The organism is Anabaena sp. PCC 7938 (assembly GCF_049315035.1).
Classification (GTDB): Bacteria; Cyanobacteriota; Cyanobacteriia; order Cyanobacteriales; family Nostocaceae; genus Anabaena; species Anabaena cylindrica.
The window spans coordinates 57,672-115,342 of record NZ_CP186038.1 but is presented as its reverse complement, the minus strand read 5'-3'; the positions used below and the strand labels follow the sequence as shown (position 1 = coordinate 115,342).

The 57,671-nt window shown below is 38.9% G+C and carries 48 protein-coding genes and 7 pseudogenes (2 of these 55 cut by a window edge); 38 read left to right on the top strand and 17 right to left on the bottom strand.

What is annotated here, in order from left to right; genetic code table 11:
* The 4 genes from ACOWPH_RS29770 to ACOWPH_RS29755 all read left to right on the top strand — a co-directional run.
* Nucleotides 1–439: the 3' portion of a SanA/YdcF family protein gene (locus ACOWPH_RS29770; protein WP_015364265.1), read on the top strand. 248 nt of this gene lie to the left of the window's left edge; only the last 439 of its 687 coding nucleotides appear in the window; its start codon lies beyond the left edge, outside the window; it ends in the stop codon at nucleotides 437–439.
* 237 nt (nucleotides 440–676) lie between these two features.
* Nucleotides 677–1,675 (top strand): sigma-70 family RNA polymerase sigma factor SigB, encoded by a 999-nt coding sequence (sigB, locus tag ACOWPH_RS29765; RefSeq protein ID WP_015364264.1) that lies wholly within the window; start codon nucleotides 677–679, stop codon nucleotides 1,673–1,675.
* Between the two features lie 12 nt (nucleotides 1,676–1,687).
* A complete protein-coding gene (locus tag ACOWPH_RS29760; protein ID WP_284697385.1) occupies nucleotides 1,688–1,813 on the top strand; it encodes a hypothetical protein in 126 nt (41 codons plus the stop codon).
* Between the two features lie 269 nt (nucleotides 1,814–2,082).
* On the top strand, nucleotides 2,083–3,726 hold the full coding sequence (locus tag ACOWPH_RS29755; RefSeq protein ID WP_015364263.1) for an iron uptake porin: 1,644 nt from the start codon (nucleotides 2,083–2,085) through the stop codon (nucleotides 3,724–3,726).
* Between the two features lie 155 nt (nucleotides 3,727–3,881).
* Here the strand turns inward: ACOWPH_RS29755 and ACOWPH_RS29750 are convergent, their stop codons facing one another.
* Both ACOWPH_RS29750 and ACOWPH_RS29745 read right to left on the bottom strand, forming a co-directional pair.
* Nucleotides 3,882–4,682, bottom strand: a complete 801-nt coding sequence (locus ACOWPH_RS29750) for a hypothetical protein (protein WP_015364262.1) — start codon at nucleotides 4,680–4,682, stop codon at nucleotides 3,882–3,884.
* Nucleotides 4,683–4,707: 25 nt separating this feature from the next.
* Nucleotides 4,708–5,352 (bottom strand): hypothetical protein, encoded by a 645-nt coding sequence (locus ACOWPH_RS29745; RefSeq protein ID WP_015364261.1) that lies wholly within the window; start codon nucleotides 5,350–5,352, stop codon nucleotides 4,708–4,710.
* 290 nt (nucleotides 5,353–5,642) lie between these two features.
* Between ACOWPH_RS29745 and ACOWPH_RS29740 the strand changes: the two genes are divergently transcribed.
* From ACOWPH_RS29740 to ACOWPH_RS29700, 9 genes and pseudogenes are all read left to right on the top strand, one after another.
* On the top strand, nucleotides 5,643–8,762 hold the full coding sequence (locus ACOWPH_RS29740; RefSeq protein WP_015364260.1) for a CusA/CzcA family heavy metal efflux RND transporter: 3,120 nt from the start codon (nucleotides 5,643–5,645) through the stop codon (nucleotides 8,760–8,762).
* A 162-nt stretch (nucleotides 8,763–8,924) separates the two neighbouring features.
* Complete coding sequence (locus ACOWPH_RS29735) at nucleotides 8,925–9,476, top strand: hypothetical protein (protein WP_015364259.1); 552 nt, start codon at nucleotides 8,925–8,927, stop codon at nucleotides 9,474–9,476.
* Between the two features lie 33 nt (nucleotides 9,477–9,509).
* Nucleotides 9,510–9,869, top strand: coding sequence for a DUF190 domain-containing protein (locus ACOWPH_RS29730; RefSeq protein ID WP_015364258.1), 360 nt, complete (start codon nucleotides 9,510–9,512; stop codon nucleotides 9,867–9,869).
* 11 nt (nucleotides 9,870–9,880) lie between these two features.
* Nucleotides 9,881–10,796, top strand: a pseudogene (locus tag ACOWPH_RS29725) (cation diffusion facilitator family transporter).
* 353 nt (nucleotides 10,797–11,149) lie between these two features.
* Nucleotides 11,150–11,938: a hypothetical protein gene (locus ACOWPH_RS29720; protein ID WP_052334555.1), complete on the top strand. Its 789-nt coding sequence runs from the start codon at nucleotides 11,150–11,152 to the stop codon at nucleotides 11,936–11,938.
* Between the two features lie 44 nt (nucleotides 11,939–11,982).
* Nucleotides 11,983–12,969, top strand: a complete 987-nt coding sequence (locus ACOWPH_RS29715) for an RpoD/SigA family RNA polymerase sigma factor (RefSeq protein WP_015364256.1) — start codon at nucleotides 11,983–11,985, stop codon at nucleotides 12,967–12,969.
* Nucleotides 12,970–13,424: 455 nt separating this feature from the next.
* The gene (gene rppA / locus ACOWPH_RS29710; protein ID WP_015364255.1) at nucleotides 13,425–14,162 is read left to right on the top strand and encodes a two-component system response regulator RppA; all 738 of its coding nucleotides are present in this window, start codon (nucleotides 13,425–13,427) and stop codon (nucleotides 14,160–14,162) included.
* Nucleotides 14,140–15,540 (top strand): two-component system sensor histidine kinase RppB, encoded by a 1,401-nt coding sequence (gene rppB, locus ACOWPH_RS29705; RefSeq protein ID WP_015364254.1) that lies wholly within the window; start codon nucleotides 14,140–14,142, stop codon nucleotides 15,538–15,540. Before rppA (ACOWPH_RS29710) ends, rppB (ACOWPH_RS29705) begins: the two co-directional genes overlap by 23 nt.
* A gap of 172 nt (nucleotides 15,541–15,712) precedes the next feature.
* The gene (locus ACOWPH_RS29700) at nucleotides 15,713–16,312 is read left to right on the top strand and encodes a hypothetical protein (protein ID WP_015364253.1); all 600 of its coding nucleotides are present in this window, start codon (nucleotides 15,713–15,715) and stop codon (nucleotides 16,310–16,312) included.
* A gap of 5 nt (nucleotides 16,313–16,317) precedes the next feature.
* Here the strand turns inward: ACOWPH_RS29700 and ACOWPH_RS29695 are convergent, their stop codons facing one another.
* Both ACOWPH_RS29695 and ACOWPH_RS29690 read right to left on the bottom strand, forming a co-directional pair.
* A complete protein-coding gene (locus ACOWPH_RS29695) occupies nucleotides 16,318–17,484 on the bottom strand; it encodes a hypothetical protein (protein ID WP_015364252.1) in 1,167 nt (388 codons plus the stop codon).
* A gap of 423 nt (nucleotides 17,485–17,907) precedes the next feature.
* Nucleotides 17,908–18,099, bottom strand: coding sequence for a CbtB domain-containing protein (locus ACOWPH_RS29690; RefSeq protein ID WP_015364251.1), 192 nt, complete (start codon nucleotides 18,097–18,099; stop codon nucleotides 17,908–17,910).
* Nucleotides 18,100–18,380: 281 nt separating this feature from the next.
* On the opposite strand from ACOWPH_RS29690, the pseudogene ACOWPH_RS29685 reads away from it, so the two are divergent.
* The 6 genes and pseudogenes from ACOWPH_RS29685 to ACOWPH_RS29660 all read left to right on the top strand — a co-directional run.
* Nucleotides 18,381–18,671 (top strand): annotated as a pseudogene (locus ACOWPH_RS29685) (divalent metal cation transporter); the annotation flags it as partial.
* A gap of 140 nt (nucleotides 18,672–18,811) precedes the next feature.
* A pseudogene (locus ACOWPH_RS29680) lies at nucleotides 18,812–18,946 on the top strand (divalent metal cation transporter); the annotation flags it as partial.
* 176 nt (nucleotides 18,947–19,122) lie between these two features.
* The gene (locus ACOWPH_RS29675; RefSeq protein ID WP_015364250.1) at nucleotides 19,123–19,587 is read left to right on the top strand and encodes a DUF2808 domain-containing protein; all 465 of its coding nucleotides are present in this window, start codon (nucleotides 19,123–19,125) and stop codon (nucleotides 19,585–19,587) included.
* Between the two features lie 260 nt (nucleotides 19,588–19,847).
* Nucleotides 19,848–20,336 carry a DUF2808 domain-containing protein gene (locus ACOWPH_RS29670; protein WP_015364249.1) on the top strand — a complete coding sequence of 163 codons (489 nt, stop codon included), beginning with the start codon at nucleotides 19,848–19,850 and terminating at the stop codon, nucleotides 20,334–20,336.
* Nucleotides 20,337–20,684: 348 nt separating this feature from the next.
* A complete protein-coding gene (locus ACOWPH_RS29665) occupies nucleotides 20,685–21,155 on the top strand; it encodes a DUF2808 domain-containing protein (protein WP_015364248.1) in 471 nt (156 codons plus the stop codon).
* Nucleotides 21,156–21,267: 112 nt separating this feature from the next.
* Nucleotides 21,268–21,552, top strand: a complete 285-nt coding sequence (locus tag ACOWPH_RS29660) for a hypothetical protein (protein ID WP_015364247.1) — start codon at nucleotides 21,268–21,270, stop codon at nucleotides 21,550–21,552.
* A gap of 418 nt (nucleotides 21,553–21,970) precedes the next feature.
* On the opposite strand, the gene ACOWPH_RS29655 is transcribed toward ACOWPH_RS29660, so the two are convergent.
* A complete protein-coding gene (locus ACOWPH_RS29655) occupies nucleotides 21,971–23,296 on the bottom strand; it encodes a hypothetical protein (protein ID WP_015364246.1) in 1,326 nt (441 codons plus the stop codon).
* A 27-nt stretch (nucleotides 23,297–23,323) separates the two neighbouring features.
* Nucleotides 23,324–24,418: a cysteine synthase family protein gene (locus ACOWPH_RS29650; protein WP_015364245.1), complete on the bottom strand. Its 1,095-nt coding sequence runs from the start codon at nucleotides 24,416–24,418 to the stop codon at nucleotides 23,324–23,326.
* A gap of 1,175 nt (nucleotides 24,419–25,593) precedes the next feature.
* Here ACOWPH_RS29650 and rppA (ACOWPH_RS29645) point away from each other — a divergent pair.
* Complete coding sequence (gene rppA / locus ACOWPH_RS29645; RefSeq protein WP_015364243.1) at nucleotides 25,594–26,292, top strand: two-component system response regulator RppA; 699 nt, start codon at nucleotides 25,594–25,596, stop codon at nucleotides 26,290–26,292.
* A complete protein-coding gene (gene rppB, locus ACOWPH_RS29640) occupies nucleotides 26,289–27,677 on the top strand; it encodes a two-component system sensor histidine kinase RppB (protein WP_015364242.1) in 1,389 nt (462 codons plus the stop codon). The genes rppA (ACOWPH_RS29645) and rppB (ACOWPH_RS29640) overlap by 4 nt, the downstream gene beginning before the upstream one ends.
* A 357-nt stretch (nucleotides 27,678–28,034) precedes the next feature.
* Here the strand turns inward: rppB (ACOWPH_RS29640) and ACOWPH_RS29635 are convergent, their stop codons facing one another.
* From ACOWPH_RS29635 to ACOWPH_RS29625, 3 genes are all read right to left on the bottom strand, one after another.
* Nucleotides 28,035–29,240 (bottom strand): AIPR family protein, encoded by a 1,206-nt coding sequence (locus tag ACOWPH_RS29635; protein WP_015364240.1) that lies wholly within the window; start codon nucleotides 29,238–29,240, stop codon nucleotides 28,035–28,037.
* A gap of 223 nt (nucleotides 29,241–29,463) precedes the next feature.
* Nucleotides 29,464–30,024: a hypothetical protein gene (locus ACOWPH_RS29630; protein WP_015364239.1), complete on the bottom strand. Its 561-nt coding sequence runs from the start codon at nucleotides 30,022–30,024 to the stop codon at nucleotides 29,464–29,466.
* Nucleotides 30,025–30,523: 499 nt separating this feature from the next.
* Nucleotides 30,524–31,624 (bottom strand): tyrosine-type recombinase/integrase, encoded by a 1,101-nt coding sequence (locus ACOWPH_RS29625; RefSeq protein ID WP_244887774.1) that lies wholly within the window; start codon nucleotides 31,622–31,624, stop codon nucleotides 30,524–30,526.
* A 598-nt stretch (nucleotides 31,625–32,222) separates the two neighbouring features.
* On the opposite strand from ACOWPH_RS29625, the gene ACOWPH_RS29620 reads away from it, so the two are divergent.
* From ACOWPH_RS29620 to ACOWPH_RS29610, 3 genes are all read left to right on the top strand, one after another.
* Nucleotides 32,223–34,478 (top strand): heavy metal translocating P-type ATPase, encoded by a 2,256-nt coding sequence (locus ACOWPH_RS29620; RefSeq protein WP_015364377.1) that lies wholly within the window; start codon nucleotides 32,223–32,225, stop codon nucleotides 34,476–34,478.
* 235 nt (nucleotides 34,479–34,713) lie between these two features.
* On the top strand, nucleotides 34,714–35,646 hold the full coding sequence (locus tag ACOWPH_RS29615) for a cupredoxin domain-containing protein (protein ID WP_015364376.1): 933 nt from the start codon (nucleotides 34,714–34,716) through the stop codon (nucleotides 35,644–35,646).
* Between the two features lie 108 nt (nucleotides 35,647–35,754).
* Nucleotides 35,755–36,174, top strand: coding sequence for a VOC family protein (locus ACOWPH_RS29610; RefSeq protein ID WP_015364375.1), 420 nt, complete (start codon nucleotides 35,755–35,757; stop codon nucleotides 36,172–36,174).
* A 64-nt stretch (nucleotides 36,175–36,238) separates the two neighbouring features.
* Here the strand turns inward: ACOWPH_RS29610 and ACOWPH_RS29605 are convergent, their stop codons facing one another.
* Nucleotides 36,239–36,712, bottom strand: a complete 474-nt coding sequence (locus tag ACOWPH_RS29605; protein WP_422665758.1) for an FMN-binding negative transcriptional regulator — start codon at nucleotides 36,710–36,712, stop codon at nucleotides 36,239–36,241.
* Entirely contained in the window at nucleotides 36,669–36,884 is a 216-nt protein-coding gene (locus tag ACOWPH_RS29600; protein ID WP_422665757.1) for an FMN-binding negative transcriptional regulator, read from the bottom strand. Before ACOWPH_RS29600 ends, ACOWPH_RS29605 begins: the two co-directional genes overlap by 44 nt.
* Nucleotides 36,885–37,060: 176 nt before the next feature.
* On the opposite strand from ACOWPH_RS29600, the gene ACOWPH_RS29595 reads away from it, so the two are divergent.
* The 7 genes from ACOWPH_RS29595 (at nucleotide 37,061) to ACOWPH_RS29565 (ending at nucleotide 43,991) form a co-directional block, all read left to right on the top strand.
* Entirely contained in the window at nucleotides 37,061–37,474 is a 414-nt protein-coding gene (locus ACOWPH_RS29595; RefSeq protein WP_015364373.1) for a heavy metal-responsive transcriptional regulator, read from the top strand.
* A gap of 16 nt (nucleotides 37,475–37,490) precedes the next feature.
* Complete coding sequence (locus ACOWPH_RS29590; protein ID WP_015364372.1) at nucleotides 37,491–38,117, top strand: class I SAM-dependent methyltransferase; 627 nt, start codon at nucleotides 37,491–37,493, stop codon at nucleotides 38,115–38,117.
* Nucleotides 38,118–38,478: 361 nt separating this feature from the next.
* Nucleotides 38,479–38,673: a heavy-metal-associated domain-containing protein gene (locus ACOWPH_RS29585; RefSeq protein WP_015364371.1), complete on the top strand. Its 195-nt coding sequence runs from the start codon at nucleotides 38,479–38,481 to the stop codon at nucleotides 38,671–38,673.
* 104 nt (nucleotides 38,674–38,777) lie between these two features.
* On the top strand, nucleotides 38,778–40,085 hold the full coding sequence (locus ACOWPH_RS29580) for an efflux RND transporter periplasmic adaptor subunit (protein WP_015364370.1): 1,308 nt from the start codon (nucleotides 38,778–38,780) through the stop codon (nucleotides 40,083–40,085).
* A gap of 331 nt (nucleotides 40,086–40,416) precedes the next feature.
* Nucleotides 40,417–42,303, top strand: a complete 1,887-nt coding sequence (locus ACOWPH_RS29575; RefSeq protein ID WP_015364369.1) for an efflux RND transporter permease subunit — start codon at nucleotides 40,417–40,419, stop codon at nucleotides 42,301–42,303.
* Nucleotides 42,304–42,750: 447 nt separating this feature from the next.
* On the top strand, nucleotides 42,751–43,632 hold the full coding sequence (locus ACOWPH_RS29570) for a hypothetical protein (RefSeq protein WP_015364368.1): 882 nt from the start codon (nucleotides 42,751–42,753) through the stop codon (nucleotides 43,630–43,632).
* A gap of 83 nt (nucleotides 43,633–43,715) precedes the next feature.
* Entirely contained in the window at nucleotides 43,716–43,991 is a 276-nt protein-coding gene (locus ACOWPH_RS29565; protein WP_015364367.1) for a hypothetical protein, read from the top strand.
* A 156-nt stretch (nucleotides 43,992–44,147) separates the two neighbouring features.
* Here ACOWPH_RS29565 and ACOWPH_RS29560 read toward each other — a convergent pair.
* A pseudogene (locus ACOWPH_RS29560) lies at nucleotides 44,148–44,585 on the bottom strand (ISL3 family transposase); the annotation flags it as partial.
* An 82-nt stretch (nucleotides 44,586–44,667) separates the two neighbouring features.
* Here ACOWPH_RS29560 and ACOWPH_RS29555 point away from each other — a divergent pair.
* Both ACOWPH_RS29555 and ACOWPH_RS29550 read left to right on the top strand, forming a co-directional pair.
* Nucleotides 44,668–44,841 (top strand): annotated as a pseudogene (locus ACOWPH_RS29555) (efflux RND transporter periplasmic adaptor subunit); the annotation flags it as partial.
* A 226-nt stretch (nucleotides 44,842–45,067) separates the two neighbouring features.
* Nucleotides 45,068–45,187: pseudogene (locus ACOWPH_RS29550) on the top strand (transposase); the annotation flags it as partial.
* A gap of 179 nt (nucleotides 45,188–45,366) precedes the next feature.
* Here the strand turns inward: ACOWPH_RS29550 and ACOWPH_RS29545 are convergent.
* Both ACOWPH_RS29545 and ACOWPH_RS29540 read right to left on the bottom strand, forming a co-directional pair.
* A complete protein-coding gene (locus ACOWPH_RS29545; protein ID WP_015364365.1) occupies nucleotides 45,367–47,625 on the bottom strand; it encodes an ATP-dependent RecD-like DNA helicase in 2,259 nt (752 codons plus the stop codon).
* 460 nt (nucleotides 47,626–48,085) lie between these two features.
* Nucleotides 48,086–48,664 (bottom strand): hypothetical protein, encoded by a 579-nt coding sequence (locus ACOWPH_RS29540; protein ID WP_015364364.1) that lies wholly within the window; start codon nucleotides 48,662–48,664, stop codon nucleotides 48,086–48,088.
* A 345-nt stretch (nucleotides 48,665–49,009) separates the two neighbouring features.
* On the opposite strand from ACOWPH_RS29540, the gene ACOWPH_RS29535 reads away from it, so the two are divergent.
* Nucleotides 49,010–50,689 (top strand): ATP-binding protein, encoded by a 1,680-nt coding sequence (locus ACOWPH_RS29535; RefSeq protein ID WP_015364363.1) that lies wholly within the window; start codon nucleotides 49,010–49,012, stop codon nucleotides 50,687–50,689.
* A gap of 124 nt (nucleotides 50,690–50,813) precedes the next feature.
* Here the strand turns inward: ACOWPH_RS29535 and ACOWPH_RS29530 are convergent, their stop codons facing one another.
* On the bottom strand, nucleotides 50,814–54,221 hold the full coding sequence (locus ACOWPH_RS29530; protein ID WP_015364362.1) for a VPA1262 family protein: 3,408 nt from the start codon (nucleotides 54,219–54,221) through the stop codon (nucleotides 50,814–50,816).
* A 161-nt stretch (nucleotides 54,222–54,382) separates the two neighbouring features.
* Here ACOWPH_RS29530 and ACOWPH_RS29525 point away from each other — a divergent pair, with 161 nt between their 5' ends.
* From ACOWPH_RS29525 to ACOWPH_RS29510, 4 genes and pseudogenes are all read left to right on the top strand, one after another.
* Nucleotides 54,383–54,760 carry a hypothetical protein gene (locus ACOWPH_RS29525; protein ID WP_015364361.1) on the top strand — a complete coding sequence of 126 codons (378 nt, stop codon included), beginning with the start codon at nucleotides 54,383–54,385 and terminating at the stop codon, nucleotides 54,758–54,760.
* 94 nt (nucleotides 54,761–54,854) lie between these two features.
* Complete coding sequence (locus ACOWPH_RS29520; protein ID WP_042466403.1) at nucleotides 54,855–55,133, top strand: DUF5674 family protein; 279 nt, start codon at nucleotides 54,855–54,857, stop codon at nucleotides 55,131–55,133.
* Nucleotides 55,130–55,477: a hypothetical protein gene (locus ACOWPH_RS29515; protein ID WP_015364359.1), complete on the top strand. Its 348-nt coding sequence runs from the start codon at nucleotides 55,130–55,132 to the stop codon at nucleotides 55,475–55,477. Before ACOWPH_RS29520 ends, ACOWPH_RS29515 begins: the two co-directional genes overlap by 4 nt.
* 40 nt (nucleotides 55,478–55,517) lie before the next feature.
* A pseudogene (locus ACOWPH_RS29510) lies at nucleotides 55,518–55,760 on the top strand (hypothetical protein); the annotation flags it as partial.
* A gap of 681 nt (nucleotides 55,761–56,441) precedes the next feature.
* On the opposite strand, the gene ACOWPH_RS29505 reads toward ACOWPH_RS29510, so the two are convergent.
* Both ACOWPH_RS29505 and ACOWPH_RS29500 read right to left on the bottom strand, forming a co-directional pair.
* Complete coding sequence (locus ACOWPH_RS29505) at nucleotides 56,442–56,894, bottom strand: hypothetical protein (RefSeq protein ID WP_015364358.1); 453 nt, start codon at nucleotides 56,892–56,894, stop codon at nucleotides 56,442–56,444.
* 97 nt (nucleotides 56,895–56,991) lie between these two features.
* Nucleotides 56,992–57,671, bottom strand: the 3' portion of a protein-coding gene (locus ACOWPH_RS29500) for a hypothetical protein (RefSeq protein WP_015364357.1). It continues 145 nt past the right edge of the window; the window shows 680 of its 825 coding nt (coding positions 146–825); its start codon lies off the right edge, out of view; it ends in the stop codon at nucleotides 56,992–56,994.

Below are 57,671 nucleotides of genomic sequence, written 5' to 3'. Positions count from 1 at the left end.
AGAAGCTGCTGTCAAACTTTATAAAATGGGAAAGATTAGTAAACTTTTGATGACAGGAGATAACAGCAAAGTTTCCTATAATGAAGTCAGGTCTATGCAAAAATATGCCCATGAATTGGGTGTACCGATGAAGAACATTACCTTAGACTATGCAGGTTTCAGCACTTATGAGAGTTGTTATCGCGCTCATAAGGTTTTTGGTGTACATAAAGCTGTTGTCATAACTCAAAATTATCATCTTCCCCGCACTGTTTACACCTGTCGTCAATTAGGACTAAAGACAGTTGGTTTAGGAACTCCAGATATAGAAATTTATGGATTACGAGGAATGATTCCCGATTTAGTGAGGGAAATGTTAGCGAATGTCAAGGCTTTGTGGGAAGTTGACATTACCCGTCCCCGACCTACTTTTTTAGGACGTTTTGAGCCTATTAATTGAGTATTTTACAAATTTTACTCAGTTGTTAGATGCAGAATTAATCACAAAAATAGCATTAATAAAAAAACAAAACCAAAGTTGCCATAAAAACAATTCAGAGATTTGAATTTGCGCTGAAAATTTCATTAGTAAATTACCTGAATTTACCAAAATGTAGAAATTTATCATCTCGATTAATCTGTGTTTATTTATGATTTTATAAACATTTAAATTTATTCAATGGAGGATAATCTATTCATGCCTAATTCAGCATCCCAACCAACTAAAGTGAAGAGCAAGAATAACGAATTTTCATCTACAGCAGATGCAGTCCGTATCTATCTTCATAAAATTGGACGTATACCTCTTTTAACTCATGAGCAAGAAATTTTTTTTGCTAAACAAGTTCAGCAAATGATGGTGATGCTAACTGCGAAGGAAGAACTATCTGAAAAATTACAGCGTGAACCCACTCGGCAAGAATGGGCTGACAAGATGCAGTTGGAAGAAGATATGCTGCTGCAACAACTAAGTCAAGGACAAATTGCCAAGCAGAAGATGATTCAGGCTAATCTGCGGTTAGTGGTGTCTATTGCTAAAAAATACCAGAAACGCAATATTGAGTTTCTAGACTTAATTCAAGAAGGTGCATTGGGGCTAGAACGAGGGGTAGAGAAATTTGATCCAACTCTTGGATACAAGTTTTCTACTTATGCTTACTGGTGGATTCGTCAGGGAATTACACGAGCGATCGCACAACAATCCCGCACTATTCGTTTACCCATTCACATGGCTGATAAGCTGAACAAAATTAAACGTGTTCAGCGAGAGTTATCTCAAAAGCTTGGTCACACTGCCGACGTGACTGAAATTGCCCAAGCGCTTAATCTAGAACCCAGACAGATTCGAGAATGTTTGCAGTTTGCTCGTCAACCTGTTTCCTTAGATATGGGAATTGGATCTGAGCAGGGTACTCAATTGCAGGATATGCTGAAGGATGATGGAATGTCTCCCGAACGCTACACGGAGCGAGAATTGCTCTATCAAGATGTTCACAAACTATTAGCAAAGCTGACTCCCCAGCAAAAGGAAGTATTAATCTTGCGCTTTGGTTTAGCAGGTGGATGCGAACTGACCCTAGTACAGATTAGTCAACGGATAGGTATTTGTCGAGAACGAGTGCGACAACTGGAAAAACAAGCTCTCACGCTTCTACGAAGATATGGGTTTAACTCACGCAGCTATCTAGCTGACTGATACTCCTTAATTTTGAAAGCTTGTAGTGTCAACTGGCAAGTGAGAAACCACCTGTTGGCTGTTCCTAGTGTAAGTAATATTGCCATATTTGGTGAGGATGAGCGTCAGTATCAAGTGCTGGTAAACCCAGATAAATAGTTACAAATTTTTAAGTTAGTGAACTAAATTAGAATTTATCAGCAAAATAACTTACTTCTAAGCTAGATTGACACGATACATTATCAATACCTGTGCCAAAATCCTGAAACCCTATTCATCTCGTAACGATTTTATTGGCTTTCAGCCCTATATTTTGCAAATTGGTGAAGGTATTGATTATAAAATTAAAATGGCGTTAAAGTAGCAAATAATACGTTTTGGTATTAGCATTCACGTCATCATTACAAGAGGGTGTGAGGAAAAATAATATGTCGAATCTATTGTGGAAAACACTGATATTCAGCCCAGCATTTTTGGGAGTAACTTTTGCTATCTCAGCTAGTGCCATTGCTGCTGACAGCCAACAACAGCCATCACAAACTCATCAGCCGTTACTTGCTCAAACAAACGCTGACGAAAACGTTTTTTCACAAATAAACCAATACAATCTTGAAGCCAATAATCAAACTTCACTATCTCAAGTTACATCAGTTTCCCAATTTTCGGATGTACAACCAACAGACTGGGCTTTTCAAGCCTTGCAATCTCTTGTTGAGCGATATGGTTGTATTGCAGGTTATCCCAACGGTACTTACCGGGGGAATCGTGCCTTAACTCGTTATGAATTTGCGGCAGGTTTGAATGCTTGTTTGGATAGAGTTAATGAACTGATTGCTACAGCAACTACTGATTTGGTGACGAAAGAGGATTTAGCTACCCTACAGCGTTTACAAGAAGAATTTTCTGCGGAACTTGCAACACTCAGAGGTCGAGTAGATGCGTTGGAAGCACGCACGGCTGAGTTGGAAGCTAATCAGTTTTCGACCACCACAAAGCTAGTAGGTGAAGCGGTTTTTGCGGTTACGGATAGTTTTGGCAACAATGATAATAACAATACCGTTTTCCAAAACCGGGTGCGTTTAGACTTGCAAACTAGTTTTACGGGTAAAGATACCCTGCACACTCGGATTGCAGCCGGTAATGCTACTCCATTATCTTTACCCAATGGCACTGCTGAAGGCACTCAAACTTTTAACTTGTTTCTTGGTAGTAATAATAGTGCTTTTATAGATTGGTTAGCGTATTACTTCCCTGTTGGCAACTCTCAAGTTTATGTAGCTGCTACTGGAGGTATTCAAAGCGATTATGTTCCCACCGTTAACCCTTATTTTGAAGACTTTGATGGTGGTAACGGTGCTTTATCTACCTTTGCTTCCGAAAGTCCTATCTATCGCATCGGTGGCGGTGCAGGAATTGGTGTTAATGTCCCATTTGGTAGTGGTAACTTCAAACCTTCATTAACTTTGGGTTATTTAGGATCTGAAGCAAATAATCCCAGTCCAGGCTCAGGTTTATTAGACGGTAACTATGCAGCTTTAGCACAGTTGAATCTTAACGTTGGCGATCGCCTGACCTTGGCTGCAACCTACGTTCACGGTTATCATGGTGCAAATAGTGCTTTATTTGATGCTGGTTCGGTAAGTGCTGCTGTAGTTGGGACTTCACAAGCTAATTTTGTCGGTGGTGGCAATCCATTTGTAAGTAATTCTTATGGCTTTGAAGCAGCTTTCAGACCTAGCGATAAACTGTCAATTAGTGGGTTTGCACTCCACAGTAATATTACAGGCTTTGGAGCTAACGATAACGATGAAGTTTGGAGCTATGGATTGGGTGTAGCTTTACCCGACTTTGGCAAGAAGGGCAATCTTTTAGGGATTTTTGCAGGAGCGCAACCATATTTAGGTAGTAACAACGGAGATAAACCCTATCACATTGAAGGCTTTTATAGATATCGCATTAGTGACAACATTTCTATTACTCCTGGTGTAATTTGGTTAACTAATCCTGGTCAATCTGCTAACAATAACAATGATGCTGTGATTGGTACATTGAGAACAACTTTCACTTTCTAAAATAGAATTTTGGGTTGAGCTATGCTCAACCCAACACTTATTAATTAGGTGGTTTTAGTTTGTAATATTTTGATGTACTCTGATAACGTGTTTTATTTCCAGGCTTCAGGATACCCACTCTACCTACATGACTCTTGATTCAAGAACGCCGATTATCATTTTTGGAATCCTTTTCCTCTATAATTAACTAATTCTTCATATCCAGACATATAGGCATAATTATCTTTAATATCTAAGCCTAAAAATCTAGAAAAACGTGCAGAGTCGTTTCCTACTAATTGTCCTTTTCGGGGCTTACCGTGGTAATTAGCTAAAGCAATTTTAGCTTGACGAAAGGATCTTACGGGTACAAAAACATCTGTTTGGTTAAAAGACCATAAATCTTCGGAATGTCTTGCCGCAAACAACAGTTCTCCTAATGCTTGGTTTTTCGCATCATCTTGTTTATAAGTTAGAGCTAGATGCTTATCTAAATAGATAATTCTTCCTGAATTAATATTTTCTGTAATATCTAAAGAGTCAATCAAATTTGATAAAAATTTTCGATGTTCAGGGTAAGTAGCACCGAGAAAAGGAATAACACCGACTACCCAACCCCTCGCACCCGTTTCTTTATGAGTTTCATAATCTTGATAACATTGTTTTAAACACGGTATATAAAATTTATCAAAAGGGATTTTCATCTGAGAAATTGTTTGCATATTAACAGCTAATATAAACTTTTTAAATGATTTCGATTTCTCTAGTACCTTTATCAGAGTAGAATCATAAAATTTTGGGGGCTGATTCTGATATTTTTCCCATAACATATCAAATACAACTCTAAAATCTCTGCTATCATTGAGCAAAAAATCGTTTACTTTTTGATAGCCATAACTAGTAAAAACTTGTGATTGTATTTGTCTTAATTTTTCATTACTTTTAACTACAGTATTGCCAATGCGGATTTTAGACATAGTGTTTTTGTTTTTAAATGACTTTTTAGGAACTAGGAGGTAAAAGTTCTGTTAAAGGTGTGGTTTCACGTTCAATTATGTTGATACTAAGAATTTCCTGTGCTTTGCTCGAATTGAGTGAAACAGTAAACATGAGATGCACATAATTTACTTGGTCATTTCCACTTGTATATGGAACAGCATGATAGATAACCGGAAACCTTTCTTGAGAATACATAATTAGAGGTTCTATTAATCTGGCAAGAATTCGCGTTCCACCAAATATGTAGCTTCGTTCTTGAGCAACTTTCAACTCTGGTAAAGTCCACCAATTAAAAACTATTTCACCGTCAGAGCTATCACTAAGTCCCCATTCTTGACGATAATGTTTTGGAGTTAGAGTTAGTAAACCCTTACCCTCTTCATTTCGTCGCCGCTTCGCCAGTCTAATCAATGAGGAGTCAAATGCGGTGGCAATAGCTGACCTAAAATCTGATGACTCTTTAGCAAGATCGTTATATTTTATAAATGTAAAGGCATCTCCAATCCCTTTAGTATCGTCGGTGATTATGTTCACTAACAAAATTTGATTGCCATTAACTAATTCTTCAAAATCTAATGAGCTATTGAGATATGGTGGCTTAGGTGGTTTACCAAACCCTTTTCCCCCGCTACGTTTTGCTTTTGCCATTACTTACCTCTGCTGCTCAACCTAATCCAAAAAATATGAGAATTACACAAATAGCCTCATTATTTTAACGTTTAGCTGACTCATTTACAGCAACTCATTGATGTTCAATAGCCCAATGATAATTAGTTATGGATTTTAAAAAAGGAGTAAAGGAATCGCGCCTACGATGGAGCGTATCTCATCGCTCACACTCTTCCTTGTACAAATTTCACCTGAATTTCATTCTAGTCTGTCATCCTAGAGAAAGTTAATGCTGACTCATCCTCAGTAAAACTTTATCTTTCTCACTAATGCTTAATTCTATTGTTAAATGGTCGATCGCTCAACGCTGGCTAGTGGTTATTGCTTCTATCCTCATATCAGTTTGGGGCTTTCTCGTCCTGACGCAAATGCCACTGGATGTATTTCCCAACTTTGCTCCTCCGCAAGTGGAAATTATGACCGAAGCCCCAGGACTTGCACCAGAGGAGGTTGAATCCCTAGTTACTCGACCGATAGAAAGTGTGATTAACGGCACTCCTGGACTAGAAACATTGCGTTCTGCCTCAGCTGTCGGTCTTTCATCTGTGAGAGCGACTTTTAGCTTGGATACAGAAATTTATCGCGCCCGCCAATTGGTAACGGAACGGTTGCAACAAGCACGCAGTCAACTACCGCAAGGTGTGGAAAACCCAGAGGTTCTGCCTGTTAGTTCACCCTTGGGATGGACTGTCAAATATGCCTTTACTTCTGAAACCACTCCGATGATGGAGGTCTGGCGGATTGTCAACTGGCAAGTGAAAAACCGCCTGCTTGCTGTCCCTGGCGTAAGTAATGTCGTCATATTTGGTGGGGATGAGCGTCAGTATCAAGTGTTGGTAAACCCAGATAAATTGAAAGCGTTTAATGTTTCCCTTGATGATGTCACCAAAGCAGCACAAGCATCCAACGCCAATGCACCAGGGGGATTTTTAATTACTCCTGACCAAGAGACATTGGTGCGAGGGGTTGGACGGATTGAATCTATTGAACAGCTAAAGAAATCAGTAATTAAAGCCAAAAATGGCACGCCAATCCTGTTGGAACAAGTGGCGGATGTACAAATTGGTGCAGCACTCAAACGCGGTGATGGTAGTTTTGCGGGTAAAAAAGCGGTAATTTTGACAGTCAACAAACAGCCAGCAGCAGATACGCCAAAAGTAACGAAGGCAGCTGAAAAAGCAATGGAGGAAATTCAAGCCGGTCTGCCCAAAGATGTCAAAATTACAACTACTTTCCGTCAGGAAGATTTTATCGAAGCCTCGCTCAAAAACGTTGAAGAAGCTTTGCGCGATGGCACAATCATCGTTTGTGTCATCTTGATTTTATTTCTGATGAACTGGCGCACGGTGATTATTAGTTTGAGTGCGATTCCCGTGTCTTTGTTGTTGGGAATGATGATCCTGAATTGGACGGGACAAGGTATCAATACAATGACTTTGGGCGGACTTGTTGTTGCGATTGGTTCGGTGGTGGATGATGCAATTGTCGATATGGAGAATGTCTACCGCCGTTTGCGAGAAAACCAAATAGCAGGCAATCCTGTACCACCACTGCAAGTTGTTTTTAATGGCTCAGTGGAGGTGCGGGTAAGCGTACTGTTCTCGACAATCATTATTGCAGTCGTCTTTGCACCAATTTTTGCTCTTTCTGGTGTAGAAGGTCGGATTTTTACACCGATGGCTGTAGCTTATTTGCTGTCAATTGGCGCTTCTACCTTAGTAGCACTGACATTGACTCCAGCACTGTGCGCCCTTTTGCTAGTAAATCGGCGTTTACCAAGTACAGAAACTTGGGTTGAACGATTTTCCCATCGTTTGTATCGTCCACTTTTGAAATTTTCTATTCGTCGCCCCAAGATTATTTTGACAGGTGCGATCGCTGCTTTTGTGGCTTCAACGATGATTCTACTCTCGTTAGGGCAAGTTTTTTTACCAGAATTCCAAGACCGCTCTTTGGTAATCGCCGCAGTTTTAATGCCTGGTCAATCTCTGAATGCGACTAATCAAGTAGGCATAGTGATCGAAGAAGCCCTGAAAAAAAATCCTGGGGTTGAAACGGCTCAATTGCGCTCTGGGCGGGCTGTAGGGGATACTGAGGTGGCTGGTGTAAACGGGGCGGAAATAGATGTCCAACTTAGCGAGGAGGGGGGAAAAGATCGAGAAAAAACAATTGAAATGATTCGTAAAGAATTTGATAAAATTCCCGGAGTCGTTCCCAATATCGGCGGGTTTATTTCGCACCGGATGGATGAAGTGCTTTCTGGGGTACGGAGTGCGATCGCTGTGAAAATTTTTGGCCCCGATTTGGAAGAACTCCGCACCCTTGGTCAACAAGTACAATCAGCTATGGGCGGTGTTTCGGGTCTAGTAGATTTGCAACTAGAACCGCAAGTACCAATTAAACAGGTACAAATTCAATTCGACCGCAATGCAGCAGCCCGCTATGGTTTAACTATTGGCGAATTGTCAGAGATAATAGAAACTGCACTGAATGGGCGAGTCGTTTCCCAAGTATTGGAGCAACAACAAACCTTTGATATGGTGGTTTGGTTGCAAGAGAAATACCGTAACAATATTGAAATTATCGGTAATTTGTTAGTTGATACACCCAACGGACAAAAAATTCCCTTAGCCCAAGTCGCAAAAATCAACTATGGTACAGGCCCCAATACCATCAACCGCGAAAACGTCTCCCGTTATATTGTCGTATCCAGCAATGTGGCTGGACGAGATTTAGGTTCTGTAATTAAGGATATTCGGGACAGAGTTAAGCAACAGGTGCAATTACCCTCTGGATATTTTATTGAATACGGTGGTCAATTTGAAGCGCAAGAGGGAGCGACGAAAACTTTACTTTCGGCTGGGGGATTAGCATTTGTGGCGATCGCAGTCTTGATTTACTTTGCTGTCAAGTCGATTCCTGCCACCATCATGATCTTGATAAACTTGCCCTTAGCCTTAGTGGGTGGAGTCATTTCCATCGCTTTAACTGGTGGTATTCTCTCTGTAGCTTCAATGGTAGGATTTATTACCTTATTCGGCGTTGCTACACGCAATGGACTATTACTTGTTGAGAACTACAATTCTAGGATGGCAGAAGGACAGCCTCTGCGACAGGCTTTGATGGAAGGGTCAGTAGAAAGGTTGGCTGCTATCTTAATGACGGCGCTATCATCGGCTTTGGGTATGGCACCCTTGGTAATTGGTAGTGGAGCCGGAAAAGAAATCCTCCAGCCACTAGCTGTTGTAGTGTTAGGTGGATTGTTTACCTCAACCGCTTTAACCTTGTTAGTGCTTCCGGCTTTGTATGTCCAGTTTGGTAGATTTGTGGTGCCAAGAAAGGCTGAACCAATCATTCAGCCAGAAATTGCAGGAGAAGCCAGAGCCTAGCACAACAAGGCGGAATTTGAAATGGGCTACGCCTCACTACGCTAACGGAATTAGGAATTAGAATTCCTATACCCCAAGGGTTTCATTGATTTGAAATGGGTGGTTTACTTACAACGTGCTGCATTAGTTTTTAATTCACAAAACATCAAGGAGTTTGAATTCATGAAATTTCTGAAGACCAGTTTAGTAATTGTTAGCAGTGTCGGATTAATTTTTTTGGGTGCTTGTAGTGGTGGGAATCAAGCCGCTAACTCGGAAAGTGCTACTAAAACTGAACCCGTTGCTAAAACAGCAGCTACAGAAACATCTACTAAGACTGAACCCGTTGCTAAAACTGGGGAAGTGCATAATGAAAACGACGGTCATGGCCATGATGAAAAAGGTGGTCACTCCAATAGCGGAGAGAAGTCTAGCAGTCAAGTTGTAAATTCGGGCAAATATCATTTAGAGTTTAAATCAGATATAGAAAAAGATTCTACTCATTTAGATATCAGCGTACACGGCGAGCAAGACCAAGCAATTACTGATGCCAAGCTCACGGCTCAAGTTCAGCTACCAGATGGCACTAAAAAAACTCTACAAGTTCCTTATAATACCGAGGAAAAGCAATACACAGCAAAGCTACCTGCAATTGCAACGGGAGAGTATAAAGTTGTGATTCAAACGGATGTCAAAGGTGAAAAATTTAATGGTCGCTTTACCTTTAAACGATAATTAATAGCAAGTGGTAGCGACAGGATAACAGTTATGGTTCAACAGTACAATCACGAACCAATTAAATGGAAGCAGCTAACAATCTATATCAGTGAGTCTGATAGTTGGCAGCACCAACCACTTCACCAAACTCTATTGGGAATCGCTCGACAACAGGGAATAACAGGGATGACGGTGATGCGAGCAATTTCTGGATATGGCAAACATGGTATTTTTCGCACTATGAACGAGCTAGATCCATCTATTGAGTCTTCTGTGCTACCACTTGTCATTACAGTTATTGATAGTGAAAGCGCAATAACCGAATTTTTTTCCTTGGTCAAAGATATGCTTAAAAATAAGTTTGTCACTTGTCAAAACCTAGAAGTTCTCTCACCGTTGGTAACGCTTTAAGGGCAATATTCATGTCTCACAATCACAGTCACGGACACAGCCACGAACCGACTAATTACAACCGTGCCTTTATTATTAGCGTTGCTCTCAACACTGGATTTGTTGTAATTGAAGTTGTTTATGGGTTAGCTGCCAATTCCCTCGCACTACTTGCCGATGCTGGTCACAATTTGAGTGATGTTCTAGGTTTATTACTCGCCTGGGGAGCAAGCTTCCTCGGTCGTCGCCAACCAACACCACGCCGCACTTACGGGTTACGTCGCTCCTCTATTTTGGCTGCTCTATTAAACGCTATCCTCGTACTTGTAGCTTCTGGCGCAGTTGCCTGGGAAGCCATACAGCGTTTTGCTCAACCTAGTCCAGTATCAGGTAGTACAATTATTGGCGTGGCTGCGGTAGGTATTGTCATCAATATGGGAAGTGCTTTGATGTTCTTGTCGGGTCGTGAAAGAGACTTGAATATTAGAGGAGCCTTTATTCACTTAGTTGCTGACGCGGCGGTGTCTTTGGGTGCAGTCCTGGCTGGTATTGCGATTGTTACCACTGGTTGGCTATGGTTTGACCCAGTTGTAAGTTTGATGATTGTTGTCGTGATTGTTATGAGTACTTGGCAATTATTCCAAGAATCTTTGAACTTAGTCACAGATGCAGTACCAGCAGGTATTGAACCACTTGCAGTCCGTACATTCTTAGCTGAACTTCCTGGTGTATCTAGTGTTCATGACTTGCACATCTGGGCAATGAGTACCACAGAAACAGCTCTCACTGCTCACTTAATTATGCCTGCTGGAAATCCTAATGATGCTTTTTATAGTTCAGGTCAATCAACAACTTCACGACCATTTTGGTATCGAACACACTACAATTCAGATAGAAATAGGCGATCCAAGTTATCCATGTCCTCTTGCTCAAGAAAACGTGGTTTAAATCAATTGAGTTGAGTATATGGATAGAGAATTTGGTGGCGCGTTTAGAGTAATTACTGTAACCGAATACCTAATCATCTTAGCTTTGTGAGAACAAATCTCCAAAGTAATAGTTATTTAAATAAATTTGCTGATTTTAATATATACGAAAATAACTAAATTTAGAAAAAAAAATCTATAAAATACTGATTTTTCATCTTAATTTCATCCTGTTTTTGTAAAGTAGAGTTTAGAGATTTAAACTTTAAATCTTATAGCTCTTTAAAATGCCACAGTTGTCTCACTAAATTATGGGTGCAACTAGAATTGTGATGCTTATAAATTAAGATGAAATCAAAGTCATCATCTCAAAAGATGAGCTTTATTCCTCGCTCTATCCTGCGGACGATAGGAAAGTTTCAACAGACTTTAGATCCAAATGCCGAAGCAAAGGTTATTGAAGAGTTTCGCGCTTCTCGACTGCAAACAATTTCCTCCCTCCGTTTTCTGTTAATTCTGATTGTAGTTCCATTACTTATAAATCAGCTTTCTAGAAACTTTTTCATCACTCCCCTAATTGAGAAGTTTTGGAATCCACAAGAATCACATATTTTCTTGAATTCTTCTCAAGAAGAAAAAGCTTTAGCGGAACTCAAGATATTTGAGCAAAGTGTTTATTTTGAAGCTCGAATAGGTAAAATCAGCACATTCTCTGAAGAGCTTGTTCAAAATAAGATTAAGAAAAAAGCTATTGCGTTAGTAGAAGAAAATAAAATTGAAAGTATTAATGCAGTAACAAATGTTTTTACAGATATACTTACAGCCATCACATTAATTATTTTAATCTTAACAGGTAAGCAGCAGCTATCCATTCTTATGTCTTTTGCTGGCGATATAACTTATAGTCTAAGCGACTCCGCTAAGGCTTTTTTAATTATTCTATCTACAGATATATTTGTCGGTTTTCACTCTCCTTATGGTTGGCAAATAATTATAGAAAGTGCTTTTCAACATTACGGTTTACCAGAAAATAAAAGCCTTACTTCTTTATTTATTGCTACTGTTCCAGTAATCATGGATACAGTCTTCAAATATTGGATATTTCGCTATCTAAATCGCAGTTCTCCTTCAGCCGTGGCTACTTACCGTAACATGAATGAATAATTTTTATTAAAGATATTTTCACATAAACAAAAAATACTGAAATTATGCCAATTCTCAACATGATTACAACAACTTCAAATATTAAATTCAGCACAGATATAGTTCGGAATTATCTGCAAGACATTGTTCGTGTACCATTATTGACTCATGAGGAAGAAATTTCATCTAGCAAACAGGTACAGCAGATGATTACGTTACAAAATAAAAAGGAAACTTTGAAGAAACAACTCAACCACGAACCATCTCAAAAAGAATTAGCTCAATATGTGCAACTTAGTGAAATGGAAGTGAAGGAAATTTTTCAGAAAGGTGTACAAGCAAAGCAAAAAATGATAGCAGCAAATCTGCGTTTAGTGGTTTCTATTGCTAAAAAATATCAAGGACGAAATGTGGAGTTTATGGATTTAATTCAGGAAGGTTCACTAGGTTTAGAACGTGGCGTAGAGAAATTTGACTCTACTCGTGGCTATAAATTTTCTACCTATGCTTATTGGTGGATTAGCCAGGGAATGACACGAGCAATATCTCAGCAATCACGAACTATTAGACTGCCAATTCATCTTACCGAAAAGTTGAATAAACTTAAAAAAGTGCAAAGGGAATTATCTCAAAAACTAAACCGCAGTCCTAGTATGTTTGAAATTGCAGAAAAGATGCAATTAAATCCTGCTCAAATCCGCGAATTGCTGATGATATCTCGTCAACCTGTCTCATTAGATAAACAAGTGGGCGATAACGAAGACACAGAATTGCAAGAACTTTTAACAGAAGCTCCAGAAGCCTCGCCTGAAATCCAAGTAACTCAAAATTTAATGCGTCAAGATATCTATCTCTCACTGAGAGAATTAACTCCACAGCAGCAACAAGTCCTAATTTTGCATTATGGCTTGGAACATAATTGCGAACTCACCTTGACGCAGGTAGCTCAACATCTCAACATTAGTGAGAGGAGAGTTCGTTACTTAGAAAAACAAGCACTGAGTTACCTCCGTCGTTGCCACACAAATCTACAAGAGTATATTTTCAGTTAAATGTATGACAAAACATTCAGTATGAATATCTTGCTTTTTCAACTATTTGTCAACATCATTATAAGCTGAAACACCGTTAGAGATAGCTTTAAGACTATAAAAAATGATACATTTACAAAAGTATTATAGCTTCATCAAAGGTCACTTATTTATTTTTTTAAGAAATCTCTGTAACTAGCGAAAATTTCACCCAAATTTCATCTTATTTTGTCAAACTATTAAGAGGTGACATCTTTCACTGGAGATAATTCTGATAATTGATGAATTTAGTAAAGTGATTATAAAAGCGTAATGAATAGAACAATGAATAATGTAAAAAAAAACAGCAGTCACTACTGATAATAAGTTCTACAAGATATCTACCCTTTTCGCTGGTATGAATGTAGAGTTACCAATTGGTATTGCTCAATTGCGTGTAATTTAATGAACAAATTGCTAAAATATATCTGCTGCTTATGAAAGTTTTGCTAGTTGAAGATGAGCCAGATCTAGGTGCATCAATTCAGCGAAAGTTGATTAAAGAAAAATATATTGTTGACTGGGTTTTGGATGGAAATGAAGCCTGGATTTATTTAGAAGATGATTTGACTCAATATACACTGGCAATCTTTGATTGGTTGTTGCCAGGAATGTCAGGCATAGAACTATGTAAGCGATTACGGGATCGCGGTGATGCTTTACCAGTGCTGATGCTAACTGCTAAAGATAGCATGGCAGATAAGGTAGCAGGACTAGATGCAGGGGCTGATGACTATTTGGTAAAGCCATTTGGTATGGTAGAACTGCTGGCACGGTTGCGAGCTTTGCAAAGGCGAGCTTCTTTTGGAGGCGCATCGCTTACGTCTCAGTTCCAGTCTTTACAATTGCAAGTTGGCGGACTTATCCTAGACTGCGGTAATTGTACAGTTTCTCGACAGTATCCTAATGGGGAAAATAAGGTAATTTATTTAACAAAAAAAGAATTTCAATTATTAGAATACTTGATGAAACGTCCTAATATAGTTATTACCCGCGACCAAATTTTAAATCATCTGTACGCCTTTAGTGCAGAACGCGTTAGTAATGTAGTAGCAGCTCAAATCCGACTTTTGCGACGCAAACTATCGGAATATGGTTGTGATGGCTTAATAGAAACTGTTCCTAGTATGGGTTATCGTTTCAATCCTGGCAATGCAGATTCGACTATTTCGTAAGACTCGCTGGCAATTGGCTACCTGGTATGCGGTAGTTATGGCTTTGATTCTATCCTTATGCGGTTTCGTGGTTTATAAGGTAATCATTGATGCTTATGTGGCTTCTATCAACCGGGAACTGGAATCGGTAGCAGGTACACTACATGATGTAATTGAACCAACTTTGAAACAACCTGGTATTACAGAGCTAGTTTTCCAGCAGGTTTTACCAAATATTTGTTTAGCTGAGTCCAGTTGTTCTACCCAAAATATCCTGAATCACAGTCAAAGCACCCATAATGAACACGGCATTTTTAGTACTGTATACAGAGATAAGCAATATTACATCCGTTTTGTCGATGGTTCAGGGCGGTTAATTGCGGTAGCAGGTTTCAAAGCTAATGAACTACCACCGACTGTGGACACTCAAGTGTGGCAAACAGTCAAAGACTTACAAGGCAATCGTTACAGTCAAAAATCTCTACTGCTGCACACTCAAGATAATCGGGATTGGGGCTATATTCAGGTAGGACGCAGTTTAAGTGACCTTGACAGTCGTCTGGCTGCTTTAAAAGTAATTTTGGTGTTGGGATTGCCAATTACGGTATTGTTAGTTGGCGGTTCTAGTTGGTTGCTGGCAGGGTTAGCAATGCGACCAATTGACTCTTCGTATAAACAAATGCAACAGTTTACGTCTGATGCCTCTCATGAGTTGCGTACTCCTCTTGCAGCGATTAATGCGACGGTAGAAACTTTATTTGATATGGAGTATCTGCCGGAGGAAGTGCAAGATATTTTGACATCTATTCAACGTCAGAATCATCGCCTAGCTGAATTAGTTCAGGATATGCTGTTACTGTCTCGATTGGAACAGCAAATGTTAGCGACACAACAAATACATTGCTGTCTGAATATTTTGATTAATGATCTGATAGAAGAATTTTCAGCGTTAGCGGCTGCGGCTTCTTTGCAGTTAACATCTTCGGTTTTATGCCAGGAGTTTTTATACGTGATGGGAGATGAAGACCAATTGTTACGTGTGCTTTCTAATCTCATTGCTAATGCTATTCAATATACCCCTGCTGGTGGTTGTGTAACTGTCATCCTCAAACGCAGCAATACTGATGCAGTGATTGAAGTTAAAGATACAGGCATTGGTATTGCATCGCAGGAACAAAAGCGGATTTTTGAACGATTTTATCGAGTGAATAGCGATCGCTCGCGTCGGACTGGTGGATCTGGATTGGGATTAGCGATCGCGCAAGCAATTGTTCAGGCTCATGGCGGTAGTATACAGTTGCAAAGCCAAGTTGGTAAAGGTAGCACTTTCATCGTTCACTTACCCTTGACAGACAAAGCGAGCGATCACATCGTACTGAGGGATCTGGATTTGGGTTAGCGATTCCAGAGCGAAGCGCTGAGTGCAAGGCACACGCTTCGCGAACGCTATCGCGCAAGCAATTGAGAGTGGAATATTCTCCTAGAAGATATAAATGAAATCACTAAAAAAGTTAAGTTTGACAATTTGTCTTTTGACGTAGCCTGTGGCTTGTGTGAGGGTTACAAATAAAATGTTATATCTATCAACTATCAATAAAACTCTAGGCTACACGCTATTTTTCGCCTTATTTGTTACTCCTGCTACTGCTCACAATATTCAAGTATCAGGGGATGTGGCAGGCACTTGGCACATTGAGCCTAACCATACTCCCAAAGCTGGAGAATATGCTAAAGCCTGGGTTGCACTTACCCGCAAAGGAGGAAAAATCCTGCCACTAGATCAGACTGATTGTCAAATGGCTGTTTACTTGCAACCTCGTAAAACTGCTGACTTACCAACATTACAACCTACTGTCAAAGCTATCTCAGTTGAAAAATATCAAGGTATTCCTGGAGCAGATATTGTTTTCCCCAATACTGGAATTTATCAATTAGAGTTGAACTGTGCGCCCAAAACCGAAGGCAATTTCCAGCCATTTCAGATGAAATATGAGGTTACGGTTGCATCTGGTGTGAATGCACCATCTCTTGCGTCCCAAGAATTAGCCCAGTCAGAAAAAACTGCAACTAGCACGACTAAACAAGAATTAAATATTCCGGCGATCGCTAGTGCTGTATTCTTAGGACTAGGCATTTTAGGAATATTGATACGGCGTAGTGTCAAGCGTTGATGCTTTTAATTTGCCCCAGCTTGTGGTTTTCGTCGGTGCTGTATTAGCAATCCCATCGTCAAACCAATGCCGACAATAGCAGTAAAGTAGAATAAACCAATCAACCGGACGTACATTGGCGGTGCTATTCCTTCAACTTCAACTTCTTGTGCGACTTTCACCACTGGAAATTGACGCTTAGATCCAGGGCTAGGAGTTGCTTCCACCTCGACTTTGTGAGGTGCGCCATCAAAAAATTGCTCTTGCCATGTTAACTTGCCTTCTTGGTCAGTAACTCCCTTGTAGGCAAAGACTGTTAAATTATCTTCTAGAGCGATCGCCTTCACCTGTAACCCTACATCCTTGATAGGTTGTCCTGTTGCAGTATCCTTTACATTCACTGTTAAATTCGCAAGTTTTCCTACCGTTGCGCTTTTATCTCCTTGAACACGGACTTCTAATCCTTGAGATTTTTGGACTGATGGTGCAATTTCTTCTTTACCGCTTGAGTGTCCACTACCGTGAGCCTCTGCAACTTCTGCACTAATGTTAATAAACAATAAAGTTACTATAGCCACCACTGTCAATGCACTTAACAAAAGACGCACAGATTGCGGCGCAATTTCTCCTTGTCGTAGTTCTTCTTGTCCGCCAATCACCCAACCACCTAATAATCCAACTGATAGTAAGATAGCTGCAACAACAGCAGAATATTTGTATTTAACTGGATTTTCTTGGATATTCAAATTTAAGGTTTGTTCATAGGGGGTAAAAGCATTTGCTACTAAGGGTGATACATTCACTCGCAGTTGGTAGTTACCACGGATAGGTAACATCTGTTGAATTTCAAGCTTACCGTCAGGTGCCGCCGCATCCATTTGTAGTAATTTTGTTCCCTCGACAATAGGAAAATCTGTAGTCAACCAAGCATTAGCTGGAGGTGTCAGAATTTGTAAGCTAATTTTGGTATTTTCTAAGGGTTTACCTATAGCATCAAGAGCTTGTAGCGTTAGTGTAACGGGAGATTGTGGTTTATCGGTTCCTGCTTCAAAGGGATGAATCCGTTCTAAAGGTGGGTTGGTAGAGAGTTGTACTCTGGGTATAGGAGTTTGGGAAACTCCTACAACGGAATAAAGAATTGACAACGCAACACAAACAGCACTGATCGCCCCAAACAGTCGATATTTTTTCATAAAACCTTACGTAAACTATGTGTCTTCAGTTAATATTTGATAGTTGTCAGTAAAAGTTACCTTATCAGCTTCTATTCACTAGTACAGCACGGCGTAAATAAACCAACCATTCTCAATCGCTAAAAAGCTTACGACCTATTATTTTTGACTTTTGACTTTTGACTTTTGACTTTTGACTTCCGCGAAGCGGTACTAGGCAGTGGAGAATTCTAGTAAAAATATTGACAATAAATTCAGAGATGGTATGAAATCAAAGCAAAATATTAATGCAGAGATGAAAGACAAAGTATCTTTACTCTACAAAACTTAAAATTACTTCTATATCAAAAAATGGCGCGAAATCTGCGCCATGCTCGCGCCGTTATTTTACCGAGTGTTTTAGCAAAATCTCATGCACCAGAAAAATCTTGAGATTATAATAATTTAGTGACACGCAACACCTAAAGTGTGGTGACGCGCTGAATGTGCTGTGTTGTGAGCCGCAGGATAGGTAGAGAACAAAACAGTCCAGATTACCAAAGAAGACAGCAACATATAAAGTGTTACTTGTACAGGTTTAGACAAAGTAACACCTGCGGTCTTCCGCAACACTGAAGTAGAAGAAAAAGTAGTCATTTGTGACCTCTTAGAATTAATTTGGCTAATTCATCAATCAAAAGCATTTTGCCGCTCAATTCCAAAAAAGGTACATCATAAACTTTTTGTTTGAAAAGGGTGTATAGAATGTATTAATTAGTTCGCCTCAGTAAAATTTCTGGAAGTGATTTTGAAAGCAGACAAAACATCCATCGTAAAAAGATTATAACTTGGACATGGCTGGATTTCTTAATTACTTTAATTTTAGTTATGAGGACTTTGCTTGCTTCAGTTGCACAACACTTGCACGCAATTCACCCCTTGCATTGGCGATCGCACTGCAACTTCTATTTGTGATTCCGTTAGTGTGGGGTGTTTGCATCACAGCACTCGATGTCCTGGTATTGTTATTCCTGCAACACAAAGGCTTTCGCCATACAGAAGCTTTGGTAATAATTCTAGTAGCAACTGTAGGCATCTGTTTTACAGCAGAAATTCTGTTCTCTCGACCTGACATGAGGGGGATTTTGTTGGGATATCTACCCAAGAAAGAAATTTTACAAAACCCAGAGATGCTATACATTGTCATTGGCATTTTAGGGGCAACAGTGATGCCTCACCAGCAATTCTCATTTTGGACTGAAACCCATCTCAGTTGAAAAAACTTGCACAAGAGAATAGGCTTTTTAGGGAAAGCTATTGAGAAATATTTTTAATAGGTCGCGCAAAATTTTCAAAATGAGAATTGCTGATGCCTCACAATTTGTATTTACATTCCTCTATTGTACAAACCCGTGATTGGCAACCTACTACTGAAAAAAGATGGGAAGCGATTAAGTTGGACACAATTGATTCAACTTTTGCTTTGTCAATTGAATTTTTCGTTACTCCATCAAAGTTTTACTTCCGGACTGGCTACCTAACACAACATCAACAAATTATTTTTTGAACCAGTCAAAATTTCACTCTAATTTCATCCTGACCTGTCAGACTTATTATGTAAAGGTCTATTCAGCATAAATCTGTAACTTATTTTACATAATCGTTGTCTAACAATTCAAGATGAAAAAAACATTGATTTACACAGGTACAGTGTTTGCTCTTGCCACTATAGCTTTCATTTCCTTTGGTCATGCAAATGCTAAAGAGACTATTATTGAGAATAATTTGCAATATCCTACTAATAGCTGGCGTTTTGTAAAACATATTTTTCGGTTAAATATCCCCAAAAATAACAACGCTCTTTCTCAACTTATTATTGAAACTCCATCTACCGTAGCAGTGAGTAATGATATTGATGTCTTGGATGTGAATGAGCAGAAAATTAATACTAATATTTCCGCCAATGGCAGACAAATTATTATAGAGTTCCCTGAAAAGGTTATTTCTAACACAAAGCTCTTAGTTAATTTTAATAAAGTTCAACAACCAGTTACCGGACCGGATTCTGTATACCGCTTTTCAGTTAAAGTTGTTGGTAGTGAGGTAGAGATTCCCATTGGTTTAGCTCAATTCCCTACATTTTAATATTTAGATTTTAATGTTAATCAAAAATTTCATCCAGATTTCATTAAGACCTGTCAAACTGATCAATAAAGGTAGTAGACCTTTTTGACTTAAAACAGTAAACGAGTTAATGAGAAGACTTATAACTTCTCCTGATGCTTGTGTGAATGTAGGAGATAGATAATTCTATCTTTACTTAGTTGTTATGTATTAGTTTATAACAGCTTACAAAACACGAATCTAAATATTTGCTGAGATTACTAATTAGATTAGGAGTAAACATGAAAAAAGTGCTATCTTATATTGCTATATCTACTCTAGCTACTGCATTTTTAATTCCTGCCAACTATGTAAGTGCCAATGAAGAAAATGATAGTCTTCCTCATGTTGAGGGTAACTATCAATTTCCTCCGACTCGCTGGGCGGTTGTTAGACATACTTTGCGAGTACACGTTCCTAAAAATAGCAAGGATGTTTCGCAATTAAATATTGAAGTTCCAAGTACTGTAAGGTGGAGCGATGATACTAATGATGTTGTTGTAAATAAAGAGAATGGTCAGAAAATTAACACTAATGTTTCTCTGAATGGTAAGACTATACTACTAGCTTTTGCTGAACCAGTTGCTCCTAACACTAAGCTAGAGATTGACATCAAAAATATCAAACAACCATTTCTTGGTAATGGACCTGTTTATTATTTATCTGCTAATCTCATTGGTAGTGATGCAACAATACCTATAGGTGTAGCTAGATTTCGTATTAGTCCTTAAAATCTTCGCTATCCAAATAAAACTCCTGATAGTTAACTGATTTTTTAATTAACTATCAGGAGAATTTTTAATTGATTTTAAATTTAGATATTTGATAGTTCAATCATAAATCATTTTGAGTAATTACGTTTAGCAACTACATTTTAAATTTCCCTTGGCATAACAATATTTCATCTTAATTTCATCAATAGCTTTCATAATTATAAATATATAGAAATCCCATTTGATTGTTGAAAAGTCAAGCTGACTAAAAGCCTGCCAAACAAGGTTTTACTTTTCAGTATACATAGCAAGACTCAAGTTGGATTCCTATATAGATAATTGATTAACTAAATAAGGAGAATATCCATGAAAAAGCTGATTTACGCGGTTGCTTTTACCTTAGTTCTTACATCTTCACTTCCTACTGCTTGGGCTAAAAATCCAAATGATGCTAATATTTCTCATTTAGGAAATAGTGCTGCTGTTCCTAATGATGCTGGTAACCTAAATGCTACTCATAAGTTTGATGTTCATGTCCAAGGTAAAGCACTTTCAGAATTGGCGATTGATTTACCAGAAAGAATAAGTATTGATCAAGGAATTGAAGTCCAAAATAAATTAGGTCAAAAAATTCCTACAATGGTTTCCATGAACAACAGAAAAGCTACTATAGCTTTTTCGGAACCAGTAGCCCCTGGTACAACTATATCAATTCGTATGAAAGGAGTTAATACCCCAATGTATAGCGAGATTTGGCAATATCAAGTTTACGCCAAGAAAGTTGGATTCACGGAAGCAATTCCACTTGGTCTAGCTCAGATTCAGACTTATCCTTGATCTAGACAATACAGATTGACCGCTTGACTCTCCACTCGACTGGAGATTCTAATATAGTTTCAGTTCCTGAAGAACTAACAAATCGACAAAAAGATAGAGGGTCAAAGAGAATATGTCTACACGTATGAAGACAGTATTAACCGGAACTTTAGCTATTTTTGCGCTGCTAACATTGTCTGCTAGTCCTAGTCTAGCAGAGAGCCGTACTCAGACTGCCACTTCCAGCACTACTACAAAAGAGGCAAATCAGACTCAACAACAAATTAGCCAAAAAACAGTGCCAGCTAACGAGACTCCACAGCAGCCCACTCAAACGGGATGCAGCTGTTGCAAAAATATGATGAATACACAGCAGATGAACAAGATGCATGAGATGATTGGGACTCCGAATAACTAGGCAAGATAAGTTTTTAGGGCGTTGCATATTTGCGGGATGAATTAGAGGCTGGAAACATTGAAACTTCGTTCACGGAACCAAATCATTTCATGATTCAGCAACGCCGTTTTTAGAAGTTCTACGATGCCAAGGCTCTTCACTTAACTGATAGCGGTAGCGCCCATTTTGTTTATGCCCTCACACACAAACACAATGCTGTCTAAAATGGCTAAAAACAGTTGAATTAAAAGGAGTGCGATGTCTGCGGTAAAAGCGTACCCCTTTCCTGCAATCCCGTAAGAGATACGGGGAAGCTATGCGTAGCGTCTTTTAAGCGCAAAGCGTTCCGTTCGCGTAGTGTCCCGTAAGTTCTACGAACAAATTGTACCAACGCGGTAGTGTTACGTAGCAAAGGGAAGGAAAGAGATCGCACTCCTTTTTATTTATGTTGAAGTACGAAAATAAGGACTAGAATTTCACCCACAATTCCCGCAATCATTCCATAGGCTGCTGAAGTAGCTCCACTATGTCCGGTGAAAATGAGACTTCCACATACTATCAAGGTGAGGGCTGCGGCAACTAATGTTGCAAGATTAATGAACCAGTTCTTTGCGCGGTGAATTAGAAGCCCTTGAAAAGTATTTTGGAGTGCAAGGAGGAGGGGTAAGCACGAAAGTACTTGTATGACGGGAAGTGCTGCTTCTACAAGAGATGGGTTATCGCCAAAAAACTGACGAAGAAGCGAAAATCCTTGGCTCGTAAACCCCAGAAACAACGGTATCGAGGTAAACCCCAAACCGACAAGAACTACAAAAGCAGCAAGTATCCGCTTTGATGTCTCTTCATAAGAAGAAATTACCACTTGCTGAACCATTCTTGTACCGTTTGCAATAGAAAGAACCAGTCCCCAGGTTGCAGGCCACACGGCAAGAGCAAGACTACTATCGAATGAGCGAGCAACAAAACTCAAGAGTATTGCCCTCGCACCCCAGATTAGAAGCATTGTTGATGCAAGAGGAAGATAGTAAAATGTGACACCTTTAAAGGTTTTAGGAAGGTTATCCGTGTGAAGCTTTATCTGCTGGTCAAGAATAGAGTTAATACTGAGATGTGAACAAAACCATGTAACAACTACTGCTTCAATGAGTATTGCTCCCATCATGGTGACACCTGCAAGGAGCGCCCCATCAAATCTGAGACTTACTCCCACTACAAGCGCTACAATTACCCAAATAAATCGTGCAACACTTGCCAATCCGACGGGAATACTTTTTTTAGCACGGATAAGAAGCCCCTGAAAAAATCGCCGCCAAGCAATGACGAACGGCCACAGAAACATCAAAAGAAAAGAAGTTCTGCCTCGTGTGGCGATGAAAGGGCTGACTCCAAATACATCAAGAAGAAGCCAGTTATACACAGGCTCCCAGGTAAGTAATAGAAAGATACCGCTAAGGGAGATTCCTGCAATTACTGTAAACTGCCAAAGCGCACGCCGAGATCTGGCATCGTTCCCCAGCGCCGTTGATGCATGAAGAATCATGATAATCGGGCTTTCAAGAAATACAGCAACCGCTTTTACAATTCCTACTCCTGCTAATGTCTCTTGCGGAAATGTAAGTCGGCTGAGTGCCGCTGTCTGAAGCGGATCACCAAGAGTCATTGCCACATCCGACAGGGAAAGAGGGATAAACTGGGTAAGTAGTGTCAGGAGCGATCGCTCCTGAAATGCTTTTTTACTTTCCTCAATATGAGGTGGAGTATTCATGATATTTCTTATCGCTATTCGATGAAGTTAGAAAGACAGAGGAGTCAGTGAGGCGATCGCATCATCAAGATGTTCCCCCTGTTTCAAGGTAAATCCATGATGATCAAGCCAATCGGAATCGTAGACTGTCTCAAGGTATCTATCCCCTCGGTCTGGATTGATCATCAAAATCCGCGCACCCGCACCAAGAGAGCGCGCCAGATGCAAACCACCAGCGACAATTGCCCCTGTTGATGCACCAAGAAGCAATCCTTCACGACTTGCAAGTGCATGACACACCGAGTAAGCCATATCCTCTGGTATCACGTAAGCGCGATCGAGCATTGAAAGATCGAGATTTGGTGGAAAGAAAGATAACCCAATACCCGTCATCTTGTATGGTTTGGCTGGCGTTCCCATAATCACTGAACCCACCACATCAACGCCAACAATACGTATTTTTGGAAATCGCGGTAGGAGATAACGAGCTATTCCCATTATTTGTCCCGCCGTGCTAACACCTACCACGACAGCATCAAGTTCACCAGCAAAGTGGGCTTCAATTTCCCGCGCAGTGTAGTATGAATGTGCCTCAGTATTCCAAGGATTCAAGTGCTGACATGGATACCAAGCATTAGGAATGGTTGCGGCAAGGTCATGCGCTCGTTTCATTCTTGCCTTTTGCATAGAGCCTGATTCGTCTGCCTCATGTAGCGGTACATCTACAAGTTCTGCACCGTATGCTTTCAGCATTCGTCTAAACGGTGGCGCAGTTTTGGCATCGACAACAATAATAACTCGATACCCTCGGACTGCTCCTACCATTGCTAGACCAACGCCGAAATTTCCTGAGCTTGACTCGATAATCGTACCACCAGGTAGAAGTAGTCCTTCTTCCTCCGCACGCTTGACGAGGTAAACTGCATTTTTCTCCTTAATTGATCCTCCAGGATTGCAGCTCTCTAGTTTCAATAAACACTCTGATTCAAGACATACACGAGAGATGTTTTTAAGTCGTACAATAGGTACATTTCCTAGTGCGTGTGTAACATCAATAGCTGTAATCTTTTTATATCTATTACGACTGTTGAATTGTGAACTAGAAAAGTTCTCGAACGGTAAAGATTTAGGAAGATAATTCATATTGAACATCTAGTAAAAAATCAGAAAAATGAGTAAATTACTGTGATTGCTACTTCATGAACTCGTTCACTCAATAAGGCTTTTCTTCTGTCATATTTACAGCCTCAATTTAGTGATAGTGTAAATAAAGAAAATATGTATCCCTTCAATACTTCTTCGGGGAAGAGAGTTATTCAAGCATCCATGAGTACCCAAGAGACTTCCAAATAAAAAAATATCCCGTATTTGTGAGGGCAGAGGGCAGGGAGCAGGGGGAGGAAAAGTCGTTTTGATTTCACAAATTGCATAGCGTACCCTACGGGATCTTGCTACGCGGAGCGTCCCGGAGGGAACTAGCGCTGCTGCAAGCAGTTCATCTTTTTTGTGGAGTTCTCCAAAGGAATTGAGAACAGATTCGGATATGTCTAATGGTATATGAGCATTAGCAGTCATCCTTCTTAGGTAATAATTTATGTCTAATACCAAATTAATATGAAGCTGCATAGAATAAAATATCAAGAATAATTGACCGCAGATGAACACAGATAAACACAGATAAAGATGAAACATTCAATGAATTTCAGGATTCTGTGCAGCCTCACATAAAATTGGTATAACAGAGTCATTATTGAAAGCAAGTTTCGATAAAAACCTGTATTTCACTATGAATATATCCGATATTTCTATGCTGAACGCTGACTATGAAATTAAGATGAAATTTTAAATTATGTCTTAAATATTTGCTCATTTTCTGAAATATTCAGTAGCTATGATTTCGCAATTGTTATTAAAATGATATTTATGATTTACTTTACTACCTACACTTTTGTTTGCACTGCAATGAAGCTCAACTTACTGTGGGCTTTGTTTTTATAGATCAAGGTTCAGTGTCATAAACACAGCGATAACGAATTTAATTTGTCTAATAGCTATTTAACGCTAAAATATTTTATAAATATTCTGGAAGTAGGTGGAATTTCATCTTGATTTCATACTTACTTGTAAAAATAAGTAATGACTCAATAGATTCTTGTAAACACTTGTAGCTTTTCCCAATTACATGAGGTCTTCCTTGCTTGCAGAGAGGCGGTTGGAGGTCTCACAGGGGTAGGTTTTTAATATTATCTGTGAAGGCGGAAGACTGGAGGTATTGTAGACAAGAAATATTTTATACGCAAAGTTGACAGGCGAACTCTATGAGAGTGCTACTAGTAGAAGATGAACCAGATTTGGGGGCAGCTATTAAACGAACTCTTACCCAGCAGAAGTATTTGGTTGATTGGGTACTAGATGGTAATGAGGCGTGGGCATATTTAGACAATAAGTGGACACCACAATACACATTAGCTATTTTCGATTGGATGCTGCCTGGAATGTCAGGATTAGAGTTATGCAAAATGCTACGTTCTCACAAAAGCCCTTTGCCTGTATTAATGCTGACGGCAAAAGATAGGATGGAAGATAAAGTTGCTGGCCTAGATGCAGGTGCAGATGACTATTTAGTAAAGCCATTTGGTATGGCGGAATTATTGGCAAGGTTGCGGGCGCTACAGAGGAGATCGCCCCAATTTCAGCCTCAAGAATTAACTGTTGGCAACTTAACTCTAGATTACGGTAACAATATGGTTGTTAGTCAAAATAATACAGGCAAGAAACAGGAGATTTCCTTAACTAATAAAGAATTCCAGTTACTAGAGTATTTTATGAAACATCCAAACCAAATTGTGACTACTGAACAAATTCGCAATCAGCTTTGGGAAGTGAGTGCAGAACCCATAAGTAATGTAGTAGCTGCTCAAATACGTTTGCTGCGTCGCAAACTAGCTAATAGTGGCTGCGGGAATATGATTGAAACTTTGCATGCTACAGGATATCGTCTCAATCTCACGCCATGAATCAAAATAAACTGTTTAAGCAGACCCGCCTGCGTTTAGCCTTGTGGTATGCCCTCGTTATGGCTTTGATTTTAAGCCTGTGCGGATTTGGTATCTACAGAGCGATTTCCCATGCCCATTGGATGACATTAGATCGAGAACTGGAGTCTGTTGCCGGAACACTACACGACAGTATTGAACTAAAATTACAGCAACCTGGTGAATTAGAACCAGTTATACAGCAGCTTTTACCCAATATTTGTGTAGTTGATAAAAGCTGCATTCAAGAGCAGTTAAATTCCAAACGCCATATTTTAAGCGCAATCAATCAAGGTAATTATTATGTGCGTTTTTTCGATAATTCCGGACGCTTGATTGCGATCGCCGGCACTTATCCAGAAGGATTACCTCTAGTCTTTAACAAGGAACTTTGGCAAACTCTGAAAGATAGCAAAGGACATTTATACCACCAAATTTCTTTTGTTCTGCACACCCAAAACAATCGTGATTGGGGTTACATTCAAGTAGGGCGAAGTCTGGCAGACTTCAACAGTTATCTTGTTGCGGTGAAACTCATTTTAGCATTGGTATTACCAATGGTAATGACTCTGGTTGGTGTTGCTAGTTGGTGGTTAGCTCTTTTAGCAATGCAGCCAATTTATCGCTCATATAGACAAATTCAACAATTTACAGCAGATGCTGCACACGAGTTAAGGACACCTCTAGCAGCAACACAAGCGACAGTAGAATCAGCCCTTTTGATGCCCCAAATAGATGAAATAGAAGCACGGGACATTCTGCAAACTCTACAGCGTCAGAATCAGCGACTCACAACTCTGGTTACAGATTTGTTGCTGCTGACTCGTCTGGATCGTCAACCAATGCCAATGCAACGAGACCTTTGCTGCTTGGATGATATTGTTAACGACTTAATAGAGGAATTTGCAGCCTTGGCGATCGCATCTGATGTAACATTAACATCTTCAGTACGGGTGTCAACTTCTTTGGATGTTATTGGTAATGCAGATCAGCTTTATCGCTTGTTTTCTAACTTAATTATCAATGCAGTTCAATACACACCAAAAGGAGGAAAGATAACCGTTTGTCTAGATCGCAGTGACCATTATGCTGTGATTCAGGTTCAAGATACTGGTATTGGTATTCCGCAGCATGATTTGACTAGAATTTTTGACCGCTTCTATCGAGTCAATAGCGATCGCTCCCGTAGCACTGGCGGTTCTGGATTGGGATTAGCGATCGCGCAAGCAATTGTTTTAGCACATCACGGCAGCATATATGTGCAAAGTGAATTTGGTAAAGGTAGCACTTTTACTATTAAGTTACCTTTCGATGTGCCAGACAAAAAATTTTCTTGCCAAAAGGAGAAGATAGCAGCGTTTATGTAGCTATGGAAAATCTCGGATGGCTCAAGTCAAATTCAGACCCTACTTTGAAACGAGAAACTACTCTCATAAACCTCCATTTAACTAGCTGTTGTAGTTCTTGGTTGAGCGCGTCGTTTCTTCCTAGAAATTCATTTGTCATCTCGCACTCCGCACTCTTCTGTGAAGATATCTATTCTCGTATCTTCCCCTGTCTGAAAGTTTTACGCAAAAACTTCCAGTCTTTACAAAACTTTATATTCCATTGTAAGCGATGACTCTGTTCAACAATGCTTGGGAATTTACTCGGAAATCGCCGCATCATCTCCTGCAATTCCACCACCCGCATCCTTAACACCCTATATCTGCGGTTTGTCGCCTCTACCCTTGGCTTAACGTCAACTCCTCACGTTTAGCAGAATTAACCATCTTCACCAAAAGCTGATTCAGATAACTTTGAGCAAAGATATACAGACTATCCCAAATCTCTTGATTACGACAGATTTTCGCACCCACCGTATTACCAGCAATTTTTTCGGAAATTAAATACTTACGGAAATAACTGTCCCACAACTGTTGAAGAAAATCTTCAGAGAAGTCCTCAAAAGGCACAATCCAGTTATAATCTTTATCTAAAAATACCCTGTAAGATGCAACTATTGGTAATGCCAAATCTCCAGGCGCACCAAACCCAAAAGAGTATCTACTGTCAGCCAGAAGGGTATTTTTCCGCATATCAATTGATGCTAAATCATTGATCCCTTTTCTTTTAGGTTTGCTGATATATTCTTGAATAATTTCATACAGCCTTTGTTCTATCCACATAGCTTTAGTAAGCAGAGGCAGTAGTTTGGTTAATCTTTCCCTCTCAGCATCAGAAAGTTGACTAGGACTATTGCTAACAGCCGGGTGCTTACTTCTCGTATTACCTTCAGGATTGTATCTATTTCTATCCAAGCAGTTTAGTAACTTGAAAAAATGGGTAACATTGCAATGGGTATTTTTAGGAACACCACTTTGGTTCTGGTAATAAGCTACTCTAAATTTTCTACTTTCTTTGAGTTCTAACTGGGCTAAATAACTTTTGATAAAGTCATAATCTCCCCTAGCATTGACCTTAGAGCGAGAATCTACTGGTGATGTAGTATTAGAGGCTAAAGCTATATCTTTGGCTTCAGTTTCTTCTAGTCCAACGTGGATAGTAATTTTGACCCGTGCTACGCTAAGGTCATACTTGTAATTTTTCGCACTATCAAACGCTAAAACAGTGTGTCCACCATTGATAATACCATCGTTACCACCCTCAGCAGCTTCTAAAACCTCTAATTCTAGTTGTTTTTTATCCTTACTGGGTTTAACCTTATTGGCACACAGAACTATACCACTGTGACGCTCGAAGAATTTCTGTGGTTCGGTAGTCAGAGAGTCAAAGATTTGCCTGTATGTTGAACTTTTGCGGTTCGGTTCTCTGATATTTGGTTCTAGAGGTAAGTCTGTAGGGAATGTATCAACATGGGCAGTAGCGATAATGCAATCGGGGTTAGCATGAAAATAATTGTCTACTTTAATAATCCAGTTTTTTGGCATGGTTGATTTTTCTTTTCAGTAATTATAAGGATAACGGGGAGCAACACAAAAAACTTACAGCATATTGTAAGCAAGAGTGTTCCAAGAAATAAAATGCCCAGTCATTCTCGATAGAGTCATGGCTAACTTTCCTGTAGAAGATACAAACTGACAATTTTGGATCATTTTTTAGTGGGAATACTCTAAACGAAGTAGAAAGCTGAAACGAAACGGTTTTATTACCTTATTGTCTAACAGGATAATATAATCCGTCTTGCTCCTGAAATTTCCACCCAAGGCTCATCGGGTCACGATTCCTCGACCAACTGATAAATTCTTTCTCACTCTTGCTTTCTCGTTCTGTAATTAAACTCTGCGGTGTAACTCCCAATCGTTGCGCTAAATTTTCATTAGCAAAAGAAGTTATTTCTACTGGTTGCTGTTGATACTGATAAGGATATCCTGAACGCCGGGGTTTAGAGTTACCACCACTGTATTTACCAGAGGCCAGCGCCCGCTCTATTTTCTCCAACTGTTTACCAAGGACTTCCAGTTTAGTGGCCACCAGTTGATCTTGCAGGCATTGATGCGCTTCCATTTCTAAAAGTTTTTCCTCCACCTGCTGTAATTCGCTGGTTGCTTCCAGTTTTACGCTGCTATCAAAACGCGATATCACTTCCTGTAAGCCTTGCAGTAACGCTGTTGTATGACCATCACGGTGTATTTTCGCTAAGTGGCGTACTATAGAAATTAGTACAGTAGGCACGCGAATCATCTCGCTGGGTGGGGTCTTGTTGGCAGTCATGATAGCTAGGATTGATATCAATTATTATAACCCCAAAGCAGTGGTTTTCCTGGCTTGAATTTTGAAACGTACTCCTTTCAAAAAACTATATGTTTAATAATTATTGTGAATAATATCAGCTTGCTAATAAGCTTTGTTAGTTTTCTATCGCTCCATGTATGCACCAATTCTATAGCCTGTTCACTATCTTGGGCTGGGTTGGTTTCTTGAGTCCCTACCCAGTGAACTGTGGCCAATAATTCCATGCCGTATCTGCGCTCGTCTTTTATCGACTGAAGGAACGAAAACTTTAGCCTTAGCATCCTCGGAGAGCGTGTAACTATGACAAATATTTAGTTCCGAAGTGCTGAGAGTCAGCAATTCTAGCAATTTTGTGCGCCATGGCGCACAAAACCATGGCGATGCCTGCGGAGTAACTCTTTGAGGAAGCAAAACTATCGCTAAAGTCAAGTGCCAAGGAAAGCAACTCAAAAATGTGACCCATGGATCACATTTCTTCTCAAAACCTCGGCAACACAGTCCCCGTTCCCGCATCCTTTTTAGAACGAACATAGGTCTTAGTCGTATCACTCTTACTATGCCCCAACTGGTCTTGCACCTCAAACAGTGATTTACTATCCACCGCCCGCGACGCGTGGGAATGGCGCAACCAGTGGCAAGAAAACTTCACCTTGGCCACTTCAGATATATCCTGAATCAACCTTTTAATCGCTCGGTCACTCAATGGCAACCCCCGCTTTTTCGGGTCAGGTGACAGATTCGGAAACACTGGCATCTTCTCACCTGCCATCCCCCGGTACTTTTTAAATATCAGCGAAGTCTGGTGGTCCAAACCTATCTCCCGGTACTTCCCCCCCTTCCCGCGAAACTTAATTGTGTAATACCCCCGATACCTATCTTCTGGTATCGGGTCGGGTTGCCATTTAAAGTTGTGCCAATATAAACCCGGATAATCTTCCTTCGGCTGACCCGGTTTATCACCAGGAACCGTCACCCGACCAACCTCACCCACCCGCATCCCACTATAAAAAAGCAAACAAAAAACTAGCCAGTGCTGCTCCCCCAATCGCTGGGCAACATCAGCCAACTGCGCCATCTCCCAATCTTCTAAATAACGCTCTGCCTTCGGTAAGTCACTGAAATTATCGTAATTTATGGTACTAGCAATATTCCGTAAAAAATAGCCGACATTCTCCCCATGACCATAACTCCAGAGCGATCGCAACATCAAAACCTGGTTAGATTTAGTATAAGGGGAAACCTCACCCCAACTAGCAATAAATTCCAGTAACTTTGGTGGCTGAACCAGCCGTAAATCCCGTACACCTTGATTTTCAAACCAAGCGAGTAATTTTTGACCAAAGCGATAGTATTTTCGCTTAGTTTGTTCACGGTTCTGCGACCCTGCCCAAGCCAAAATCAACTCCTCATCATTTGCTACAGCAGGTGTGCGGTAATAATATTGACGAATCACCTCCTCTACTAATTCGGCGGTCACAGGTTGAGCAGTATCACGAGATACAACCTGACTGGAAGAGGGAGGGAGAATTTCTACGTTGCTCACCTCAACATTAGTGATATCCATCTGGGAAATAACCATCACATGACAACTAACATCTAGCTTCCTGGAAGGGGACTTTCAGGAAGCTTTTTTTATATTCTACCCTCCCGTGAATGTGCAGGGAACTTCATCTCTAACTTGGCGTTCGCTCGTTGGCAAGATGTCTACAAATTGTGGACATTTACTTGAATAAATTTGGCGGTGGGTTAACGCACCAGATCGCTTGCGTGCGGTTACGATCAGCAGAGGTTAGGGGGAGCTTGCACTCCGCCCCAGTTCCACCAGCGTCCTGGAGGACGGGGCTTCTCTACGAGACGCTCCACGCAACAGTAGAAGGGCTTGGCTTGCTCCCTTCCCCTCTGCCTCTTCTGGTGAGCGCAGTGATTGCATATGAAAGTCTGAGTGTGTACTGATTATCTCGTTAGCTAAAAGCCCTATTATTTTGTGGAAAAAATAACCTTAACCCGAACTAACATTAGCTTTTCAGTTAATGTCTTGGAAATAGCTGCAAAGCTAGTAAAGAAAGGACTTTTGAGCTAATTCCAATTTTTTGCGTCTCCCCTCTTGACACTCCAGTGAACTGGAGGATTCAAGATGAAATCAGTCTCGAATACGACTTGATAATTGGAGGTTTGAAATGGAGAATGCCACCTTAAAATTACGCGGGATGAGTTGCGCTTCCTGTGCTAGAAGTGTGGAAGATGCGATCGCTTCTGTTCCCGGTGTCAATGAATGTAGTGTTAATTTTGGTGCAGAACAGGCAACAGTTGATTATGACCCCAGAAAAACAGATTTACAAACTATCCAAGATGCGGTAGATGCTGCTGGTTATTCTGCCTATCCTATCCAAGAACAAAATCTGATGGCAGGAGAAGATGATGAAGAAAAAAGATATCGTCAACAAGAATTACAGGATTTACAGCAAAAGGTAACGGTAGGAGGCATCATTGGCGCTGTATTGGTAATTGGTTCATTACCAATGATGACCGGGTTAGACATACCTTTTATTCCGACATGGTTGCATAACCCTTGGTTGCAATTAGTCCTTACCACTCCTGTACAGTTTTGGTGTGGTTACTCCTTTTACGTCAATACCTGGAAAGCTTTTAAGCGTCATGCTGCCACAATGGATACTTTAATAGCTTTGGGTACAAGTGCAGCATATTTCTATTCCTTATTTGCTACCTTATTTCCTGGCTTTTTTATTGCTCAGGGATTAATGCCAGATGTTTATTATGAAACTGCGGCAGTTGTCATTACCTTGATTTTGTTAGGAAGATTATTTGAAAATCGCGCTAAAGGACAAACATCAGAAGCTATTAGAAAATTAATAGGTTTGCAAGCAAAAACGGCGCGGTTAATTCGTAACGGACGAGAAATAGATGTACCAATTGAACAAGTAGAAATTGGTGATGTGGTTTTGGTGCGTCCTGGGGAAAAAATTCCTGTTGATGGGGAAGTAGTTAATGGGACATCTACAGTTGATGAAGCGATGGTGACTGGGGAAAGTATACCCGTGAAAAAGCAACCAGGAGATGAAGTCATCGGTGCAACCATTAACAAAACCGGAAGTTTTAAGTTTCGGGCGACAAGAGTAGGAAAAGATACTGTATTAGCGCAGATTGTGCAGTTAGTACAACAGGCTCAAGGTTCAAAAGCTCCCATTCAAAGATTAGCAGATCAGGTGACAGGGTGGTTTGTGCCGGCAGTAATTGCGATCGCAATTCTCACTTTCATTCTCTGGTACAACTTCATGGGTAATGTCACTCTGGCGTTAATTACTACAGTCGGCGTTTTAATTATCGCTTGTCCTTGTGCCTTGGGTTTAGCTACACCAACCTCAGTGATGGTGGGAACAGGTAAAGGTGCAGAAAACGGCATTTTAATTAAAGGTGCAGAAAGTTTAGAAATAGCACACCAACTGCAAACAATTGTCTTAGATAAAACCGGGACAATTACCCAAGGTAAACCGACAGTTACAGATTTTCTGACAGTAAAAGGTACGGCTAATGGTAATGAAATTAAACTTATTCAATTAGCTGCTTCTGTAGAACGTAATTCAGAACATCCTTTAGCAGAAGCTGTTGTTAGATATGCCGAATCTCAGCAAGTACCATTAGCCGATGTAAAAGACTTTGAAGCTATAGCTGGTAGTGGTGTCCAAGGTATTGTTGCTAACCGTTTCGTGCAAATTGGTACACAAAGATGGATGGAAGAATTGGGAATTTATACCCAAGAACTCAAAAGCAAAAAAGAACGTTTAGAATATTTAGGAAAAACCGCAGTTTGGTTAGCAGTTGATGGTGAAATTAAAGGATTAATTGGTATTGCGGATGCTATTAAACCCACTTCCACCCAAGCGGTAAAAGCATTACAAAAACTCGGTTTAGAAGTTGTGATGCTGACTGGAGATAACCGCCGCACCGCAGAGAGTATTGCCCGTGAAGTGGGTATTACTAGGGTTTTAGCTGAAGTTAGACCTGATCAAAAAGCTGCAACTGTACAAAAAATACAAGCTGAAGGTAAAGTTGTGGCGATGGTAGGTGATGGAATTAATGATGCACCAGCTTTAGCCCAAGCAGATGTGGGAATTGCCATTGGAACGGGTACAGATGTGGCGATCGCTGCTAGTGATATTACTTTAATTTCTGGAGATTTACAAGGCATAGTTACAGCTATTCAACTCAGTCGCGCTACCATTCGCAACATTCGCCAAAATCTGTTCTTTGCTTTTATCTATAACATTGCTGGTATTCCTATTGCTGCGGGTATTTTGTTTCCTATTTTCGGTTGGTTGTTAAATCCAATTATTGCTGGTGCAGCTATGGCTTTTAGTTCGGTTTCTGTTGTTAGTAATGCTCTGCGTTTACGGAATTTTCAACCTAAAGTATAAAACTTTTTTTAACGTATCCCTTCGGGAGCAGTAGGCATACCACAGAGGCACAGAGGCACAGAGTACACAGAGAAAGAAGGTAAATTGTATGTCTCATCAAGTGATGTTTTTGGGTAGTTTAATAGGTTTTGGTTTTCTATTGGGTGTGATTTCTGGTGTTTTGGTTTAGTTAAATAAAACGCAGATTAACGCAGATGGTAATAGATGATTAGCTGAATTATTGGGAGGTTTTTTCATGATCAACAAAACAGCACTTATTGGCAGTATCGCCGGAATTGTCTTAGGAATTTCTGCTGGTGAAACATTAGCACAAACAACCCACGAAAATCACTCATCAGCAACAGTGCAAACCAATCAATTTCAACGAATTGAACAACCATTAGGAAACAAAGTAGCCGTTACTTTTGGTGGTTTAGGAATTATAGGTTTACAACTTTGGTGGTTTTTGTTAAGTAAACCCAAGTCTCAGAAAGCAGTTGCCACAGGTGGGAATATTCAAGAAGTAAATATCACTGTTGATGGGGGATATGATCCGAGTCGAATTTTAGTACAAGCGGGTAAACCTGTGAGGTTGAAATTTGAACGCAAAGACCCCAGTAGTTGTTTAGAACAGGTAATTATTCCCGACTTTCACATTGCCGCAGATTTACCAATTAATCAAATAACAACGGTGGAATTTACACCTGAACAAGCTGGAACTTATCTCTTTACTTGTGGCATGAATATGTTTCGCGGTGAAATTCACGCAGAAACTTCAGACATTCAATCAACAGTTACAAAGGAAGATAAAACCATGATAGAACCTCAACCCCAAGCCTTGAGTTTAATTGATGAACAGGAAATAATCTTAGAGCAAAAAAGTCAGCAAGCCGTTGTTATGGTAGATCAGGGATACACTCCTAATCGTATTGTGGTTCAAGCAGGGAGAAAAGTAAAACTTGACTTTCTGCGTGGGAATCCTAGTAATTGTTTGGCAAAAGTGTTAATTCCTGATTTTGGTATTGCTGCTGATTTACCACTGAATAAATTGACATCAATTGAGTTCACACCAGAAAAACCTGGTGAATATGCTTTCACTTGTGGGATGAATATGTTTCGTGGAGCAATTTCTGTTCAAGCAGCAAATGGTAGTGAAGAAATAACTTCTACTAAAATTAATTTCTCATGAGCATGATGGACTTTTTTTATATCACCCAACTAGGTGAGCTTACAGGTTGAAGGCAAATCTCTGGTAACTCCTTTAGTATTGAAGCTGATATCAAATGAGGAACATCAAATGATTGATATTGGACTGACGCATATTGCCCTACCTGTGTCAAATCTTGAACAAAGTATTGAGTTCTACGCTACCTATGCTCAAATGCAAGTGGTTCATCGTCGCATTGATGCAGAAACAGGAGTTGCGGTTGCTTGGCTTACAGACCATACTCGTCCATTTGCCATTGTTCTCATTGAAACTAAGTCAGTACATCCCGTTCTCTCTCCCATAGCACATCTGGGAGTTGGTTGTAAAAGTCGTGAAGCGATGGATGCTTTGTGTGATCAAGCTCGTCAAGCAGGGGTATTGGTAGACGAACCTAAAGATTTTGGGTATCCGGTCGGATATTGGGCGTTCTTGCGAGATCCTGATGGTCATACTTTGGAATTATCCTATGGTCAAGAAATTGGGTTGACAGTGGAGCAGGAAAATATTTAGAGTTCTGGTAACATTCTCTAGTCTGCTCCTCCTTATTTGAGATGTGCGATCGCCTAGATGCTGATTATTTTAACGATTCTCCATCAGTTTCTAGGTTCTGTTTCATTGCCGCACCTATGGACTGAACATTGGTTTCTGTACTTTGTAGTAAACTATGGGCAACATTTGATTGATCATAATGACTGCGGTTTTGACTTAGTTTATATTTTCCTTCCAACCTTGTGACAGTCATCTCAAAAGCAATAATTCCATTCATCATTCCCTCGCGGAAGTGATCGGATAAATCATCCCATTGAGATTTATAGTCAGAGTCATAGGTTTCAATCATTTCATCAATCATTTGATCCATTAATTCTGGTGCATCTTCAAGAGTGATAACTTGAGACAACCCATAAGCGTGTACTGCTATATAGTTCCAAGTCGGTACACTCTCTTTCTTCTCATATAAAGATGGTGAAATATAAGCATGGGGTCCAGTAAAAATCGCTAGTGTTTCACCTAAACCTAAAACTTTTCCATTGAGAATTGGCTTTCGCAAGATGACCTGACAGTTTAACAACACCGTTCTCTACTGTCACTACAACGGGAATATGTGAAGCCACAGGAATATCATTGACAATAGATACCACAGTAGCGAAACTATTAGCACGCATAAAAGCGACCAGTTTCTCCATGTCATCTTCTCGGAAAGCGGGTGGAACATACATCATGCTGTAACCTCACTGAGATTTATTTGTACATCATCATTAGAAACACTCAGAACTGACCTGGTTCAGCAAGGGAATAAATTTTTTTCCAACAAAATACTTTTCCTGCTTGACTCTCCACCCAACTGGAGAGTTTAGGATATGATTCAGTAATCATATTTCATTGAGGTTTGGTAAGTATGTTAGCTCAAGCAGAAGCAAAACAGATCGGTGTAGTTGCTAAAGAAAGCGGTGTACCTATTAAAACTATTCGCTATTATGAGGAGTTGGGTTTACTCAAACCCTCTGGGAGAACGGAAGGGGGATATAGATTATTTAATACTGATGTTTTGGAGCGACTACATTTTATTAAACGCGCTCAAAGTTTGGGATTAAGTTTATTAGAAATCAAGGATTTTTTGAATGTTCATGATAGCGGTGAATTGCCTTGTGTGCATATTAAAATTAAACTAGAAGATAAGGTAAAAGCTATTGATGAACAAATTCAGCAATTAATGATTTTGAGGCAAGAATTATCTGGTTTACTCTCTGGTTGGGAAATCAAGCCTGATAATGATCATTCAACAATTTGCCCAATCATTGAACATGAATAAATATTACAAGAAGAATATGAGTGAGACTATAGTTCGCAAACAGTACGATCAGTTAGCTGTCATTTATGATCTACGTTGGAAAAGTTATATAGCTAACACACTATCTTTCCTGAAAACCTGGGCAGAAATATCACCAACAGAGACTATACTTGATGTTGCCTGTGGCACTGGTGAGTTTGAACGGTTACTGCTAGATGAATGTTCATTGCAACAGATTGTTGGCGTAGACATTTCAGATAAGATGCTGGCGATCGCCAAACAGAAATGTAGGGCTTATCCTCAAGTATCATTTCAGATTGCAAGTGCATCAAATTTGCCATTCGATAATGATAGTTTTGATGTGATTGTGTCTGCCAATTCTTTTCACTACTTTGATGACCCACTTGCTGCATTAAAGGAGATGAGACGTGTTCTTAAGCCTGATGGTAAAGTCATTATCCTGGATTGGTGTAGAGATTATTTAGTTTGTAAAATATGTGACATAATCCTTAAGGTTTTTGATCCTGCTCATAAGCAGTGTTATACCCAAAATGAATTTCACTGCTTGCTTGAAGATGCAGATTTTGCGATTTATCGTGCGACCAAAATTCGCTTGGGTGTTTTTTGGGGATTGATGGTAGCTACCGCAAGTTTAAAGGCTTAAACCAATTTTATGTTTTATTGTTGCTTTCTCACTTATCAAATTTATTAAAATTGAGAGTGATAGAATATTGTCACTAAATACAAGAATATAAAGTCATTTTTTATATAAAACTATGGATATAGACAGATACATCATTTGTGGTTATCTGTCTTCATCTATCTTGAAAAGTTCTGATTGGAAGAAACATCCATCCAGAACTTTTTATTGTATTTATTGATAGTTTATTTTTTCGTTTTTTTGATTTTTACTCTTGACTCTCCAGCCCGATGGAGAGTTTAAGCTAATTTTAGGTTGCGGAAAGGAAGTAAAAAACCGCCTTCAACTAATCAAAATTTAGCTAAAAAATCAGGAGTTTTCAAATATGACAATACAACTTACTATTCCTAAACTAGCTTGTTCATCTTGCGCGGATGCTGTGACAACAGCAATTAAAAAAGTTGATGCTGCTGCTACCGTGAAAGCTGACACAAAAACCAAAACTGTTAGTGTAGAAACTCAAGCATCAGAGACAGTTGTTAAAGAAGCGATCGCCTCTGCTGGTTATCCATCTATCTAGAGTTTTCAAGAGTATATCAACAGTTGGTTCTACTGACTGTTGATAAATATTTACCAATGAAAAATTACTTTGACTCAACTTAATTTACAGGAAATCTCGCAAATATGAACCCCACAGAAAGCCAAACTCCAAACCTAGATTTTGAAGATAATTTTCAGGAAGAATTACAGTTAAAACTATCCCAAAAACCTTGGCTGTGGTTATTAACAACTTTACTATTAGTAGGGGGAGGAATCACAGGTTGGCGGGTGCTTACTCCCAGTCCCAAACCCCCAGTAGCTACTGCTGCTGCACCTCCTGGAGTCCCAGTCAAATTATCCACCTTACCAGTAACAAAAATTGAACAAAGTTCAAACTTTATCGCCAACTTAAAATCACGACGTTCAGTAAATTTACGTCCCAGAATTCAAGGACAAGTGAGCCAAATTTTTGTCAAAGCAGGAGATGAAATAACAGCAGGAACACCAATTTTACAAATAGATGCTGAAGAAAAAAGAGCAGAAATTAGTGGTATGGATGCAGCAGTATTAGCAGCGCGATCGCAATTAGAAAATGCACAAGCTACCCTAAAAGTAATAGAAGCTGAAAGATTATCAAAACAAGCTGATGTCAAACTAAATGAATTAGACTATCAAAGATATTCTTACCTTGCTAACGAAGGTGCAATATCTCGTCAAACTCAGGATCAATATGCAAACAAACTAGCCACAGCGAAAGCCAGTTTGAACGCCATTGATGCTCAAATTCAAGCCCAAAAAGCTGCCATTTCTCAAGCCCAAAAAACCGTACAACAAGCTCAAGCAGCTACCAAACAACAACAAGTTCAATTAAAATATTATCAAATCACTGCTCCCTTTGCTGGTAAAGTCGGAGATATCCCCATTAAAATTGGTGACTTTGTAGATACTGCTACACAATTAGCAACAATTACTGAAAATCAAACATTAGAAGTTAATATTTCCGTACCAGTGCAACAAGCGACCAGGTTACGTCCAGGAATGACATTACAACTAATAGATGAACGGGGTAAAAATATCGGTAGTAGTCGGATATTTTTCATCGCCGCTAACACAGTTAACGATACTCAATCAGTCTTAGTTAAATCACTGTTTGATAATTCTCGCAGACAATTACGATCAGATCAACTTATTAAAGCCAAAGTAATTTGGGAACAACGCCCAGGGGTATTAATTCCCACTACCACCGTCATCCGTTTAGGTGCAGAAACCTTTGTTTATGTCGCCGAAAAATCACCCAACCAAAAACAATTAATAGCTAAACTCAAACCAGTCAAACTAGGAAACATTCAAAATAATCAATATCAAATTCTCAAAGGTTTATCACCAGGAGAAAAAATAGTTATTTCTGGCTTACTCAATTTAAAAGATGGAACTCCCATTATCCCTGAATAGGTGACAGGTGACAGGTGATAGTTTTTAGGTGACAGATTGAAAAAACTCTCTAAAACTCTCTTTTCTTCGTGTCCTTCGTCCCTTCGTGGTTCAATCATATCAAGCACTTGAAGCATTTTATTTCCCTCGATAAAAATAAATTTACACATTTGGGATGCTCCCGAAAAAACTCTCTAAAACTCTCTTTTCTATTCCTATGGCTTCTGCGTCGCCACGCAAGCTATCGGCACGCTACGCGAACGCGTCCTTTGCGTCCTTTGCGGTTCATTCATTCTTTGCGTCTTTGCGTGAGAAAAAAATCTAATTAATTTACCCAAAAACAAATAAATTCATGTTTGCAAACTTCTTCATCAAACGCCCAGTATTTGCTATAGTCTGCGCTTTAGTAATGCTCATGGTAGGAATCATCAGCATTCCCATCCTACCAGTAGAACAATACCCCGATATAAGTCCTGTACAAATTAACGTCACCGCCAATTATATTGGTGCTAACGCCCAAGTTGTGGAAGAAACCGTCACCACAGTTTTAGAACGCCAAATTAATGGTATCGAAGGCTTAAAATATATCACCTCCACCAGCAGCAGTGACGGTACAAGCAACATCACCATTACCTTTGATCAAGGATATGATATTGATACTGCGGCCGCAGATGTGCAGAATCGAGTTTTGTTAGCAGAACCAAAATTACCGGAAGTTGTCCGCCAAACAGGGGTTTCTGTGACAAAACAATCTAGTGGTATTGTCTTAGCAATGGCTATGTATAGTGAAGGTGATAAATACGATGACACTTTTATTAGTAACTACGCCGACCTTTATGTGCTAGATCGCCTCAGACGGATCAAAGGAGTTGGTAACATTGCCACCTTTGGCGATCGCCGTTATGCAATGCGGTTATGGCTGGACCCTACCCAACTTGCTAACCGCAAACTTACCACAGAAGATGTAATTAACGCCCTTCATCAACAAAACCTACAGTTAGGGATCGGCAGTATTGGACAACCACCCGCACCTAACGGACAAATGTATCAAATTGAATTGCAAACCCAAGGACGATTAAAAGAAGCTGATGAATTTGCAAACATCGTCATCAAAGCAGGTACAGATGGAACAATAGTCAAGTTAAAAGATGTCGGTCGTGCGGAACTGGGAGCAGAAAATTACAGTTCCTTTGCTCGTTATAGTGGTAATGTTGCCGTTGGTTATCAAATTCTACAAATTCCTGGCAGCAATGCTTTAAAAATTGCCAATGCTGTAAAAGCAGAAATGGAACAAATTGCAAAGGACTTTCCACCAGGATTGAAATATGAATTTCCCTACGATTCCTCATTATTTGTAGAAGCATCTCGCCAAGAAGTTGTCAAAAATTTATTGGAATCTATTGCGCTAGTTGTCTTAGTAATTTTTGTGTTCTTACAAGACTGGCGCACTACCCTAATTCCCGCAATTACAATTCCGATTTCTTTAATTGGGACATTTGCCTTAAAACTAACCACCGGACCACAAACAATTAATCATTACAACTTATATCGATCAATAGAAATTAATGGTGCTGCTGCACCTGGTTTTAGTTCTGGACAAGCAATAGAAACAATGAAAAATTTAGCTGCTTCTGTTTTACCTAAAAACATGAGTTATGAATGGTCAGGTATTACTTTAGAAGAATTAGAATCTGGCGGACAAGCACCAATTATTTTTGGTTTAGGAATTTTCTTTGTGTTCTTGGTCTTAGCTGCTCAATATAATAACTTCATTGATCCTCTGATTATTTTATTATCAGTTCCCCTGGCAGTTTTAGGAGCATTATTAGCCCAATCATGGCGCGGTTTATATAATGATGTTTACTGCCAAGTTGGGTTAGTAATGTTAATTGGTTTAGCCAGTAAAAATGCAATTTTAATTGTTGAATTTGCCAACCAATTACGCGAGGAGGGTTTTTCAATTACCAAAGCAGCAGTGAAAGCTTCAAGTGAAAGACTAAGACCAATTATCATGACTGCTATTTCTACACTACTGGGAACTTGGCCACTTGTTGTCGCTACTGGTGCAGGTTCAGCAAGTCGTCAATCTTTGGGTACTGCTGTTTTTGGAGGAATGTTTTTTGCTACTTTCTTGAGTTTATTTGTAGTACCTATTTTGTATATCATGGTTACTCAAATTAGCTCACTTTTTACAGGTTTACCAAAGATTAAAACTCCACAAAGAGAATTAATCAAATAGATTTAAAAAACGTGAGTTCGATAAACCTCTCCCCAACCCCTCTGTCTTGAAAAGTTCAGATGTCTACGACAAGCCGCTAAAACGTCTACGCCGGAAGCCGGCGCTCCGACTTTTCCCTCCGACGCGGAAAGGGGCATTTTAATTTGTTATTAGCAACATTATTTTAAGCCTCTCTCCTTGTAGGGGAGAGGTTTGGAGAGGGGTTAAATAATATCTGTCGAATTCACATTAAAAAATTAAATTTGGGTAGGGATTTGGCTGCTAAACAGATAAGTTATTTGTAGCCTCAATTAAAACCCATACCCTTTGAATTTACCCCTATAAATTATTTCAGACTTTGTTATAAAACAAAAAATAAAAATTATTATTTTACCCCTTGACTCTCCAGCCAACTGGAGAATTTAAACTCAATTTATCAATAATTTAAGTAATGAAAAAGGAAAAACAATGAATAAATTTCTCAATGCGATCGCCATCACTGCTACTTTAATATTAGCTCAAGGTTGCTCACTGTTACCTAAAGCTGAAGAAAAAGCCATATCAGCCAGTACACATCAACATCAAGAACCTGCAAAAACTGAAAGTCATCATGAAGGACATTCCACAGGGAGCGCGGTTCATGGTGATAAAAAAGTATTAACTCAGGCAAAACTGAAAGCTCCCAGTAATATTATCCCGGATATAAATATTCCCATATTTATTGAGGTGCAAGATTTAAAAGGAAAACCAGTTTCTAAGTTTGACACTTTCCAAGAAAAGCTGATGCACTTAATAGTTGTCAGTGATGACCTTCAGTTTTTTAGTCATCTTCATCCTACCTATAAAGATAATGGCAAGTTTGAAGTTTTAACAAGTTTTCCCCAAGCAGGTGGTTACACATTTTTTAGTGATTATAAACCTGCTGGTCAAGCAGAACAAATTTCTGTATTGAAAGCAGAATTTCCTAGAAATACTCTTCCTTCTCCCCAAATTGACCTAAATCGCAGTAAAACTTTTGGTGATATTAAGGTCAATCTTAATATTTCTGAAGCCACTGTAAGCGCAGGTGAAGAAGTTACCTTAATGTTTAAATTACAAGATGCTGCTAATAATCAACCTCTGACAGATTTACAGCCATATTTGGGAGAAAAGGGACATTTAGTGATTTTGAGAAAATCTAATTCCTTAACAGCAGCAGATTACATTCATGCTCACGCACTCAATAATACTCCCACTGGAGAAGTACATTTTATGACTAACTTTCCCCAACCAGGAAAGTATAAACTTTGGGGTCAGTTCCAGCGCAATGGCAAAATCATTACTGCTGATTTTTGGGTCAACGTTATTTAATTTAGCTGATTTTTCTGAGTAAAAAGAGAAGTAAACAACTCTCTTGATGCTGATTTTCCATAATTGCACAAAGGAGGTTTTTTATGAAAATTAGACAAAAATTAAATCAGAAATTAACATCAATTTCTGATTCTCAAATACCATTTATCAAATTCTGGAGACGGTTTGTTGATTTTCTTTATAGAGAACCAGAACCAGAAGTTTGGGAAAGGCGCGATCGCCACGGTAATATCTGGTGGTCTGCCTATGATCCAGCAACAGGTCAATCCGCCTATTTGGCATCTGAACAAGAGGTTATGATTTGGATTGAGCAAATTTATTATCAAAAAACTCTAGGTTCTCACAAACAGAGATGGTAATGCAAAGGCTAATACCAATTCTGTATGAAGATATGCTCTTTCAAAATAAAAATTGTAGAGACGTTGCATGCAACGTCTCTACAATTTTTATCGGAGATGTCTATTACATTTAGTTAGGTTGAACATATTAGGTTCTTCAGTACATAGTATGATTAACTAATAGTTAAATTTCCAAGTAAGTAAGCATCTTAATCGGAAATTATTAAAATTTCTAAATCCATAGGCAGAACGTTTAATCAACTTGAGTTTGTTATTGATACCCTCAACAACACCGCTAGTTGTACGATTATCAAAGTAGGCAATAATCTCATCTAACCAACGGACAATAGCGTTATGGCTGTTGGGATAATGCTCTCTAGCTCTTACCAACCATATACTAAGTTTATATAGACCCTTTAACCAATCCTTAGTTTTGTTAAAAATCCGCCTGATTTTCTCCTTTAATTCGTACATTATTTTCAGAGATGGGGAGACTTGCTTTACTTGATTCAGCTTGATTTTTTGCTCATCATTTAGGTCTTCACTATTCTTTAATAAGACATATTTACTTTTATTCAATCCCTCAAATGTTTTCTCTTTCTCTACTTTCTCGTGTTTGGTTTTTGATTTTCAATACCTTAGCCAAAATAAGAGCCTTGATAATTTTTGGCAAAAACGGCAAAAATAAGCATACATAGCTGAAATCGCCCAAGCCCAAAGCCAAGTCGCATTTGCTCAAGAAAAGTACGAGAAAGACAAACAGTTAGCTGACACTGGTGCTTTACCCCGACGCAACGCCCTAGAATCTCAAACCCAGCTAGCAGAAGCTCAAGCCAAACTAACCGCAGCCAACAGCCGCCGGGATGTGATTGCTAACGCACTCATCGAAATAAATCCGATAGCTGACGTAAGGCTAAATATTGGGGGAATCTAAATCTTGATAGACCATTCGACCGATGGATCTTTGGTAATAAACAAATCGGAGCCTATATGTTGAAATTATTAAGTCATTCTCTCATATTACCTTAAACGATATTTCGGTGTATTGCTAATGTAATTAAGTAGCTGGTTGCAATTAAATATAATCGGAACACTTAGCCAAAATTTACTGCAAAGATGTTTTTTGGAACGGATCTTATTTTGTTGCTAGTTGTGGCGGGGTCACTATCTCAACATTACGGAAATATATTGAAAGTCAAAATTCACCGGAAGAATAAGAAAGTGTACCCTTCGGGAAGCAAGCTACGTTTCCGACCTGTCTCCCCTCCTTCTCTGCCAGACGCTACGCGAACGTGCTACGCACATTGGGCAGGGAACTGTCGTCAAATCACAAGCCTACGGCACGCTACGCAATTCATACCACGCTCCTAAGAGTGAGACGTGGGGCTTCTTGCTGTTAAGCTAACAAGTCCAACCTTTTCTGTAAGCGTGTATATCGTTGCACATCATCAGTAGAGCGTACAGCCAAAGAAATTGCCTTTTTCGACCCAATCACAATTGCTAACTTTTTCGCACGAGTCAGACCTGTGTAAAGCAAATTACGACTAAGCATCATGTAATGTTGCATATACAAAGGCAGAATCACCACCGGATATTCAGATCCTTGGGATTTATGGATAGAAACGCTCCAAGCGAGTGTAATTTCATTCAGGTCAGCATAATCATAAACTACAGAGCGAACTGACAAGTCATCGCTTGCGCGATCGCCATACTGCACATTTACTTCTTGTTCAACTGTGTCAATTGCAGTAATGATTCCCAAGTCACCATTAAATACTTCCCGTTGATAATCATTAGTCTGCTGAATCACCCTGTCACCTACCCGCAACGTCATCCCACCCCTAGTAATCTCTACCTTGTTGGGACTTTTAGGGTTAATTAATTCCTGCAAGAAATTATTGAGATTGCGAGTACCCACTAACCCCCGTGTCATCGGACAAAGCACTTGTACATCCGTAGCTGGGTTAAACCCTAACCGGGGAATCAAATCTGTAATCAATTCACAAATCGTTTGCACCCCATGTTCTGGTTCAAATCCCCCTCCATGCCACAAACAATCGGAAACAGGGTTATTGTTGATGTGTTCAATTGTCGGATACTGTCCCCGGTTTATTTCGTGGGCTGCTGTAATAATTGCACTTTGTTGGGCTTGGCGAAATACCTGAGTTAGTCGCACTACAGGCACTTTACCAGAATTTATCAAGTCAGCAAGTACATTACCCGGTCCAACTGACGGCAACTGGTCAATATCTCCCACCAACAACAGTTGTGCGCCCGCAGAAACTGCTTTGACTAAGGAGTATGCTAAAAATAAATCTAACATACTAGCTTCATCAACAATAATTGCTGTCTGCGGTAAAGGATTTTCGCTACCGCATTTAAACCCCATCGTCTTGGGGTCAAATTCTAATAAGCGGTGTATTGTTTTTGCTTCTAACCCAGTCATTTCACTTAAACGTTGGGCAGCCCGTCCAGTTGGTGCAGCTAAAGCAATGGATTTTCCCATCGCCTTCCATAAACTAACTATTGCGTGGGTAGTGAAAGTTTTACCAACTCCTGGACCTCCTGTAAGAATCATGATGGGGGAATAAGCGGCCGTTTCTACAGCAAATTGTTGCCGTGGTGAAAGTTCAATTTTTTGAGTAGCTGTAAATCTTTCTAGCCAAGCTTGGACACGAGGAATATCAGTGATAATAGGCTGACTCAAACGCTGATGTATGAGTTGGGCTAAATTCTGCTCGGTGTGAAAATAGGTAGGCTTGTAGCAAAGTAATGTATCACCATCCTTTTCTCTGATTAACTCTTCTTTCAACGCCATGTCTGAGATAGTTTGAGCGATCGCTTCCTTGGTTGGTTCATGAGATTCAGTAGTCAGCAGTTTAATTACCGACTCAATCAGTTCTGGTTGTGGTAGATAGCAATGACCATCTTCAGCAGCTTCACTCAAAGCATGAATCAGTCCAGCACGGTATCTAAATTCTGAGTCAGGTGCAACTCCTAGATTTCGGGCAATCTTATCAGCTGTCATGAAGCCGATACCATAGATGTCAGTTGCTAATTGGTAGGGGTTGTGAGTAACTGTGGCGATCGCTTTATCCCCATACTGTTTATAAATTTTGACTGCATAGGTAGTAGAAACACCATGACCTTGCAGAAATATCATTACTTCTTTGATAGCTTTTTGAGTTTCCCACGCAGTTTGGATGAGCTTAATACGTTTTTTGGCAATGCCGTTAACTTCAATTAAGCGTTCAATCTGATTTTCAATAATTTCTAGTGTTTCTGTGCCAAAGTGGGCAACAATCCGTTTTGCTGTGACGGGTCCTACACCTTTGATTAATCCACTGCCGAGATACTTTTCAATACCCGTAAGTGTAGCTGGTTTGGTTTCTTTATAATTAGTTACTTGGAATTGGGGGCCATATTGGGGATGGTCACGCCAGAAGCCGGTTAGTTGTAGTGTCTGTCCTGGCTGAATATTGGCAAAGCTGCCGACAATGGTTGTTAAGTCTTGGGAGTTGGAGCGAGTTAACCGTGCTACTGTGTAACCAGACTCCTCGGAGTAAAAAGTGAGCCGTTCCACTACCCCAGTAATGGTTTCTTGGGGAGCATAAGCATTAATTTGTTGGGGAGTCTGGTTGGGTAAAGTGGACATTGTGCGCTCAAATTATGCTAAGTGCAACCGTGACACAGTTGTCTGTTGAAGGCAATTAGAGCTAGATTATAGTACATAAATACTAAAATTGGTAGATAATTGCTTATTGTCACAAATCACCCAATATAGTGTATTCAGAGAGCAGGTGCTATGCCCAAATGAATAAAACTATCTTTCGGCTTTCGGTGTTCTTCTCAGAAGTCCTGGAAGGATAAGGAGCAAAAAAAGATTTAGAATCTTTCTGTCTAGAATCCACACCTTTCTCTCACCCTTTTTACTGGGCAGCTTTCACCTGTTCTGGGTTGGGTTAGACTGAGATTGGGTTATTCATGGTTAACCGGACAGGATATAAAACCGCTCATCCACAAGAGTTTAAAAGTGTTTAATTGCATTTTGTGATCCAATGGGTCACATTTTTTGATCCAGAAACATTTAGAAATGCTCATCTTCTGTACTATGATCACCGATCAACTGACAAGTAACCTTGACGATAGTTCTTTTTCTTCAAAGAAGCTGCTTGTTTCCTTGACCACTGCTTGACAGGAGTTAGTGGGGCAATATCTACGAACTGATAACTAAATGATACATTTCCACTCAACTTTGCTACCACATTACCAATAAAGCGACAACAGCGTTCTGGTTGACTAACAACTTGTTCTTCGGCAAACCGTATTATTACCCACCCAGCTTTAAGAAAACACAGATTTCTATAATCATCATCACCAATACAATGGGTAGGTACTCCTGTAGAAAAACAATGACTTTCGTCCACTTCAATATCAAGATGTAGCTCAGTATTTGGTTCTACAATTACAAAATCTGCTGTGTAAGGACGATCATGACCATTTGGTAGCATTTCTTGTTGGGGAAATACCCAATCACCAAAATAATGTTTCAGCACTTGCCCAAACCCTTCTTCAGCAGCACCCACGGTAACATTACCACTACCATTTGCATTGATCAAAGGAGCAAAATTTTGATGATCAGCAAAGTTGGGAATTAAAATAATAGGATAAACCGGAATTGATTTTTTCGCCATTAATTATTGAAGATAAATAATAACACATCTATCTTATAATTACATTTTTATACAGAAATCTATAAATTAATCTATTTTTGAATATTCACGAATATATATCAATTGATATAATAAATTCCACATTTTTATACTAGCTATAAAATTAAATACTGTTTAAAATTTTCACAGTATAATTCATGACTTACAGATAAGTAGTTGTGCAAAGTAAATTTCATAGTTAGGAGAGGGAATAGGGAACAGATAAGGAATACACACATTTTTGTTTTCAATCAAAATGTGTAATTAATTTTTCGTAAGCACTTATTCTCCAAATTCATCGAAATACATATCTTATAAATAAACAAGATGTCATCAGATTTTTTAAACAAGTTGCCACAATTAATCAAGCGTAAAGAACCTGTAATTATTTTGGAATCGCCAACCCAAGAAAGATACAGAATGATTCGCTACATTTGCAAATCTTGTTCAGTGTTAGGAATTAAATGCTACTTATGGAATTTGGGACAGGAAATAATCAAAGAAGTTGAATGCGTTGATAATGTAGATTTAATTTTTAAGGATTTTGGAGACTATACTCCTATAGCAGTTAAAGAATTAAAAGACCAATTTAGAATCTTGAAATTTTGGGAATATTTTCAGGGAGAAGGAATATTAATTATCGAAAATCTTTACCCTTGGATTAGTGCGAATGTACCCCAGGAAAACCAATTTTTTATACTATCTGAGTGGGTTAAATCGAATTTACTCAATCTTTCTTTTTCTCCATCTGCCCCTGGTAAAATCAAATCTGCTATTCTTTTAGGTTCTCAAGTTAACTTACACCCAGAACTTGCTGCTCAAATTCCTGTGGTTACTCAAGAATTGCCTGATATCTCAGAAATTACTGTAACTCTCAATGAAGAACTGCATGGAATTTTACCACTAACATTGAGCGAGATGGATAAAAATAAAATTGCCCGTAGTGGAATTGGGTTATACATTTCCGATTTAATCAAAGGACTAAAATCAATTGATTTCCATGATGAAAAAAGTGCAGATTCTATAGCTAAAGAACTACTAGATTATAAAATAAATTTGCTCAATAAACTTTATGGTATTGAATTTATACCGACTCCTGAAGTTCCCTTGGGAGGACTAGATTTGATGCAGGAGGCTTTTAAAAAATTTAAAAGATTGTTTAGTCCTCTTGCCAAAGTCTACAAACTCAGAGTTCCTAAAGGTATAATGCTGGTAGGTCCTCCAGGTACGGGTAAATCTCATTCTGCTAAAGTATGCTCGCAAATTTTAGGTATTCCGTTGATTTTAGTAGATTGGGGTAATGTGAGAAGTTATGGTAATGAAGCAGAAATAAAATTAAAACAACTACTAAAATTAGCAGACCGTCTCAATGAATTGGTTTTGTATTTTGATGATTTTGATAAAGGTTTTGCTGGAGATGATGATATAGCTAGAAGGTTAGCAGGTCAGTTACTCACTTGGATGCAAGAACGTACCAGTGATGTAATTGTAATTGCTAGTGTCAATCGGTTAGAATGGCTACCACCAGAATTAACTAGGGCAGGAAGATTTGATTATATTTATAAAGTTGACTTGCCTAATTATGGTGAAAGACACAGTATTTTTAAACTTCACTGTGCGAGATTTGATGATAGATTTAGTAGTGATGTTTCTGGTAGTATTGATCCTTATAGTCAAGAGGAATGGCGACGAATACTTAAAGAAACTAATCGCTGTGTAGGTGCGGAAATTCAAACTATTGTTGAGAGGGCGGCTGCTACTACTTTTTGTCAAATGTTTCCAGAAGATATACCTGTTCCTAGCAATGGTAAATTACCACCCTTGGAAATTTCTGTGGCGACGCTGTTAGCAGAACGTCAACAAATCAATCCATTAGCTATTCGAGAAGCAGATAAGGTGGAAAGTATGAGGAATAAAGCTGAACTTCAGGGTTTACCATCTTCTACTGTAGATTCATCGGAGTATGCAATTGGTAATATAGATATATTTGGTGAATGCAGTGATTAACTGGTAAATAAATATTTACCGAAATTTTCTTTTTCTTCAATCAAAGTTGTGATCATACCAATTCTCTAGATTAAATCAACATGAGGAATAGCCTTGAAGCACGATAAGCATCAATTTTTATCTGTTACTCTATTTTGTGAAATTGATATAAAACTTGAGTTAGCTTTTGCAAACATGACAAGCAAATATTAGCTTTATTCCAAGCCTCATAATTTTGAGAACGTAGATATGGCCTGTAAATTACTCTTTGAGCAATAGAATTAAGTGTCTCAATTTTTCTCAACCATTTTTCTCGACAATCCGAACTTGCATGAGCAATTGCCCAAGCACAAACCTCAATCAATTCTGAATTTTCATAAAAATTTGGTGTAGGAATAGGATATTGTTCTTCATTCTGTTTGATTGAGTTTTTAATTGAATTTGGTAAGTATGTGTCAAGCCAATTGTGTAGAATTGATTCTAATATTGATAGCCAAAGTTCAGTCACTTCATCAATATTTAGCTTGTCATCATCAACTAAAGATTGGAGTAAGTCCTCATTTGTAGACTTTACCCAATTTTCTTGACAAGGGCCACTTAAACGACGATGAATTATTTTTAGTTCATCTAACGACAGATTGTTGGGGAAAAACTGCCGGATTTTTTCAAAAATTGCCAAACGAAGTTCTCTTAATAATTCAGTTTCTCCTTGGATTACATTTGCTCTAATTCTTAAATTGTATATCCATTCAGTCAGGGTATAAATTCTTTCAATTTCAGTTAAGTTAATGAGTAATTTAAAAGAGTTGTTTAAATCTGAATCTTTCTCGTTATCGTCTGTATTCCATAGAGGAGATAAGCTATATGCTGCAATCGCTTGTAGAGATGGCACATCACTTTTGAGAAGTTGTTCTACGAGTACGTTATCTTCTTTGTGAAAAAATCTAATAATTATTAATTGTAAAAGCATCTCTTGGAAGGTAAATGAGAGACTATAAATCACGCTCCAAAACTGAGAATTGTCTAAAGATGATGTATCTGTCAGAAGTTGCCAAAAACCTGTAATAACTCTCACTAATTGGGCTGGTTCTAGAGCAATCAAGGCTTGTGTAGCATAGCGAATGCCGAAATCTTGTAGACAAGTCTGCCATCCTCTACAGTCTGTAAACTTGAGAAGTCTATCAGCATCTTGTATTGCATTTACAAAGTCTTGCTGAATGAATTGGCTCAGTTGTATCGCATCTTCTTGTATAGATGCTTCGTATGAAGTGGTAAGAAGATTTAAATGATTGGAAACCTGTGATAAAAAAGTTTCCAATTTTGCTGCTAATGCTGCACCACCGATATTGTTAATTATGGCTAAATATTCTTCTGCCTTTGAACTGTGATCTAACCATGCTCCCAATCCTACCCACAATTTGGCAAAAAAATCAGTGTCAGCAGTTAAAAGAGTCTGGGTGAATTTTGTTAAGGAAGTCTTAATTTGATTGAGGTTAGTTTCACTGATGTCGAAGTCATAGGTTGATATATCATATAAGCCATGATTTTGGAGATGATTGCCTAAGTCAGTTTGATTAAGGAAGGCTAAGTTAACATCTTGTAGAAGGGCTGCAAAAAACAAGTTAGCATTTGAAATACTATCAAGTCCAGTAGGACGGTTGCTATCTCTAGAGATAGTTCTTTGATGGACAGACGAGAAAATTTCAATGACTTCTGTTGGCTTGTCATTCGCAGGTTCTAGCAAGTCTGCTATATAGTCATTAACCAATGGTATTACATCTTCTGGAATTGGTGTAATTAGAAGAGGATAAGACTTCGTTGCACCTTGAATTGAATTGGAGAGATGATAGCCAACTTTTACATCACAATTTTGATTAAAAATTAGTATATAACGATCATGGAATATCTGGTTGTCTCCCCCTTTTTTACTTCGTACATCTAACAATTTAAATTTTATGTTTTTCAACAAGACTTGGAATTGATAACAAGCATTCTTCAATCTAGTTGCTCGTTGGGGTTCTTGATTTTTACCTGTTATTTGAGGTTGGTTATTTCCAGTAGGTGATGAATCATCATGTGACTTAACCTGTGTATTTGTTAGTACAACATATTCTGCTTGTACTGCGCTCACCCGTGCAATTAGTTCCTCAATACCGGGGGTGTCGAAAAAAGGATCAATGATTAAAACTTTACTGGCAGTAGGATCATTACTGAGTTTCTGCAACCATTCAAAGAAACTCAAACGACCAGGTTCAGGCTCATTTTCAACCCATCCTTTTTTGAAGAAATATCCATCAGACTGTGATGGAAATAATAAGCGGGAAAAGTAGCGAATTTTTTGAGAAGCTAATATCCAGGGGTCAACATTTTCTCCACCAATTTGTAACCCTTCATAATTCACTTGATTAAATTTTTGAGCTTTGTCAACTCGCTCTTTGATTCTCGATTTTGCAAATTCTTTAAGCCAGTTGGATGGTAAGTTAATTTGAGGACTTGATACACCTAAATTCAGATTTAACTGACACTGCGTTAGTGTTGAGTGTTCATACCATATTTCCCAGGTGGTAGAGTCGAGTTTTTGAATCCATATCGTGACGATAACTGAGTTAATTTGTTCTTGTGCCTGAAATGAAACTGAAGTAATAGCTTGGTCATAAATTTGATTTACTTGACATTCATCTAAAACAATCACTCCACCATTTTTGGCACGACATCGAATCAAAACATCCATCCCAGTTGGCAGAATATTTGGCAAAATTTCCACTTCTACCTGATTATGTGTAGAATTAGTTTTGATGTTAACTTGTGATTGTTCTTCTTGATTGGCAGCCGGAAAGCATAGCCATTCCAAGTTGCCTAATCGTTGACTGTCTGCATTACAAAAGTCTAGTCCAGTTTCCACTTGAAGATGACTTAGGCACTTCGTAGCTAGTTCGTCTACCTTGGGCAATTTATCGCCGTTAGATTGGCAAAATAGGTCTAGTTTATCAAGTCGGAATAAAGAACCAACAAAGGCAGAAACACCATCAATTGAACTGGTTGGAGGTTTGAGTTGATAAATGATAGGCAAAGAACTGAATGATGTTTCCAAAAAAATTACTGGACGAATTGTAAAAGATTGAGAAATTTTCTGTACTGATATTGCTAAACGGAACTGTTTAAACTGCTCATCTGGTTGAAGAATACCAATTTGTTCACACGCCTCACCCAAAGTCATGCCTTCACATAATTGCTTAGTTAGATTAAAGATTACATTGCCGTTGTGATAAAAATTTAGTGTATGAATGCGAAATTGGTAGGGCGGTACTGGCCATTTAGGAAGGGAGTTGAACGAACTCCACTGGCTGGCCCTCCCTGAAGAACGAGGAATTACCCACCCATACAGTAAACGGTATTCTCTGCTTTTCTTGCCCGTTTTGATTTCGAGCAGCCATAGATAAAGGGCGCAGGTATCAACATCGTTTGGGCTGAATAATCTCTTCAGTCGAGAATCTTGACTCAGTTTCTCAAGGGATTGAGATAAGGTCACATTGTTGGGAGGAAGTTGGGACATTGAACATTTGGTCTATGATGTTTAAAACATTGTAACATTGCTTGTATTTACAGTATTCATAATTCACAATTGGTCGTAGAAAGAGGCTACATTAATGCAGGAATATTGAGAAAAACACTGGAATATTGTACATTGATAGAATTGGAGTTTGACAGAAATTTATGGTGCAAAGAATTGAAGAAATATTAGGTAATACAATTACTGAATATACTCCTAATGCAATCAAGTTTCAGGGTTTATCATTGGCAACATTGGAAGAAATTGTTAAAGATGGTCATACTACAACATCTGCAAGTTTTAACGCTGCTCCATCAGTGGGTTTATTTATCGAATTTGGACAGCGTTGCCAAGAAAAAGGATTAATAGTAAATTTTGATGGAGTAGCATTTACTAAGACAGATAACCCCGATTTAGTTGTTGATGCGATTACAGTCATCGGTGTAGAAGATTTAGATTTTGTCGGTGAATTTGTTAAATTTGTTTGGGGATGTGATGAGTTAGAGATAAATTCTCAAAAGTTATATGCTTGGTGGGATTAGCCATTGAACATAAATTACCGAAAAAAATAACCAGGGGTCAAATTGATTGATAAAAATTATTCGTAGTCGTGCAACTCCAGAACAAATCGAACAAATGTTAGAAGAGTTAAAATTTTATATAAAAGTAGCGGTAGACCTTGAACGTCGTGTTTTAGCTGGTGGAGGTGAAATGCACTTTTATTGTGAACAAGCACTATTAGAAGATGGTAGTCAACAACAAGATATATGGGCAGCTAGTTTCATGCCTGAAAGTCGTAAAATAATCTATGAATCTATGGTGAATCTACGTCCCAGACAAAACCGTTCAATGGAAATTTTAGACGCTAAAATTAGAGAACAAGTTGCATCAATTATTATGGAGTTTTTAACATGACTAAGCTATCTATGTTACAAGCACAATTTATTAAAGAAGATGTTTATATCAGGTTAAATAATTTAAATGCTCATTTAACACAAATTCAGTCTTTATCACAAGACTTTACTAATAATGAAGCAGTCAAAAATCTGATTAGAGAGACAATGTATTTTATTGAATGGATTGCCCCAGATTTAGAATTTGATTATGCCTTTGATTTAGCTAATTTAGGAAGGTTTCTAACACGCTGGTTGTTTAGTGCAGAAGCCTGGAATAATACAGATGTCAGAAATCAGATTAATCAAGAACTAGGTGATTGGAATAACCGTATTTTGCAAATGTCACAATTACTAGCCGCATAAAATAATCATTCAATTTAATCAAGAAAAGGTGGTGAATCCGATGGATTTATTGTCTGATGAACAATGGTTACGAAAAGCAGTTGAAGCCGAAGATAAAGTAGGTGGTAACATTGGTGCTGGATTAGATTGGGGTTCTGGTTTTGGCGACCTTATGCTTAACCTCGAACTTTTAGGACGTTTAACAACATTACGCATTTCTCTTAATAGAGAAGTAAGATTATTGCTGAATGATTGGAATTTAGGAACAGCAACAAAAATTATAGTAAAAACTGCAAGAGATAGATTTTCACTTAAAAATGTATATTGATATTCACGGTTGTGCAGAGTAGTTATTACAATTTGTCCCTTCACCACTAATAATTGATCTGTTTGATGTCTATGCACAAACATATCATCTATAAAGTTACCAGAAACATGAACTAACGTAGTTTGATTACTACTAGCTAAAGAGTAAAACGAAACCATGCCTACAGTCATTGAATCTAATTTGCGAATTTCAATTCTTTTACTGCCAGTCATTTTTGCACCTCTTTATTTTTCCTAATTAGCGTAAATGCAGGGACAGTTTGATGAGAAACAAATAGTACAAAACCTCAGTTGGTAAGATGACAGAATATGGTTAAAACTTTGATTTTTTTCTAGATTTGTGTGACTTTTAACAAATGAGTTTGATTTAGGTATAGATTATTTCATGGAAATCAATGCCTAAAAGTATATTTAGTAACATTAATAAAAATTAATTTTCAAAACAAAAGCAATATAAGTATTCAGCTATCAGTAGTTATTAAGTGGCTACGCCATGCTACGCGAACAAAGCTGTTAACCCTCCCGGGTGTAGGATACGATGGCGAGGAACGTCCGCTGGAGGAAATTAATTGTGCGGAGCGCACTGCCGGAGGCGATTGGCTATGGCTAACGCTACGCTATCGCCAGTGCCGTAGGCGATCGCTAAATTAAAATCAAACTAATCCTGAGATTTCCAGGTTCGTAATTTAGTTAGTGTAGGTTTATTAGCATTGGCAAAATTTAGCCGATATTCGTTCATGGGTACACCAGAACCATTACCTTCACGAGTAACTACAATAAATGCTGTTTTATTGCGTGGGTCTTTGGTAACTTTGTCAATGAAATTAAACTGTATGAGTTTTAACTCATTTAAAGGTCGTGGTTTTTGAAATCCTGGTTGGGAAACACAGAAAATCACTGAACCATCTATATATCTACCTGAATAAAACCAGTAATTTTGTCGTTTAGATTTGAACTCTGATTTATAGAAAACAGCAAACATATCATCTTCATTTAATGATGGATTTTGTTTACATTTGTTGTCAATGTATGTTTCTTGGGCATAACTAGGAATTGAAAAACCCAAACTTAAACTTAGAGTTAATGCGGTCAATAATCTTTCCGTCTTCATGACTATTTATAGTCCTGTGTTGATGATAAATTTGTCAGTGTAGACTACTGTTATTGTCATTTAATGAGCGATCGCTAATTTTAAATACTATCTGCAACTATGGTTCTAATTGTTTGATTAACTTAGCAGTAGCAGGAGTAGCCCGGAAAGATTGACCATTGTACAAAAATGTCAGTTCATGTAATTTAGACTCAGATAGTCGTGGTTCACACTGGTCATCGCCACTTCTGGTAACACCTTTTGGTTCTCTGGCTTCTGTGACTTTTATAACCAGGTCAAAACGTTTATCTTGGTTAGTGTCTCGTAGTGTAAAATCTTTGATTCCTACATCATAAAAAGGTGGACGACAAGTAGCTGTATTAGACTCAACCTTTAATAGATTGATATTTTTGATTTTAGTTGTACCAATTTCTAAGTGATCCAGCGATGTAATGAAATAACCTTGTCCCGTATATGAACCTTCACAAACTAGGGAATCACGACCTGTTTTATTAGAGATTTTTAAACAACTATGAGAACGCAATCCTTGTTCATATAGGATCCTAGACCAGCCCTTATTAGTACGCCGCAATAAAACAGAACCTCCCCAATTACCTACACGGGGTTCACAATCTCCCAAGTCTACCAATGCTTCACGAATACCAGCTTTGGTAAAACTGCCATAAACTACAGATGTTAAACTACCGCCACTGTCACCACTATAACCAGTAAATGACGGGCATTTTTTGCAAACTATTTTTCCCTGTTCTCGTGTAATATTCCCAGCACCACAAATAT

Coding starts and splice junctions, on each gene's coding strand:
- sigB (WP_015364264.1), top strand. CDS start 677: ATGCCTAATTCAGCATCCCAACCAACTAAAGTGAAGAGCAAGAATAAC.
- ACOWPH_RS29755 (WP_015364263.1), top strand. CDS start 2,083: ATGTCGAATCTATTGTGGAAAACACTGATATTCAGCCCAGCATTTTTG.
- ACOWPH_RS29750 (WP_015364262.1), bottom strand. CDS start 4,682: ATGTCTAAAATCCGCATTGGCAATACTGTAGTTAAAAGTAATGAAAAA.
- ACOWPH_RS29745 (WP_015364261.1), bottom strand. CDS start 5,352: ATGGCAAAAGCAAAACGTAGCGGGGGAAAAGGGTTTGGTAAACCACCT.
- ACOWPH_RS29740 (WP_015364260.1), top strand. CDS start 5,643: ATGCTTAATTCTATTGTTAAATGGTCGATCGCTCAACGCTGGCTAGTG.
- ACOWPH_RS29735 (WP_015364259.1), top strand. CDS start 8,925: ATGAAATTTCTGAAGACCAGTTTAGTAATTGTTAGCAGTGTCGGATTA.
- ACOWPH_RS29730 (WP_015364258.1), top strand. CDS start 9,510: ATGGTTCAACAGTACAATCACGAACCAATTAAATGGAAGCAGCTAACA.
- ACOWPH_RS29720 (WP_052334555.1), top strand. CDS start 11,150: ATGAGCTTTATTCCTCGCTCTATCCTGCGGACGATAGGAAAGTTTCAA.
- ACOWPH_RS29715 (WP_015364256.1), top strand. CDS start 11,983: ATGCCAATTCTCAACATGATTACAACAACTTCAAATATTAAATTCAGC.
- rppA (WP_015364255.1), top strand. CDS start 13,425: ATGAAAGTTTTGCTAGTTGAAGATGAGCCAGATCTAGGTGCATCAATT.
- rppB (WP_015364254.1), top strand. CDS start 14,140: ATGCAGATTCGACTATTTCGTAAGACTCGCTGGCAATTGGCTACCTGG.
- ACOWPH_RS29700 (WP_015364253.1), top strand. CDS start 15,713: ATGTTATATCTATCAACTATCAATAAAACTCTAGGCTACACGCTATTT.
- ACOWPH_RS29695 (WP_015364252.1), bottom strand. CDS start 17,484: ATGAAAAAATATCGACTGTTTGGGGCGATCAGTGCTGTTTGTGTTGCG.
- ACOWPH_RS29690 (WP_015364251.1), bottom strand. CDS start 18,099: ATGACTACTTTTTCTTCTACTTCAGTGTTGCGGAAGACCGCAGGTGTT.
- ACOWPH_RS29675 (WP_015364250.1), top strand. CDS start 19,123: ATGAAAAAAACATTGATTTACACAGGTACAGTGTTTGCTCTTGCCACT.
- ACOWPH_RS29670 (WP_015364249.1), top strand. CDS start 19,848: ATGAAAAAAGTGCTATCTTATATTGCTATATCTACTCTAGCTACTGCA.
- ACOWPH_RS29665 (WP_015364248.1), top strand. CDS start 20,685: ATGAAAAAGCTGATTTACGCGGTTGCTTTTACCTTAGTTCTTACATCT.
- ACOWPH_RS29660 (WP_015364247.1), top strand. CDS start 21,268: ATGTCTACACGTATGAAGACAGTATTAACCGGAACTTTAGCTATTTTT.
- ACOWPH_RS29655 (WP_015364246.1), bottom strand. CDS start 23,296: ATGAATACTCCACCTCATATTGAGGAAAGTAAAAAAGCATTTCAGGAG.
- ACOWPH_RS29650 (WP_015364245.1), bottom strand. CDS start 24,418: ATGAATTATCTTCCTAAATCTTTACCGTTCGAGAACTTTTCTAGTTCA.
- rppA (WP_015364243.1), top strand. CDS start 25,594: ATGAGAGTGCTACTAGTAGAAGATGAACCAGATTTGGGGGCAGCTATT.
- rppB (WP_015364242.1), top strand. CDS start 26,289: ATGAATCAAAATAAACTGTTTAAGCAGACCCGCCTGCGTTTAGCCTTG.
- ACOWPH_RS29635 (WP_015364240.1), bottom strand. CDS start 29,240: ATGCCAAAAAACTGGATTATTAAAGTAGACAATTATTTTCATGCTAAC.
- ACOWPH_RS29630 (WP_015364239.1), bottom strand. CDS start 30,024: ATGACTGCCAACAAGACCCCACCCAGCGAGATGATTCGCGTGCCTACT.
- ACOWPH_RS29625 (WP_244887774.1), bottom strand. CDS start 31,624: ATGGTTATTTCCCAGATGGATATCACTAATGTTGAGGTGAGCAACGTA.
- ACOWPH_RS29620 (WP_015364377.1), top strand. CDS start 32,223: ATGGAGAATGCCACCTTAAAATTACGCGGGATGAGTTGCGCTTCCTGT.
- ACOWPH_RS29615 (WP_015364376.1), top strand. CDS start 34,714: ATGATCAACAAAACAGCACTTATTGGCAGTATCGCCGGAATTGTCTTA.
- ACOWPH_RS29610 (WP_015364375.1), top strand. CDS start 35,755: ATGATTGATATTGGACTGACGCATATTGCCCTACCTGTGTCAAATCTT.
- ACOWPH_RS29600 (WP_422665757.1), bottom strand. CDS start 36,884: ATGATGTATGTTCCACCCGCTTTCCGAGAAGATGACATGGAGAAACTG.
- ACOWPH_RS29595 (WP_015364373.1), top strand. CDS start 37,061: ATGTTAGCTCAAGCAGAAGCAAAACAGATCGGTGTAGTTGCTAAAGAA.
- ACOWPH_RS29590 (WP_015364372.1), top strand. CDS start 37,491: ATGAGTGAGACTATAGTTCGCAAACAGTACGATCAGTTAGCTGTCATT.
- ACOWPH_RS29585 (WP_015364371.1), top strand. CDS start 38,479: ATGACAATACAACTTACTATTCCTAAACTAGCTTGTTCATCTTGCGCG.
- ACOWPH_RS29580 (WP_015364370.1), top strand. CDS start 38,778: ATGAACCCCACAGAAAGCCAAACTCCAAACCTAGATTTTGAAGATAAT.
- ACOWPH_RS29575 (WP_015364369.1), top strand. CDS start 40,417: ATGTTTGCAAACTTCTTCATCAAACGCCCAGTATTTGCTATAGTCTGC.
- ACOWPH_RS29570 (WP_015364368.1), top strand. CDS start 42,751: ATGAATAAATTTCTCAATGCGATCGCCATCACTGCTACTTTAATATTA.
- ACOWPH_RS29565 (WP_015364367.1), top strand. CDS start 43,716: ATGAAAATTAGACAAAAATTAAATCAGAAATTAACATCAATTTCTGAT.
- ACOWPH_RS29545 (WP_015364365.1), bottom strand. CDS start 47,625: ATGTCCACTTTACCCAACCAGACTCCCCAACAAATTAATGCTTATGCT.
- ACOWPH_RS29540 (WP_015364364.1), bottom strand. CDS start 48,664: ATGGCGAAAAAATCAATTCCGGTTTATCCTATTATTTTAATTCCCAAC.
- ACOWPH_RS29535 (WP_015364363.1), top strand. CDS start 49,010: ATGTCATCAGATTTTTTAAACAAGTTGCCACAATTAATCAAGCGTAAA.
- ACOWPH_RS29530 (WP_015364362.1), bottom strand. CDS start 54,221: ATGTCCCAACTTCCTCCCAACAATGTGACCTTATCTCAATCCCTTGAG.
- ACOWPH_RS29525 (WP_015364361.1), top strand. CDS start 54,383: ATGGTGCAAAGAATTGAAGAAATATTAGGTAATACAATTACTGAATAT.
- ACOWPH_RS29520 (WP_042466403.1), top strand. CDS start 54,855: ATGTTAGAAGAGTTAAAATTTTATATAAAAGTAGCGGTAGACCTTGAA.
- ACOWPH_RS29515 (WP_015364359.1), top strand. CDS start 55,130: ATGACTAAGCTATCTATGTTACAAGCACAATTTATTAAAGAAGATGTT.
- ACOWPH_RS29505 (WP_015364358.1), bottom strand. CDS start 56,894: ATGAAGACGGAAAGATTATTGACCGCATTAACTCTAAGTTTAAGTTTG.